Genomic DNA, 57,671 nt, shown 5'->3' with positions numbered 1-57,671 from the left:
CGACAACGTGCTGGGTAAGAATAACGTCGACGTGATCAAAGGGTTTGCGCGCTTTGTCGATGCCCACACCGTGGAAGTGAACGGCGAGACCATTACCGCCGATCATATCCTGATCGCCACCGGCGGCCGTCCGAGCCACCCGAACATTCCGGGCGTGGAATACGGTATTGATTCCGACGGTTTCTTCGAACTGCCGGCGCTGCCGAAGCGCGTGGCGGTGGTCGGCGCGGGCTACATCGCCGTTGAACTGGCGGGGGTGATTAACGGCCTCGGCGCTGAGACCCACCTGTTCGTGCGTAAGCACGCGCCGCTGCGCAGCTTCGATCCGCTGATCGTCGACACGCTGGTGGAAGTGATGAACGCCGAAGGTCCGCAGCTGCATACCAACGCCATCCCGAAAGCGGTGGTGAAGCATGCCGACGGTAGCCTGACCCTTGAGCTGGAAGATGGCCGCAGCCAGACCGTTGACTGCCTGATCTGGGCGATTGGCCGCGAACCGGCGACCGATAACTTCAACCTGGCGGCTACCGGCGTGAAAACCGACGATAAAGGCTACATCGTCGTCGATAAGTTTCAGAACACCAGCGTGCCGGGCATCTACGCCGTGGGCGATAACACTGGCGCCGTCGAACTGACCCCGGTGGCCGTGGCCGCAGGCCGTCGCCTCTCCGAACGCTTGTTTAACAACAAGCCAGAAGAGCATCTGGACTACAACAATATTCCGACCGTGGTCTTCAGCCACCCGCCTATCGGCACCGTCGGCTTAACCGAGCCGCAGGCGCGCGAGCAGTATGGCGACGACGCGGTGAAGGTCTACAAATCCTCCTTCACCGCGATGTACACCGCCGTCACCTCGCACCGCCAGCCGTGCCGCATGAAGCTGGTGTGCGTTGGCCCGGAAGAGAAGATTGTCGGCATCCACGGCATCGGCTTCGGAATGGATGAGATGCTGCAGGGCTTTGCGGTGGCGTTGAAGATGGGCGCTACCAAAAAAGACTTCGACAATACCGTCGCTATTCACCCGACGGCGGCAGAAGAGTTCGTCACCATGCGCTAACACGCGAGCGCCGGATGATAAAAAGAAGCCCTGAGGGGCTTCTTTTTTTTTATGCTCAGGCCACGCCGTTATTGCCATGGCGCATAAACGCCGGGCGCTGATTGAGCGCCATATACCAGCGCTCCACGGCCGGCATTTCCGGATGCGCAAAGGGCGTCATCTTCCAGCGATGCACCGACAGCCCCAGCACGATATCGGCCAGGGTGAAGCGCTCGCCGGCTATCCACGCCCCGGTACGCTGCAACTGCGCCTCGACAATGCGCACACAGTGGGTCCAGGTGGCAATGCTCTCTTTAATCGCCGCCGGATCCTGAAAGCGAGGATCTTTACGCACCAGCCCCATAAAGGCATGGCGCCAGGCAGTATTGAACTCGGTCGCCTGCCAGTCCATCCAGTGCTCCACCTCGGCGGCGGGCTGCGGCTCAGCGGGCAGCAGATCCCAGCGCTCCGCTTTCCGCGCCAGATAGCGGCAGATGCTGTTCGACTCCCAGAGCACAAAGTCATCGTCCAGCAGCACCGGCACCAGGCTGTTAGGATTCAGGCGCTGAAATTCAGGGGTGTCCAGGGGCTTAAACCCGCTGCCGTAATCCTCCTGCTGGTACGCCAGCCCGATCTCCTCGCAGGTCCACAGCACTTTCCGTACATTGATTGAAGAGCGTTTGCCCAGAATTGTTAGCATCGTCAGCGATTCCTCAGCCATAAAAGACAGTTCATTCACTCTACTCTATTGCTAGCCAGCAACAAGGCAGAGCGCTGGATAATGTGTATAGTTGATTCCAGCCTGTTTGCCGAAAAGGAACCCGACATGTTGACCCCTTTTACCGTTTTGATGCCCGCCAATATTCGTTTTGGCCGCGGTCAGGCCCAGAGCGCCGCCCCCTGGCTGGCGCAGCAGGGTGGTCCCATTCTGCTGGTGCATGGTGCCAGCCCGCAGCGGGCGGCGTTTCTCCGCCAGCAGCTGGAGGCGCTGCAGCTTGCGGTCACGACGCTGGCGATAAGTCGCGAACCCTGGCTTAGCGATATTGAGCAGGGCGTCCAGCTGGCGCGCGAGAAAGGGATCAGGGCGGTGGTCAGCCTCGGCGGCGGCGCGGTGATTGACGCCGGTAAGGCGATTGCGGCGCTGGCGCCCGCCACCGGCCCGGTGATCGACTATCTGGAGGTGGTGGGAACGGGCCGTCAGCTGGAAGCCAGTCCCCTGCCGTTCGTGGCGATCCCCACCACCGCCGGGACGGGCGCGGAGGTTACCAAAAATGCGGTGATCAACGTTCCGGAACAGCAGCGGAAGGTGAGCCTGCGCGACGACCGGATGCTGCCTGACCTGGCGATTGTCGACCCGGCGCTAACCGACAACGCGCCGCGGAGTATCACCCTGAGCTCCGGCCTTGACGCCCTGACCCAGGTGATAGAGCCGTGGCTCTGCAGCCGGGCCACCCCTTTCACCGACGCCCTCTGTCAACAGGCGATCCCGCGGGGTATCCGCGCGCTGAAGGTTCTGATGGAAAAAGAGTGCCCGGCCAGCCGCGACGAGATGGCCTGGGTCAGCCTGTGCGGCGGACTGGCGCTGGCGAACGCCGGGCTGGGGGTGATCCATGGCCTCGCCGGCCCGCTGGGCGGCCTGAGCCGCGCCTCGCATGGTGCCCTGTGCGGCAGCCTGCTGCCGTTTGGGCTGGCGCTGAATGAGTCGCAGATAAACGACCCCGCCCTGCGCCAGCGCTTCAACGATGTTCGCCGCTGGCTGGCCGACGGGCTGGAGGTTCCGGCGGATCGGGTCTGGGACAGTCTGCGGGAATGGAGCCTTCGCGCCGGTCTCGGCACCCTGCGCGACCTCGGCGTGGCGCGCGACGCGCTGGAGCCGGCGGCGCTGGCCGCCAGCACCTCCTCATCGATGAAGGCCAATCCGGTCAGCCTGAGCAGCGAACAGCTGCTGGAGATGCTGGAGGCGGCGTGGGAGTGAGCGCCCCGGGATAAAATTTTGTTGCATAATGAATGCTCCGAATTTTATCTTCGCCCAAGCGCGGACTTATTAATGATTTATCAAGGCGTTACTTAAAAACCACGGCGTCCCCTGCAGGCGAAAAAGCGTGATCTAACGCACAGTTTGCTTCACACTCACCGAAGCGACTGTCTACGCTTAAAAGACAAGGCCGGGTACGCCCGGCCGCGAACTCACGCTATCCGGAGGTCCGTATCGCTATGTTCAGCCAGAAATTACGCCACGTTGAAGACGACGAGTTAAGGATCGACATCGATCCCTGCTACGAAGCCGATCCGTACGAATTAAAGCTGGATGAGATGATTGACGCTGAACCGGAGCCTGAGGTGATCGAGGGGCTTCCGGCGTCTGACGCCCTCACCCCGGCGGATCGCTATCTTGAGCTGTTTACCAACGTGCAGAAATCACGCATTTTTGCCGACAGCAAAACGTTTCCCGACTGCGCGCCTAAGCACGACCCGCTGGACATCCTGCGGAACTACCGGAAGGTCAAACGTCAGCCCGATTTCGATCTACGGCAGTTCGTTGAGGACAACTTCTGGCTGCCGGAGAGCCAGACCGACGTTTACACCTCCGACCCCAACCTGACGCTGAAAGAGCACATCGATAAGCTGTGGCCGGTGCTGACCCGCGAGCCTCAGGATCATATCCCCTGGTCGTCGCTGCTGGCGCTGCCGCAGGCCTATATCGTCCCCGGCGGCCGCTTTAGCGAAACCTATTACTGGGACTCTTATTTCACCATGCTGGGGCTGGCGGAGAGCGGCCGGGAAGATCTGCTGAAATGCATGGCCGATAACTTCGCCTGGCTGATTGAAACCTACGGTCACATTCCGAACGGCAACCGCACTTACTACCTCAGCCGCTCGCAGCCACCGGTGTTCGCCCTGATGGTCGAACTTTTTGAAGAGGACGGCGTGCGCGGCGCGAAGCGCTATCTGGATCATCTGAAGATGGAGCACGCCTTCTGGATGGACGGCGCCGAGTCGCTGATCCCGCATCAGGCGTATCGGCACGTGGTGCGCATGCCGGATGGCTCCTTGCTCAATCGCTACTGGGACGATCGGGACACGCCGCGGGATGAATCGTGGCGCGAGGACGTGGAGACCGCCCGCCACTCGGGACGGCCGGCTAATGAAGTCTACCGCGATCTGCGGGCGGGCGCCGCGTCCGGCTGGGACTACTCCAGCCGCTGGCTGCGGGATATCACGCGGCTGGCCAGTATCCGTACCACGCAGTTTATCCCCATCGACCTGAACGCCTTCCTGTTCAAGCTGGAGACGACCATCGCCAACCTCTCCGGGCTGAAGGGCGATCGCGAGACGGAAGCAGCCTTCCGCCAGAAGGCTCAGGATCGGCGGGCGGCGGTTAACCGCTACCTGTGGGACGATGAGAACGGCTGTTTTCGCGATTATGACTGGCGCCGCGAACAGCTGGCGCTGTTTTCCGCCGCCAGCATTGTCACCCTTTACGTCGGCCTGGCGACCCACGAACAGGCGGAACGCCTTGCCGATGCGGTGCGGGCCCGCCTGCTCACCCCCGGAGGGATCATGGCCACCGAATACGAAAGCGGCGAGCAGTGGGATAAACCCAACGGCTGGGCGCCGCTGCAGTGGATGGCGGTGCAGGGATTTAAACGCTACGGTCAGGATCCGTTGGGAGATGAGATCGCCTGGAGCTGGCTGCAGACGGTCAACCACTTCTACAAGCAGCACCACAAGCTGATTGAGAAATACCACATCGCCACCGGCGTGCCGCATGAGGGCGGCGGCGGGGAGTATCCCCTGCAGGATGGCTTCGGCTGGACCAACGGCGTGGTGCGCCGGCTGATTGGCCTGTACGGTGAGCCAACCTAGTCGGGCTGTTCCCGGCGGCCTTCTCCTGCTATGTTCAGGGGATTCGCCCTGCCCGGAATGACGCTTATGCCTGAACTTCTGACGCCGCGCCTGCGCTGCTCACCGCTGCAGCTGGACGACTGGTCGTTTTTTCTTTCCCTGCAGCAGGATCCGCAGGTCATGCTCTATGTGGCCGACCCCCGGCCGCAGGCGGCCATCCGCGAGGCGTTCGATTCGCGGCTGCCGCCGTGGACGCCCGGGGATGCACACTGGCTGTGCCTGGTGGTGCGCGACAGGCTGACCCATACCCCGCTCGGCCTCACCGGTTACCTACATCATCAGCGCGACATAGCCGAGGTCGGCTTTCTCTTCGCCCCGGCGGCGCAGGGCCGGGGCTACGGCTACGAATCGCTGCGCGCGCTGTGCGACTACGCCTTCACCACCGGCGGCGTCCGCCGCCTGACCGCCACCGTCACCGCCGGCAACGAGGCGTCTAAGCAGTTACTGCTCAAAGCCGGGTTCCGGCTGGAGGGGGAGCTGCGGGAGAACTACTGGCTCAACGGACGCTGGCACAACGACTGGCTGTTCGGTCGGCTGCGCGCGGAGGGCGATGCGCCCTAGCGCGCCGCCGCTCACGGTCTGACGACAGCGGGGTTCAGAGGAACATCCCTCCCGAGACTTCCACACGCTGCGCGTTCATCCACGCCAGCTCATCGCTGAGCAGGGCGGCGATGGCGTCGCCGATATCATCCGGTAGCCCGACGCGCCCCAGCGCGGTCTGGGCGGCGATATGCCGATTCACCTCGGCGTTATCACGCACCTCCCCGCCGCCAAAATCGGTCTCAATGGCCCCCGGCGCGATGATGTTCACCGATATCCCCCGTCCGCCCAGCTCTTTCGCCTGATAGCGGGTCAGGACCTCCATCGCCCCCTTCATCGCGGCGTAGGCCGCATAGCCCGGCAGGGCAAAGCGCGCCAGGCCGCTGGAGACATTAAGGATCCGCCCCCCGTCCTGCAGGAGGGGCAGCAGCCGCTGGGTCAGAAAAAACGGCCCTTTGAACTGGATGTTCATCAGCTCGTCAAACTGCGCTTCACTGGTCTCGGCGAAGGGGACGTTGAGGCCGATCCCAGCGTTGTTCAGTAAATAATCAAAGGTAGTGCGTCCCCACTTCTGCGCCAGCACCTGCGCCACCTCACTGGCAAAGGCGTCGAATGTTGAGGAATCGCCGACGTTCAGCGCCAATGCTGCCGCCTTGACCCCTTTTTGCTCAATCTCCGCCACCACATCAAGAGCCGCCTGGCGGTTGCTGTGATAGGTCAGAAGAATGTCGGTTCCCTTCGCCGCCAGCTTCAACGCGGCGTTTTTACCCAGGCCACGGCTGCCGCCGGTCACTAAAGCGATACGTTGTGTCATCAGAAGACCCCTTTCAGGTTGCGTTGTGATTGTGTCCTAGCTTATTAACTGCCAGTAAAACAATAAATACGCTACATTACGTTTTACTGTTTCATTCACAACAACAATAGGCCATGAGCATGGATAAAATTCATGCAATGCAGTTATTCATTCGCGTAGCGGATCTGGAGAGCTTCTCCCGCGCCGCCGAGACCCTGGCGCTGCCGAAAGGCAGCGTCTCGCGGCAGATTCAGGCCCTGGAAAGCCATCTTGGCGTGCGGCTCCTGCACCGTACCACCCGTCGGGTTCAACTCACCCAGGATGGGATGGTCTACTACGAGCGGGCGAAGGATCTGCTGAGCAATCTCGACGAACTGGACGGGATGTTCCAGCACGATCCGGCGAGCATCAGCGGTCGGCTGCGGGTGGATATGCCGGTCGGTTTTGCCAAAAAGCTGGTGATCCCGCATCTGCCGACTTTTTTGCAGCAGTATCCGGGCATCGAACTGGAGCTGAGCAGCAGCGACCGGCTGGTGGACGTGATCCGCGAGGGGTTTGACTGCGTGGTGCGCGTCGGCGCGCTCAAAGACTCCGGGCTTATCGCCCGCCCGCTGGGCAAGCTGACGCAAATTAACTGCGCCAGCCCGGACTACCTGGCCCGTTTTGGCTACCCGCAATCCCTGGAGGATCTGGCGGATCATGCCCTGATCCACTACGCCAGCACTCTCGGGGTCCGTCCTTCCGGCTTCGAGGTGGTGATCGACGGCGCCGTGCGCTGGGTAAAAAGCGGCGGCATATTGACGGTCAACAGCACGGAAACCTATCAGGCGGCCTGTATCGCCGGGCTGGGAATTATTCAGGTGCCGCGCACCGGCGTGCGCGAGGCGTTACGCGCCGGCGAACTGATCGAGATCCTGCCCCAGTACCGCGCTGAGCCGCTGCCGGTCTCGCTTATCTACCCGCACCGGCGCAATCTCTCCCGCCGCGTGCATCTGTTTATGGAGTGGCTGGGCGGGCTGATGAAAGATTACGTCGATTGATCCGCGCGGAGGGTGAACGGGGGACGGGCAGATGCGTTCCTGCAGGATACGGCATTTAAGGTATACTTTTTGCTGAATCTCGCGGTAAAAAAGGAAGAAATTACGTATGACGCCGGAAAACGACGATCGACGCCCACCACAGGAACCGGACACGCAGCCGGAGAAAAGCAAAAGCCCCCTCGACGCCCTCAATGACACGGCCGTCGGCCAAAAAGCCAGCCAGGCGCTGAAGACCGTCACCGGAACGGCGGCTAAAGTGCAGCGCAACCCGGTGATCGCCCACCTGCTACGCGCCGCAGAGCGCTTCAACGACCGGCTGGGAAATCAGTTCGGCGCGGCCATCACCTATTTCTCGTTCCTGTCGATGATCCCGATCCTGATGGTCTCATTTGCCGCCGCCGGCTTCGTTCTGGCCTGGCATCCGACCCTGCTGCAGGACATTTTCGACAAAATTCTGCAAAACGTCAGCGACCCGACGCTGGCGGCGACGCTGAAAAACACCATCAACACCGCGGTGCAGCAGCGTACCGCCGTCGGTGTGGTCGGCCTGCTGGTGGCGCTCTATTCCGGTATTAACTGGATGGGCAACCTGCGCGAAGCGATCCGCGCTCAGTCACGCGACGTCTGGGAGCGCCGGCCGCAGGACGAGGAGAAAATCTGGATAAAATACTTCCGCGATCTTATCTCGCTGATCGGTCTGCTGGTGGCGCTGATTATTACGCTGTCGATCACCTCTGTCGCCGGTTCCGCCCAGCAGTTGATTATCTCCGCGCTGTATCTGGACAATATTGAATGGCTGAAACCCGCCTGGCGGCTGATCGGTCTCGCCATCTCTATTTTTGCCAACTATCTGCTCTTTTTCTGGATCTTCTGGCGGCTGCCGCGCCATCGTCCGCGGCGCAAGGCCCTGTTTCGCGGCACGCTTATCGCGGCGATTGGCTTTGAAATCATCAAAATCGTCATGACCTGGACGCTGCCGGCGCTGGTAAAATCCCCCTCCGGGGCGGCGTTCGGATCGGTGCTCGGGCTGATGGCCTTTTTCTATTTCTTTGCCCGCCTGACGCTGTTCTGCGCCGCGTGGATCGCCACCGCGGAGTATAAAGACGACCGACGGATGCCGGGCAAAACCCACCGCTGACGTATTGCGAGGATGAATAAAAGAGGCAAAATTCATCCTCGCGCTTGATTTCAGCAGATAAATCCAGCGCGTAACTTTTATTTAACGAAAAACTGGTTTTATTCTCTATCCTTTTAATTGTGTGAAGCATTTCATAGAACTATTTTTTCTGGCGTAAAAATTATCCGCTTTTTGCCGCTTTTTTGCGCATTCCCCTCGTTTGTTACAGATTGAAATGTCCCTGTGGCTGTGGCTATATGGCTTTTCGTTCGCGCAAAAATAAGAAAGATCTATGCAAGCCACAGCCACCACACTCGAAAACACGCAGGAAACCGCCCCGGTCAACTCACGCAATAAAGTCGTTGTCGCCTCGCTCATTGGCACCGCCATTGAGTTTTTCGACTTCTACATTTATGCCACTGCCGCGGTCATCGTCTTCCCGCATATCTTCTTCCCGCAGGGCGATGCCGCCGCGGCCACCCTGCAATCGCTGGCCACCTTCGCCATCGCCTTCGTCGCCCGGCCAATCGGCTCCGCGCTGTTTGGCCACTTCGGCGATCGCGTCGGCCGCAAGGTTACCCTGGTGGCTTCGCTGTTAACCATGGGGATCTCCACCGTGGTGATCGGCCTGCTGCCCGGCTATGAAAGCATTGGCATTGTCGCGCCGATGCTGCTGGCGCTGGCGCGCTTCGGTCAGGGACTTGGCCTCGGAGGGGAATGGGGCGGCGCGGCGCTGCTGGCTACGGAAAACGCCCCGGCGCGCAAGCGCGCCCTGTACGGCTCCTTCCCGCAGCTGGGCGCGCCGATCGGCTTCTTCTTCGCCAACGGCACCTTCCTGCTGCTCTCCTGGCTGTTAACCGATCAGCAGTTTATGGAGTGGGGCTGGCGTGTGCCGTTTATCTTCTCCGCGGTGCTGGTGATCATCGGTCTTTATGTTCGCGTTTCGCTGCATGAGACCCCGGTCTTCGCCAAAGTGGCGGCGGCGAAAAAACAGGTCAAAATCCCGCTGGGTACCCTGTTGACCAAACACGTTCGCGTGACGGTGCTGGGCACCTTCATCATGCTGGCAACCTATACCCTGTTCTACATCATGACCGTCTACTCGATGACCTTCAGCACCGGCGCGGCGCCGAATGGCCTGGGCCTGCCGCGTAACGAAGTGCTGTGGATGCTGATGATGGCAGTGATTGGCTTTGGCGTGATGGTGCCGATCGCCGGCCTGCTGGCGGATGCCTTTGGTCGTCGTAAGAGCATGATTATCATCACCACGATGATTATTTTGTTCGCCCTGTTCGCCTTTAAACCGCTGCTGGGCTCCGGCAATCCGCTGCTGGTCTTCGCCTTCCTGCTGCTGGGCTTAAGCCTGATGGGACTGACCTTTGGCCCGATGGGCGCGCTGCTGCCGGAGCTGTTCCCGACGGAAGTGCGTTACACCGGGGCATCGTTCTCCTATAACGTGTCGTCGATCCTCGGCGCCTCGGTGGCGCCGTACATTGCCGCCTGGCTGCAGGGCAACTATGGCCTCGCGGCGGTCGGCACCTATCTGGCGGCGATGGCGGCGCTGACGCTGATCGCCCTGCTGCTGACCCACGAGACCCGCCACCAGTCGTTATGATCCTTCGCCCTGACGCCGCTGGCGTCAGGGCGCTCTCCTACTTTTTCATCTGCGACAAAATGGTCCGGCACTGGTTGCTATCGCCCTCCGCCGGAGAAACCAGCGCCAGCAGCGCGGCAGCCGGGGTCACCAGGGTGGCCAGCGCCGCCGCTACCGCGCCGCGGACAATCAGCGGCCCGGCCTTCACCCCCGCCTGCGGCGATTTAAAGGTGCCGCGAACATACAGCGGGGAACGCAGGGTGATCACCCGGAAGCCTTTGCTTTCCGGATCGATGGTCAGGTCCAGCTGCTCGGAGGCGAAGCTGGCGGTCCCGGTCACATTGATCAGCGCGTTTTCCGTATCGAAGGCAAAAATCTGCGGCCGGGCGACGCCGTTGGTCACGTCAATATTGGCCGCCGCGCAGTTCACCCGAACCTCCTCATCGCCAAAAATCTGGCCGATCAGGTAGTTGCCGACGTTAAGGCCGAGAATTTCCATCAGGTTGCGACTGATCAGGCCGTCGTTCATCAGCAGCTTCAGGTTGCCGTTGCTGTTGCCGAGCAGGGCCGCCACCGAGTTGCCGCTGCCGCGCAGCTGAACGTCGCCATTCATCTCGCCGAGGGTTTTCTGCATCATCTCGACGTTCGGCATCAGCGCCTTCAGCTTCAGGCGCCGCGCCTGCAGATTGGCCTCACCCTGCAGCGGCTTTTTATCGCCCTGCAGGTGCACGCTGCCGGCAATCGACCCGTTGGCCAGGCCAAAACGCACCGGCTGCAGGCGCAGGTCGCCATCCTCCAGGATCACGTGGGTCGCCAGATCGCTGATCGGCAGCGTGCCGCCGTGCTCGATTCTCCGGCCCTTAAAGCGCACATCGGCATCCATCACCTGCCATTTATCGGTTTCAAAGCGGTCCGCCGGCAACACTTTACCCGCCGGCTGCGGTCGGTCGCCCGCCTGGCGCGCAGCGCCTTTCTTCGTCCCTTTGCCGGAGTCGACGCCGATTAACGGCCCGAGATCCGCCAGCCGCAGCTGCTTCGACTCCATGTCGCCGCTGAGCTTCGGTCGCGGTTTGCCAGTGGTATAGGTCAGGGAGCCATGAATGTCGCTATCGCCGATCCGGCCGTTAAAATCCTGATAGTCAAAGCGCATGCGGTTTTTCTGCTTAAAGTCGGCGCGCAGGTGGCCGTCGGTGGAGAACGACGGCGTCTCCGGCAGCAGCACGCCGGTCAGGTCGTAGAGGTCGCGCAGCGAATCGCCGGCGAATTTCAGCCGCAGGTCAATGCCACCGACGTTGAGCGGGTCGCTGACCGTGCCGCTAAACGCCACCCGCGTATTGCCGGAGCGGAAGTCGCCCTGCAGCGGGAAAGGCGTGCTTGCGCTGCGCAGGGCCAGCATGCCGCCGATTTTACCGTTGCCGGTGACCGGCTGGCCCTTGTAGCGGCCCTTCAGCGAAAGACCAAAGACATAGTCGCCTGGTTTCGCCGCGCTCTGCCGATCCTGCGTGCCGGTGACTTCGCTGAACGGCAGCGGTTTGCCGAGAGGATCGATGAGGATGGTGATATCGCTGCGGGTAACCTTGTCATCGATGGCGATAGTCCCGCGGTCGAAAAGAATATTATCAAGGCGGAAAGACCAGCTGGAGGGGGCGCTGTCCCCCGCGGCACGCCGATCGCCAGCCAGCTGAAAGGTCCAGTTATTGTTGTCTTCCGCCAGGCGGATCAGCCGCACGTCGGGCCGTTCCAGCTTGATCCACGGCAGATACACCGTTTTGCTCAGCAGCGCCAGCGGGGCGAGGGTCGCCTCCACCCGCGGCAGGTGGATCATGGTCACCTGGGGAATGGCCGGCGGATTGCCCAGCACGATATCCTCCGCGTGCACATGGGGCCACGGGATCCAGCTGCGCCAGCCGCGCTCCTCCGGCTGACGCTCCCAGACCACGCCGAGATCGCCGCGGATGGCGAACGGGCGGTTCAGCTCGGCAGACACTTTCTGATTGATCGTCGGCTTCAGCCGGTTCCAGTCAAAGGTGGCCAGCACGATAAAGAAGAGAACGATCAGCAACAGTATCGTTCCTGTGATGATTACCAACGTTTTACGGGTTCTGCTCATCCCTACTCCGCTCCTTTTGCATCACGTCAGTCCTGAATATAGTCAAAAAGCGGCGTTTCTCCTGGAAATGCGCTTTTCGTCACATTACGCGCGTCAGGTCAAAAAAATAATGGAACGATGTTTTAATATGATTGACCAGCAAAACAGCGCAGCGCACACTAGCGCTTATATCGATTCCATTGCAGGTTCTGGCTATGTCTAAAAAAATTGCCGTCATTGGCGAATGCATGATTGAGCTGTCAGAGAAGAACGGGGCCGTTAACCGCGGCTTTGGCGGCGATACCTTAAACACTTCGGTCTATATCGCGCGGCAGACAGATGCCAGCGCGCTGAGCGTCCACTACGTCACCGCGCTGGGAACCGATGCGTTCAGCCAGCAGATGCTCGACAGCTGGCAGCAGGAAAACGTCAACATCGATCTTATCCAGCGGATGGCCGACCGCCTGCCGGGGCTGTATTACATTGAAACCGATGACGCCGGCGAGCGCACCTTCTACTACTGGCGCAACGAGGCGGCGGCAAAATTCTGGCTGGAGAGCGATCGCGCAGCGGCGATTTGCGAAGAGCTGGCCACTTTCGACTATCTCTATCTGAGCGGTATCAGCCTCGCCATTCTCAGCCCGGTCAGTCGTGCAACGTTGTTCACGCTGCTGCGTGAGTGCCGCGCCAACGGCGGCAAGGTGATCTTCGACAACAACTATCGCCCGCGCCTGTGGGCCAGCCAGGCGGAGACGCAGCAGGTTTATCAGGAGATGCTCGCCTGCACCGATATCGCGTTTCTGACCCTCGACGATGAAGACGCGCTGTGGGGGGAAAAACCGGTCGCCGAGGTGATCGCCCGCACCCACGCCGCCGGCGTGGAAGAGGTGGTGGTGAAGCGCGGAGCGGATGCCTGCCTGGTCTCGGTTAGCGGGCAACCGCTGCGGGAAGTGCCGGCCGTCAAGCTGGCCAAAGAGAAGGTGGTGGATACCACCGCCGCCGGCGACTCCTTCAGCGCCGGCTATCTGGCCGTTCGCCTGACCGGCGGCGATGCTGAATCCGCCGCCAGACGCGGACATCTGACCGCCAGCACGGTGATCCAGTATCGCGGGGCGATCATCCCGCGGGAAGCGATGCCGCAATAATCCTCACCTGTAAGCGCTCTCCGGCCGCCGCTGGCGCGCCGGAGAGGCGTCAGGTTACTGCCCCGACGGGATGTCGCTGGCCTCGCTGTGGGCGTCAACCGTATCGGCGCTGCCGCTGGTCGCTGCGGCCGCCGGACTCGCCGGACTCGGCGCCATCAGTTTTTCCCACGTGGCCTGCAGCTCCTTCATGTTGTATTCCGGTTCGCCTTTCGGCTGCTGTAACACCAGCGCCATATCCTGAGAGAGTTGCTGACGCAGGTACTGGTTCAGCATGTCCACCGTCAGGGAGTTGAGGAACTCCTGACGCAGCTTCTGGTACTGCTCCGGCGCGATATCCACCACCTGATTTTGCAGGGAGCGCATGCGCTGGCTCATCAGAATGTCGGTATCGGTGCGCGCATAGGTGGCAAACAGCTTCTGCAGCTCGAGGCTTTTCTGGGCGATAAGCGCGTCAAACTCCTCCTGCGGCAGGCCGTTGTCGCGCACTTTCGCCAATTCGCGCGAAACCACGCTCAGGTTGTTATTCAGGCGCTCGCCCGGCGATTCGATGTTGATGGCGCACTGCGCGCGCTGATAGAGCACCCGGCAGTCGAAACCAAGCCCAATATCCTTGACGTTATTTTTGCTCAGGCTCTGCTGCACGTGCCAGAACAGCGCTTCGCGGGCGAGGTCGTCGCGCCAGTAGCGCTGCAGCGCTGCGGAGTCGCGGATCGGCTGCCAGGGGGCGTCCCACATGATGGACAGTTTGTCCTGGCGCACGGCGCTGGTCATGATGCTGACCGGCACGGTGGGCAGCGGCGATAAGGTCGGCACCGCCGCCGGCGTTTCCCGCTTACCCTTCAGATCGCCAAAGGTCTTGCTGATTTGCTCAGCGACGCTGCGGCTGTCGACGTTACCCACCACGATCAGCGTCATGGCGTCGGGGGTGTACCATTTTTGATAAAAGTCTTTCAGCTGCGCCACGTCGATCGGCTGCTTCAGCGGCGCGGCGGGATCGTGGCCCAGCATGGTGGAGCCCTTCAGGCGATAGCGCCACCAGCCCTCTTTGGTATCCAGCGGCCAGGTCGCCACCATGTCGCTGCCCTGCAGCGCGTGATTGATCGATTCAGGCGTAATGGTCAGTTTACCGCTGGCGTCCGCCAGCCAGCTCAGCGCCTCTTTCAGCAGATCGTTGCGGTTATTCGGCAGGCTGAGATTAAACATCGTGTAATCGTAGGAGACGATGGCCGGCGGCAGAGGACGCTTCGGGTCAATACTCTGCTGCCACAGCGAGCGCGCCTGCATCGTCGGCAGGCTGCCGCTTTGCGTCAACGCCAGACGGGGAATAAAACGGCTGAAACCGCTCTGCTGAGTGCTTTCGCTCAGCGAGCCAATATTCACGGACAGACGGACTTCGATACGGTCGCTGGGACGCTGCGGCGTGGCCAGCACCTGCCACGACAACCCATTCGCTAAGGTCCCTTGTTGCCAGGCCGGATCAGGCTGGAGCGCTTCTGCCTGCACATAACCGGCCGCCGCTACCATCAGCAAACCGCCCGTTAAGAGTTTAATTGTTGTGCCCTGCATGTGAACCCCTGATGAACATTCCTGGTTACAACAGCATCCCACTGACGGGCTGCCGAAAAAAGTGAGAGTGAAATACGTCGGTTAGACCACACGGAGACGAAAATGTCGCATGACAACGTAAAATAATCATTTCGTGTCATTCCCGCAGGGCGGAAATGACCTCTAATTATGCGCAGGAGCCCGTACTCCAGCAAGGGAGTACGGGCCTAAGAGGAGGATTTAAGAGGATAATTCGTGCGTTTTGTTCGCGGGAACACGGTTATTCAGCACATCATCCATCTGTTTGGCATCGAGTTCTTTCACCCATTTTGCCACCACCACCGTGGCGACGCCGTTACCGACCAGGTTAGTCAAAGCGCGGGCTTCGGACATAAAGCGGTCGATACCGAGGATCAGCGCCAGGCCAGCGACCGGTAAATGCCCAACCGCCGAGATGGTCGCCGCCAGCACGATGAAGCCGCTCCCGGTCACTCCCGCCGCCCCTTTCGAGGAGAGCAGCAGCACCACCAGCAGGGTGATTTGATGGAAAATATCCATATGGCTGTTGGTCGCCTGGGCGATAAACACCGCCGCCATCGTCAGATAGATAGAGGTGCCGTCGAGGTTAAACGAATAGCCGGTCGGGATCACCAGGCCCACCACCGACTTACGACAGCCGAGCTTCTCCATCTTGTCGAGCATGCGCGGCAGCGCCGATTCGGATGAGGAGGTCCCCAGCACGATCAGCAGCTCTTCACGGATATAGCGGATAAATTTAAAGATGCTGAAGCCGGTGGCCCGGGCGATGCTCCCCAGCACCAGCACCACGAACAGGATACAGGTGATATAGAAGCAGATGATCAGCTGCCCCAGCTGCACCAGGGTGCCGACGCCATATTTACCGATGGTGAAGGCCATGGCCCCGAAGGCGCCGATCGGCGCCAGGCGCATGATCATATTGATGATGCCGAAGATGACCTGCGAGAAACTTTCAATGACGTTGAAAATCAGCTGGCCCTTGCTGCCCAGACGATGCAGGGCAAAGCCAAACAGAACGGCGAACAGCAGAACCTGCAGGATGTTGCCGCTGGCGAAGGCGCCAATGACGCTGCCCGGGATCACATCCAGTAAAAAGGCCACCACCCCCTGGTCTTTCGCCTGCTCAGCGTACACCGCCACCGCTTTCGCATCGAGCGTCGACGGGTCGACGTTCATCCCGGCCCCCGGCTGCACCACGTTGACGATAATCAGACCGATAATCAGCGCGATGGTGCTGACCACTTCGAAATAGAGTAGCGCTACCGCCCCGGTACGGCCAACGGCTTTCATGCTCTCCATCCCGGCGATCCCCGTCACGACGGTACAGAAGATAACCGGAGCAATCACCATTTTAATCAGCTTAACGAAGGCGTCGCCGAAGGGTTTCATTTGCGCGCCCAGTTCCGGGTAAAAATGGCCCAGCAGAATACCGATCGCTATGGCCGTCAGAACCTGGACATAGAGGCTTTTAAAGATAGAGGTTTTCATAGGGTGTCCTTTGGGAATAACCACAGAGCAAGAAGGGATATTTGACGTCTGTGGCTTAAAAATAACACCCTGGAAACATTTCAGAAATAACTAACGCCGAAAGTGCAACGCAATTGTTAAAATCTTTGAGCTGACTCGCACAAGTCAACAAAACATTTACAAATTTGCATCCTCCCGGACCGGGGAGAGATAGCGCGCGCTGAACGCCTCCTGCGGTAAAGCGCAACCGAACAGATGGCCCTGGAGCACCTCGACGCCGGCGGCTTGCAACCAGCGGTACTGGGCCTCGTTCTCCACCCCTTCCGCCACGATACGTAGCGACAGGCCGCGCGCGAGCTGGATCATCGCCGGCACCATGCTGACATCCTCCGGCAGCATATCGATGAATACCTTATCGATTTTCAGGATATCCACCGGCAGGGCCTTCATCTGCTGCAGCTGGTGCAACCCGGCGTAACCCATGCCAAAATCATCCAGCGCAATACGTACCCCGGCCTCGCGCAGAGGCCGCAACCGCGCCATCACGTCCTGCGGATCGTCCATCCGGCAGCTCTCCGTCACCTCGAGGATTAAGGTACCCGGCGCGATGCGGTAGCGGGCGATCAGCTTCAGCATCTCCTCGCCGCGATCGTGCTCCAGCAGCTGAAGCAGCGAAACATTGACCGACAGCGGCAGCATAATCCCCTGGCTTTGCCAGGCAGCCAGCTGGCGGCAGGCCTCTTCCATCACCCAGTAGCCGACCGGGATAATCAGCCCGCAGGACTCAATGCGTTCAATCAGCGCCGGCGGTAGCGACCAGCTGCCATCCGCCTGCCGCTGACGCAGCAGCACCTCGGCGCCGCAGATCTCGCCGCTGGCGCAGGCCACCTGCGGCTGCAGCCAGATAGCGAACTGCTGGTTGTCGAGGGCGGTCATTATATCGTGCTCTTCCATCAAGCGACGCTGAGCCTTTTCCATCTGCTCGGGATCGAAGAACTCAATCTGGTTTTTACCTTTGCGTCTTGCGGTGACGGCGGCTGACACCGCGCGCCGGTAAAACTGTTCGGCGCTGAGGCCGGGGTGGAACATAGCGATCCCGACGCTGGCGTAGGGTCGCAGCTGCAGACCATGCAGCGGCAAACGTTCATTAATAATAGTGAGCACTTGCTTACTTAACGTCACCGCCTGCCAGGATTCGGCGAGGCCATCGGCGAGAATGGCGAAGTCATAGCCGCTCACCTGGGCCAGCACCATCTGCGGCGGGATCGCGGCGCGCAGCTTCTCCACCAGCGTCAGGAGCAGCATTTCGCGCTGGCTCTCCTTGAGCACGCCGGCGGCGTCCTGCAGGGTTTCACAGGCGACGACGATCAGCGCGGCGCTCTGCGGGCGGGCCACCGTCTGCTCCAGCATCGCCAGCAAAAAGGCTTTATTCGGCAGCTCGGAGACCGGGAAGCGGGTCGACTGGATGGACAGCTCATCATGCTGGCGCACCAGGCTCTGCTGGTTGCGGTTATAGCTACGCACCAGCATGCCGATCTCGTCGTCATGGTGCAGGCGCGGGAGGGTCAGCTGATGCCCCAGACGCTCCTGCTGGGAGAGATCGTTCAGCTCGCGGGCGATACGCCGCAGAGGGCGAACCATCAGCCGGTTGATGCACCAGGTGAGCGCCACCGTCAACATCAGCACCAGAAGTAAGTAAGCAGTCACCAACGTGGCAAGGGCGCTCATGACGAATTTATACATGCGATAGGAATCGGCCTGCAGCACCAGATAGGCCAGCGGCTGCGGGTTGGCCGGCCGCTCCAGCGAATAAATGGGCAGCGAAATCTGCACCGGCAGCTCAAACAGCCGGGTGATGGTCACCGGCACCGACCGCTCGGGGATAAACCGCATCCGTAACGCCTGGAACTGGTTGGGCAAGACCACATCCGCCCGGCTGACGATGCCAGCAGGCTGGATACGGCTTAAAATAGCTTCCGCTTCCGGAATATCGGCTTTCAGAATAGCCGCCGACAGCGGTTCGCGAACGGATCGCGCGATACTTTCTAACTGCGTGGCCGTGGTAAAGCGACTCTGTTGCACAAAGTGAAACAGCAAAATAGTGCAAAAAACCAATACAAAGGCCATGGACACGCTCGCGACCATCGCCATCTGTTTGATTGTAAGTGAACGGCTGACGCGCAACGGTGTTCTCCACTGATACTGAATGCATACCCGGTATCAATCCTTCAATCCCGGTCGTTTCAGGCTGATTATATACTCAAATCCTTCGCCCACGCCCGCGAGGGATGAAGTGACGGGATATTTCCGCGCGGTGACGCAGACGCCGGAGAGACCTCCCCGGCGGCCGACGGTGGGCAACGCCTCACGAGTATACGCGAAGCGCGCCGTGGAGTGGCGCTCTGTGACGTAATTCAGCCTATTCTGCTACCAGTCGGCGTAAGGCACCAGCGGCTGGGGCGGCATATCCAGATCCCCCTGCCAGCCTGCCGCCGAGTAGCGGACGTAAAGCAGCGCATGGCTTGGGGTATAATCCTTCGCCTGCTGAATATCGACCGCGGCGCCAACGAACCAGTTGCTGGTCACCCGCCGCTCCACCAGCGCTCTGGCGGTGTAACCGAATCCCTGGCTGCTGCTGCCCTGCTCCGTCAGTTCGCTGGCGCGCTGCCGGTAGTCGGACGGGATCAGGTTCAGCAGCGGATAGCGGGCCTGCGTTTGGGTACGCGAATGGGACCATGACACCGACCCGCCGAGTTCCCAGGACCAGTTCTCCGTGCGCTGACGCCAGGTCACCGGCACGGCGAAAGAGAGGTACTCCTGCGGGCTGTAATAGCCGCCCTGGCCGAGGGTGTAGCCGCTGAGATCTTTGTCGTAGTGCCAGATCATATTGTTGAGGCCGACGGTGACGCGACGATTATTCTCGTTAATCACCTTGTAGTAGTAGCCGGTCATCCAGCGCACGCGCCAGTTATCCGCCACGTTTTTACCGGTCAACGAGTCGGCCCCCAGCGAGGACCAGATCCCGTGCGCTTCGCCCCGGTCATAGCTGAGGCTCACACCGCCGCCGTCGGCGCGAACACCGCCCCAGGTGGTGCCGGTATGGCTGTTGCTGTCTTTCTGCCCGCCGAAGGAGAGCAGCGAGCTGGAGATGGGCCGCCGGTGGACGTTGACCGTGTACCCCACTGGCCCGACGTCGCTGCTGTAGCTCAGGCCGCCGACCACATCGACGACATTGAAGCCCATCGGCGTGGTGCCGATATCCCCGCTCCAGGTGTCGTTCTGCCAGCCGACCGCCACGCTGGCCCCGCTGTCGGTCTGATTTTTACTACCGCTGGTGCAGGCGATCTCCCCGCAGGTGCCCCAGCTGGGCGAGTAGCTCCCGTCGCTGTGGGTGGAAAAGCTGCCGGCATCCATATTGACCAGGTCGGTGCGAAAGAACATCCGGCCATCCGCTAGCGGGGCATCCACCTGCAGCATGGTGGTATGCGCCTTCAGATCGGAATAGCCGCCGGTGCCGCTGGATCCCCAGAAGTCATGTTCCAGGGTGACGTTCAGATCCTGCTGGCGATAAAGATCGGCGGCATCGCTGCGGATCCCGCGCTTCAGCCAGTCATCCCGGCTGTCGTTGCGCGTCAGCCGGGTAAAGGTATCGTTATCCTGCGGCTGCGCGGGGGTGATGCCGGAGGCCACCATCGCCTCCCGGTAGTGAGTCAGCGCCTGCTGCGGCTCCCCGTTCCGGGTGGCAAAGCGCGCGGCATCGCGCAGCACCAGCGCGCTCTCCATCGAGGGCGGCTGCGCCTTCGCCTGCGGCACAATCTGGTTAAAAATCCGTTGGGCGTCAGCGGTATCGCCAAGGCCAGCTCGCGCCAGGGCGACCCGCCGCTGCATATTCATGGATTCGGCCTCTGCGCCTTTCAGCTGCATGACCTGCGCCCGGGCGGCCGGTTTATCCCCCTCGGCCAGGTAGACTTCCGCAAGGCCGAGGCGCGCATCGCCGTTGTCGGCTTCCTGACGCAGCACCCGCTGATAGTCGGCAATCGCCGTCTGGTTGTCGCCGCGCTGCTGCGCCCAGTCGGCCAGCGTCAGGTCATAGCGTACCGAGGCCGGCTGCTGTTTGATGAGGGCGATCGCCTGCGCTTCCTCGCCGCTGTCGCGCAATTGGTTCGCCTGGCGCAGCACCCGGTCGCTTTGCAGACGCGCCTCCAGTTCACGGATGTTATCTGTCCACGCGTTGCGCGGCAGGGTGGCGATTTGCGCCAGCGCCAGATCGTCCTGGTCGTTCCCCGACAGGTACAGCCCCGAGGCGTATATCCGTTCAGCATCCTGCGGCTGGCGGTTGACCATCGCCCGCATCAGCGCATCGGCTTGCTGGCGTTCGCCGGCGCTGACCAGATCCCGCGCCAGACGATAGGTGATCCACACGCTGTCCGGATCGAGCGCCAGGCGCCGACGCTGGACTTCCGCCGCCTGCGCCCAGTTGCCCTGGCTCTCCAGGGCCTGCGCCTGTTTCTCCAGCCGGTCGTTGGTCAGGCTGCGCTCGATATCATCAATACTGCGCCGCTGGGCAGCAGGAAGGCCGGCGATCCAGGCGCTGGCTTTCTCGGGCGATTCGGCGCGATAGAGGTTGGCCAGGCCGCGCACCGCCAGGTTATTGCCGCGATCCAGGCGCAACGCCTGCTGATAATAGCGCTCCGCCGCCGCCGACTCTTTGCGCGCCGCCGCGACGTCGCCCAGCCCCAGCACGGCATAGCTGTCGGTCCGATCGACCCGCTGCGCCTGGGCATAATAATTCTGCGCCTGCGCAAGCTGACCGGCCTTCAGGGCGTTATCCCCCTGCTTGATCAGCAGCCAGTAGCGGTTGGTTTGCAGCAGGCTGTCCCATTTGCCGCGATTCGGGCTGTCGGGATCCATGGCAATCGCTTTATTGAGCTGGGCCACCGCCCGCGCGCGGTCGCCGCGCTGGGAATAGGCCTGGCCGAGGGCGCCCACCGCATCGCTGTCGCGGCTGTCGGCCTGAACGGCTTTCTGCAGATCCGCCACCGCCTGCGAGGTATTTCCGGATTTGACCGCCGCCAGCCCTTCCGAGCGGGCGCGGAACGTCGGATCCTGCAGCTGCGCCTGCTGCTGGTCGAGCAGGACGCGGGCGTTCGCCGCCACCGAGCCGGTAGGAAACTGCAGCAGGAATTGCTGCAACGCCTGCACGCTGGCCTTGCTCACCGGCATGCTTTTCACCTCGCTGTACCACATATCGGCGGCGATACCGCGTCCTGAGGCCGAGCGGGCCATTTCCGCCAGATAGGCGAACCCTTCCTGCGGTTTGTTATCGGCAAACATCTGCTTCGCCAGCGCCGTGAGCAGGCTGACGTTGCCCGGCGCGCTGGCGTTCAGTTTTTTCAGCTGGCTGACGCCTTCGCTATGACGGGCCGGCAGGCGCGCCACCAGCGTCCAGTATTCAATCGCGGCATCAACATCATCCGGCACGCCGCCGAACAGCTTTTCGTAGGCGGCGATGGCTTCATCGACCTTCCCGGCCACGCCCAGCAGTCGCGCCTGCTGCAGCGCCTGACGACCCTCGCCGGTGTTGCTTTTCATCTCATTGCGCGACGCCTTCAGCTCCGGGGAGTCCGGCGCCAGCTTCGTCAGTCGCTCCAGCTCTTTTTGCGCCCCGGCGGCATCCCCCTGGCGCAGCAGATAGCGCATCCGCGCGGCAATCAGGTCCGGGTTGTTGGGGTCAATCAGCTCCAGACGGTACAGCGACTGGCGCACCAGGTCTTCACGATTGCTGGCCTCGCCGAGGCGCACCTGCTCCAGCAGATGTTCCTGGGCGGGCGTCGTCGCCGCCTGCGCTAACGGCAGCAGCGCAACGCCGAGGGACAGCGTGAGTAAACTTAGTGAGAGCTTGCGCATTCCTGGTTCCAGTCAGGTTGTAATTCGCCACCCGCAGTGAAACGAAAACGGTGTTGATCCCAACCCTGGCCAAACAGCGTCAGGACCGCGCTGTAGTAGGCATCCGCGCCGGGATAGTTATCGGCGACGCGCTGCCGTTGCACCGACCGGGCCTCGTCGTTCTGTAAAAACGGCAGCATCACCGCGGAAAAGCCCACCGGCCCCTGGCCGCTGGTTTTGCCGGTGGCGATATTCACTTTCTCCGGCGGTACCCCCTGCTCCGCGGTCTGCGCCGCCATCGGCGCAAAGCGGGCCAGCAGACGCGCTTTCTGCTTATCGCCGTCATGAAGCATGCCCACCCACAGGTAGACGCGAATCGCGTCATAGCTGCCGATCGGCGGCTTCTCCGTTTTCAGCTGCCAGCCTTTCCCTTTCTCATAGCGCACCCAGTCCGGGGCAAAGCCTTTCGGTGCGGTCTCCAGCAGCAGACGCAGGTTAGTATCGCGCAGGGCAGGCCACGGCGCGCCAAAACGCACAAAATAGGTGGCCAGCTGCGGTGGAAGATAGCTGGGGTTAAACCGCCAGCCGCTGTCATCGGCAAAACCGACTTTTCCCGGCAGCAGCATCGTGCCAAGGCCCGGCACCGCCACCGTCTCTTCATCGACAATCCGCGCCAACAGCGCTTTCCCGGTCTCGGTGTACTGCGGCTGCTGCCACAGGCGCCCCGCCTCCAGCAGCGCCCAGGCTATCCACAGATCTGAGTCGGATGCCGAATTGCTGTCCAGCAGCGTCCACTGCTCGTCGTCCTTTTTCCCCCACAGCCAGCCCGGCAGATGCTGCCGCAGGTCGCCCTCCGCCAGGTTGTTCTGCGTCCAGGTCAGCAGCTTGTCGAACCCCGCGCGATCGTTGGCCGCCAGGGCAAAGAACAGGCCATAGCTCTGTCCTTCGGAAGTGGAAATTTTGCGCGCATCGCTGGGGTCGATCACCCGCCCCTCGGGGCTGACGTAGGCTTGCTTAAACTGCTCCCAGGCGGGCCACTGGCAGGCGGCGCTCGCCTGGCCCGCCGCCAGCACCAGCGCGGAGAGCACCGCGCCGCAAAGTACTTTCATCATCGTTTACTCATCATCCAGGCTAAGGCGGCGGCGGCTGATAATGCGCAGCATGCGCCACAGCACCCACGCCAGCAGCACGATACTGACCGCGGCGAAGATCGCCAGCAGTATCGGGTGGTTAGAGAGCGCGAACCAGATGCGCTCGAACCAGGGCAGATGGCCGACATAGTAAACATCGCCCACCCGCAGGCTGTTGACGCCGGATTCGCGGATCACCGCCACCGAGCCAAACATCGCCGCCCGCTTACCACTGTCGTTGAGGGCGTTGGTTAGCAGTTCATTACCGCGTGGGCTGTCGGCCAGCAGGGCCACCACGCTGCGTTGATCGTTGTAGGGCGACTGGAAGCCAATCACCGCCGCCATCGGTCCGGAAGAGGTGATGTCGGTGCGGGTGTTGGGCGTGCGGGCCTCATCATCGGGATAAATGCTCGCCAGGTCGTAATGACGCATCGGCATTTTCACCCAGCTTTTGGTCGCCTCGACCAGCAGGTTGATTTTGGTATCGTCCTTGAGGGAAGAGGGGATCGCGCCGATCAGCAGCAGATCCGCATCTTTATTCTTGATCTGGTTGCCATCGTCAGTCATTTGCAGATTAATCGCCGCCAGGCCGGTCTGCGAACCGATGCCGCCCAGCGCCTGCAGCAGCGTCGCCACCTGGCCCTGGGTCGGCGCCTTCGGCACCACCACCAGGGTGTCGGCGAGGTCCGCCATACGGCTGTAAGGGAAGCCAGCATTGGCGAAGACGCGCAGGTCCGGTAGAGCAATAAAGTGATAATACTTCGAGAAGTCGATGGTCGAATCGTCGCCGATCACCACATGGTTCTGCACCGGCTGGAAGGTAATACAGTTGTCGATAGAGCCGCCGGGCATCGGGTTCATGTACTGGAAGTCAAAGCGCAGCTGGTTCACCGCCCCAAGACGCAGCGCGGGTATGGTAACCTCCGATTTGCCGTCCAGCAGCCCCTGCAGCACCGGCAGGCGCAGGATCAGTTTGTTCACGTCCTGCGAGCTGTTAAGGCTGAACGACTGCAAGAACTGGTCGTTAAGGCTGATATCCATCCGCGAGCTATCCTTCACCGGCGGCATGGTATAGCGATATTTCAGATCCATATCGATGCCGTTGGCCCGCAGCAGATAGAGATCCGGCGGCAGGTTAAGCGCCACGGTGATGGCATCCGGCACCAGCCCGCTGGACTGCAGCTGTTGCTCATAGGTTTTCAGCTCAGCAAAGGTGACCGAGCGGTCGGTGCGCACCCAGTTTGGCGCATCGTATGGCTGCCGCGGCTGCAGGGTTTTGATGCCGTCCACGGTGACGCTGCTGCCGCGGAACAGAATATTGCCCTGGGCAATCCCCTTCGCCGCCAGCAGCAGGTCTTTATCATCGCGGCCGAAAATAACCAGCAGCTTGACGTAAGGATCGTTCGGGTTGTCGATCATTTCGATGGTCGGCGCGTTGACCGGCGGATGATCGCGCAGGAAATCCGGACGCTTGTCGTTGGTGGCGAAGACAATGGCGTTACGATCCGGCAGTTCGTTGAAATAGACCGGGAACTGCTGGCCGCGCCAGCCGGCCTTGCTGCCGAACCATGAAGCGATAATCGCCGCCGCCTGCTGCTGGGCCACCGCCGGCGAGCCCGGGAAAATCATCGGCAGCGTCAGCGGGCGGTTGTCGCGCGGATCGTAGAACGGTACCGGGAAGTGCGACAGATCGTTATGCACCTTCAGCGACTGGTAGGTGAGATCCAGATAGCTTTCGCGCCCGACGTCCAGCCATAGCGTGCTGCTGGCCGGGTTTTCGCAGACATCGCGGTAGTGGCCGACAAACTCCAGCCGTATACGGTTGAAGTCGGTGATATACAGCGGGTCAATCGGCAGCTGCGCGCGGATCTTTTTCCCCAGCTGCTCTTTGGTGACGGGCAGGACGCCCATCAGCTCATCGTTGAGATAGACTTTCAGCTGCGACTGCACGGGCAGCAGCGAGGGCGACGGGGTGTATTCCAGATTGAGCAGCGCGTTAGCGACCAGCTCATCGCTACGCATGCCGAATTCAACCGAGGCGTCAGGCCGTGAGCCGCGCAGCACAATGCTGCCCGGAGGCGGCGCGATGGTGGCAAAGGTCAGCTTCACCTCCCGCTGCGGGACGTTCTCGGCGACCAACGCCGGAGCGGTCGGTTCGGCGAGGGTTGCCGTCGGCTCGCCTGTCGTCACCGGCGCGAGCGGGGAGGCCGCCTGCGGCTGAACGCCAGGGGCCGGATTCACCACGGTGGCCGGCGCCGCGTAAGAGGCCAGCGGATACCAGCTGCACATGCCCACCGCTACTGCACACATCCAGGAAAGTTTTCTTTTCATCGCATTATCATCATTGTTGAGCCATTGCCGGGTCTGCGGAGAGCGTCGGCGCGGCGCGTTCAGGGCGTCGGGGTACAAACGACACTATCCATGCCACCAGCGAGGTGAGCGCGCGGAAAACCACCTTCACCGACGGCGGCGAAAACTCCGCCAGGTGACGATAGCCACGGAACCCCAGCTTGAGGATATCCAGCAGGCTTTCCATCGGCTTGTCTTCCGGGAAGCTATCCTGCCAAAGCGCCCACGTATCGGCGCGGGCAAACGTACACTGCACAAAATCGATATGCTGCTGGTTGGTCAACGGCAGCAGCTGCAATCCCACTTCGCTGCCGTTGACCCGCGCGACCCGCACCGGGAAGGCATACTCCTGCTGTCCCCGTTTGAGCAGCAGCCTGGCGTTCTGCCCCTCCAACACCTGAGCGTCGCCGTGAATTTTGATCCCCAGCCCACCGTCGGAATAGTCGTGAACGGTGCAGGAGAACAGATGGCCATCTTCGCGGGCAATTGCCGCCGGCATGCTCATTTCGACACGATGCGACCGGCGGACCTGCTTGCTTTCGACCGAGACCGCCACCGCGCCGCCAAGAATAATCAGGTTGTAGAACACCCAGACAATACTCACCCAGACGGTGAGAATTTCGTTTTCCGGGCCGTACATAAAGCGCCAGATCCCCACCGCGACGCCGACCAGATTGAGCAGCACCAGGTAGATATAGGGCCGGGAGATCACCCAGTCGACATACTCCTCTTCCACCAGCCCGCCCTTCGCGGTGACGTTGAACTTGCCTTTATGCGGGTTGATCAGCGCCACAAAAGTGGGCGGCGCGATATACCAGGCGAGCACCGTCTCGTAAATTTCACTCCAGAACGAATGGCGATATTTGCCCTGAATCTTCGAGTTGGTCAGGCTGGCGTGGATCATATGCGGCAACACGAATAGCGCGATCATCAGCGCTGGCGCATAAATGATATAGGCATGGAGCAGCAAAAAGGCCAGCGGCGCCGTGAGGAAGATGAGGCGCGGAATACCGGAGAGAAAGTGAAGCATGGCGTTGGCGTAGCAGACGCGCTGCACCAGCTTCAGGCCTTTGCCAAACAGCGGATTATCGAGGCGGAATATCTGCACCATCCCGCGCGCCCAGCGGATGCGCTGGCCGATATGCGCGGATAAACTCTCCGTCGCCAGCCCCGCCGCCTGCGGAATACGCATATAGGCGGAGGTATATCCCCGCCGGTGCAGACGCAGCGAGGTGTGGGCATCTTCGGTCACCGTTTCGACGGCGATTCCGCCGATCTCATCCAGCGGGCCGCGGCGGATAACGGCGCAGGAGCCGCAGAAGAAGGTGGCGTCCCACATGTCGTTCCCGTCCTGCACCAGGCCGTAGAATAGCGTCCCTTCGTTCGGCGTTTTGCGAAAACGACCAAGGTTGCGCTCAAAGGGATCGGGCGAGAAGAAGTGGTGCGGGGTCTGCATCATCGCCAGCTCTTTCTCTTTCAGGAACCAGCCCATGGTCATCTGCAGAAACGAGCGCGTCGGCACATGGTCGCAGTCAAAGATCGAGACGAACTCCCCTTTGGCATATTTCAGCGCATTATTGATGTTGCCGGCCTTGGCGTGTTCGTGGCTGGTGCGGGCGATATAGTGCACCCCAACATCTTTGGCAAACTGGCGAAACGCTTCCCGTCCGCCGTCGTCGAGGATCCAGATGTTCAGCTTGTCCTTCGGCCAGTCGATGCCCTGCGAGGCGTAAATGGTGTTTTTCACCACGTTGAGATCTTCGTTATAGGTGGGGACGAAGATGTCCACGGTTGGCCACAAATCCATGTCCTCCGGCAGCGGCACCGGCTGGCGATTCAGCGGCCAGACCACCTGGAAGTAGCCCAGCACCAGCACCACCCAGGCGTAGGTCTCTGCGAACAGCAGAATGATCCCGCACACCAGGCTTACCGGGTCGTTCCAGTTCAGCGTCGAGGTATAGCGCCACCAGATATAGCGGCACGACACCGTCAGCGACAGCACGATCAGCATCAGCGCCGAGAAACGGCCCGGGATGCGTCGCACCAGCAGCGCCACGCCCCACAGCAGCATCAGGAAGATAAACTGCGACAGCGGGTTAAAGGGCTGCGTAATACACATCAGCGCCAGCACCAGCGAGCAGAAGGTCACCCCCCCAAGGATCGCCCGGCGCAGTTTAGGATTGAGGTGCGCCAGCTCTTTCTGTTTATCCAGATGGCCGGTGCGGGCGTTCATCTGCTCAGGCAATTTTTCCAGCCACTGCGTATAGCGACCGTGCACCCCTTCCAGCGCCGCCAGCGAACGCCAGTTGACCTTTTTCTCCGGCTCCGGCACGCGCGTCGTCAGTAACCACAGGGATTGCAGCAGGTAGCGCAGCGGATCCAGCGGACGCGGGCGATGCGGATTTATGTGGGGAAAATAGGTTTCATGGCGGGCCAGAATCGCCTGCCAGCGCGGCGTCTCCAGCGGCATCAGCGCCCAGACCAGCGATGCCCACAGACAGCCAAGCGACGCCGACAGCCACGAAGCGCCGTGCTGCCGATAGTCATCATAGCGCGCACGCAGCCGCTCCCCCACCGGCGGGGCCAGCAGCAGAGTACTGAGGCGGATCATGCCGCTCTCCCGGCGGAATAGTGGATCAGGCACCAGTTCGCCAGGGTCAGCACCTCTTCCGCCGCCAGCGAATCCTGACGATACTCCCCAAGAGGTTGTTTCGCCGCCAGGCACTCGGCCATCGCCTCGTCGCGGTGAATCGTCACCGGCAGGATGCGCGGCTGGCTCTCCAGCCACAGCTGGTAGAGATCTTCCTGCAGCTGGCTGCCGACCCGCAGATCGTTAATCAGAATATCGCCGTTGGCCGGGAGGGGCTGCTGGTGTAGACGGATATGGCTATTGGCGTCGGGATGAACCACCACCAGCGAGCGATCGCAAAGCGTCAGCAGCTCGCGGGTCAACGGCGAATAACCCGCCGGCAGATCCAGCAGTAGCCAGCGGTACTGCCCCTGCAGCTGCAGTACGGCCTCCGTCATCGCCCCCAGGGTGGGCTGCAGCTGGTCGACGTTTTCTCTTTCGCCCGCGCTGAGCTGGCCAAACGGCAGCAGATCGATATGCTGCGTATAGCGCAGACCCGCGTCGCGCCAGTCCCGGCCATCGAGCAGCGCCCGCGCCCAGCCGTCCTGATGATGGATGTCGGTATTGAAGAAAAAACGCAGCATATTATCCGGGCTGGCGTCGATCGCCAGCACCGTTTCACCGAGCAATTGCAGCGCCCAGGCGAGTGCAGCCGTAATGGACGTGACGCCAGTCCCCCCTCGCACGCCCTGTAATCCCAGAATAGCCATCTCCGGCTTCCTTATTTTTTCTCTGCAAACTCTGCCAGCAGCGGCCAGCGCTTCAGCGCCGCGTTCAGCTGTTCGCGCCTGGAAATATCATGATAATCAATATCCGGCAGGGAAAATGCCCGGCTAAGCGCCAGAAAATCATTTTGAAAGGTGTACCCCAGCGTGGCGTCCGTGGGTACCGCAGGATCTTTTGCTGGCATATCTCTGTCCGTTCGAAATTTATTATTAAACCAGAGGACGTATACAGCGCATCCTTAAAAAGCAGGTGTACATGCTAAAACTGATGACCTTTAATTTCAATGTTAGGTTTACTCTGTCAGTTTCGCTAGTAAACTTATCCAGTGTGAATCAGGGCGCACGAGGGATGCCGTGGATAGTGTATTTACTTTGGGTATTTCATCATTATGGGATGAAGTGTGCCATATGCCGGTCGGCGGGGTATGGTGGCTCAACGTTGACCGTTATGCCGATGCCGTCAGTCTATTTAATCAGACGCTGGCCACGCAGGCGAAAAACAGCAAGGTTGCCGCGCTGGTGATGGGGAATAAACCAAATGATATCATTTCATTAGAACACATTCACGGCCCGGATAATATTGCACTGTTTACCCTGCCGAATCGTCCGGAGGCGCTGGAAGAAATACATCGCGACTTGGTCTGCTCCCTCGAACCTGGCAATTATTTATTTATTCTGCTATGTGCTGAAAATGCCTGGCAAAATATAAATAACGAAAAGTTATGCGCCTGGGTGGAAAAGACCAGCCGCTGGGCGCAATATCATCGCTGCGCATTCTTAGCGATCAATTCCGCGCAGGATATTGATCGGCAGCTCACGCCTTTATTACGCGCGTACCGCTCCCTTTCCGGTCTGGCAAGTATTCGCTACCAGGGCGATCGCCATCTTTTTGATATTGCCTGGTGGGGAAGCGATAAAGGCATCAGCGCCCAGCAGCAGCTGATGGTGCAACACGATGACGCCGGCTGGCGATTAGCGCAGGATGCTGAAACCAGCGTGCAGCCGCGCAGCGATGAAAAAGCGATCCTCAGCAATGTGCGCGTGCTGGAAGGTGCCCCGCCGCTGTCGGAATACTGGACGCTGTTTGACACCAACGACGAGGTCTTCAACGCCGGGCGCACTGCGCAGGCGGCGACGATCCTCTTCTCCATTACCCAAAATACGCAAATTGAACAGCTGGGCCGCTATATTCATACCCTGCGTCGCCAGCGCGGTACGGCGCTGAAAATTATTGTCCGCGAACAAACCCCCAGCCTGCGCGCGACTGATGAGCGGCTGCTGCTCAGCAGCGGCGCCAGCCTGGTGATCCCTAACAGCGCGTCGCTTTCCCGCTGCCTGACGCTGATTGAAAGCGTTCAGAACCAAAAGTTCTCCCGGCATATCCCGGAAGATTTTGCCACCCTGCTCACCTGGAGCCAGCCGTTAAAACTGCGGGGCTATCAGAAATGGGACGCCTTTTGCGAAGCGGTGCATAACGTGATGACCAATACCCTGCTGCCGGCCGACAGCAAAGGCGTGATGGTGGCCCTGCGCCCGGCGCCGGGGCTGCGCGTTGAGCAGGCGCTGACGTTATGCAAACCTAACCGGATGGGCGACATCATGACCATCGGCAATAACCGGCTGGTGCTGTTTTTGTCGTTTTGCCGAGTCAATGACCTCGACACCGCGCTAAATCATATCTTCCCGCTACCGACTGGCGATATTTTTTCTAACCGCATGGTGTGGTTTGAAGACAAACAGATTCTCTCGGAAATTGTGATCATGCGCGGCATCGAGCCGGCGCGCTGGAATACGCCGCTGCCTCTCACGGTCGGTAAAAACGAGACCATCAACGCCACCCATGATGGACGCCACTGGCGACGCTATCCCGAACCACACCGGTTAACCACCCGTGAGGAGCAAGCCTGATGATGTCTATCGCCGATATTCTGCAACTGGTGGTGCTCTGCGCCCTGCTGTTTTTTCCGCTGGGCTACCTGACGCGCCACTATCAGCGCCGGATCCGCACGACGTTAAGACTGATGTTCTTTAAACCCCGTTACGTGAAACCGGCAGGGGTATTACGCCGGGGAACAACGGTTAAGCAAGGCAAAGCGAACAAATGACAAATAAAAAAACGACCGCGGCACCGCTTCCGCTCTGGCAGTACTGGCGCGGCCTTGGCGGCTGGAACTTCTACTTTCTGGTCAAGTTTGCCCTGCTGTGGGCCGGGTATCTCAATTTTCACCCGATGCTTAACCTGGTGTTTCTCGCCTTTCTGCTGGTGCCAATCCCGCGCGAAAAGCTGCACCGCATCCGCCACTGGATCGCCATTCCGCTGGGATTCGCGCTGTTCTGGCACGATACCTGGCTGCCCGGGCCAGAGTCGATTTTTAGCCAGGGATCGCAAATCGCCGGCTTCAGCGCCAGCTATATCTGGGATCTGATTGTCCGCTTTATCAACTGGAGCATGGTCGGCGCCTTCTTTGTTTTACTGGTGCTGTGGCTGTTTATCAGCCAGTGGCTGCGCGTTACCGTGTTTGTCTCCGCGATGGTCGTCTGGCAGGCGGTCAGTCCGCTGCTGCCGGCCTTTACCATTTGGCCTGCCGGTCAGCCCACCACTGCCGCCGCCACCGCGCCGGCCAACGTCGGGACCAACGCCGCCGCTGGCGCCGCGTCCAGCCCGGCCAGCAGCGATATTCCGCCGCAGACCGAACCGCCGACCTCGGCCAACCTCACCAACTGGCTGAACGGTTTCTATGCCGCCGAGCAGAAGCGCAAGACACCGTTCCCGGACCAGCTGCCGGCGGATGCGCAGCCGTTTGACCTGCTGGTGATCAATATCTGCTCGCTCTCCTGGTCGGATATTGAAGCCGCCGGGCTGATGGACCACCCGCTGTGGAAGCATTTCGATATCGTCTTCAAAAACTTTAACTCAGCGACCTCCTACAGCGGACCTGCGGCGGTGCGTCTGCTGCGCGCCAGCTGCGGCCAGCTGTCGCATACCAACCTGTATCAGCCATCCGGCGCCGATTGCTACTTGTTTGAAAACCTGGCGAAACTCGGCTTCAACCAGCAGTTGATGCTCGGCCACAACGGCCTGTTCGGCGACTTCCTAAAAGAGCTGCGTTCGCTGGGCGGCATGCAGAGCCCGCTGATGGACCAGAGCGGTCTGCCGGTCAGCCTGCAGGCATTTGATGGCTCGCCAGTGTATGAGGATCTCGCGGTTCTCAACCGCTGGCTGAAGACCGAAGAGGCCAGCAGCAATCCGCGGAGCGCCACGTTCTATAACACCCTGCCGCTGCATGACGGCAATCACTTCCCGGGACAAAGCAAAACCGCGGACTACAAAGTGCGGGCGCAGAAGCTGTTTGACGACCTGGATAACTTCTTCACCGAACTGGAAAAATCGGGGCGTAAGGTGATGGTGGTGGTGGTGCCGGAACACGGCGGCGCGCTGAAGGGCGATAAGATGCAGGTGTCTGGCCTGCGGGATATCCCGAGCCCGTCGATCACTAACGTCCCGACGGCGGTGAAATTCTTCGGCATGAAGGCGCCGCATGAAGGCGCGCCAATTATCATCGATCAGCCCAGCAGCTACCTGGCGGTGTCGGAGCTGGTGGTGCGCGCCCTCGACGGCAAAATGTTCAGCGAAGACAGCGTCAACTGGCAGCAGTATGTCGCCAACCTGCCGCAGAGCGCGGCGGTGTCCGAAAACGCCAACGCCATCGTTATCCAGTATCAGGGCAAGCCTTATGTCCAGTTGAATGGCGGCAGTTGGGTGCCTTATCCGCAATAAGCGACAAGGCCGCCTATTCTGGCGGCCTTACATCGTGAGACGTTCCTGCTCTTTTCTCTCAGCCCGCAGGATACGGGCTGAGAAACCTGCAAAGCCATCACAGCGCTAGCGCTGATCCTGTTTCGCCAGCCAGACCAGCAGCTTGAGGCTGGCGGAGTAATAATCATCCTTGTCGTCAATCTGCGGCGCTTCCAGCGGTTCGCCAAGCGTTAAATCACGCACCGCCAGCAGGCCGCCGGCCATATTCCACGGGGCGACCTCGTTGGTGCTAACGTTGATCCACGCCGGAGTTTGCAGGCGCGGGTAACTCTGCATCCAGGCTTTCCACGGTGCGAGCAAGGCGCTGTGCGGATCGACCCACGAGATATACAGCGGGATACGGATCGCATCGAAACTCATCCGCGGCGGCCACTCTTTGGCCGGCAGCATCTTGCCATCCGCCCGCAGCGCCACCCAGTCGCTGGGCAGATGCGATTTCCCCCAGCCCATTTGCCCCAGCAGCGCCTGCCCGTCACTCTGCAATGTCCGCCAGGCGGTCAGGTGCGTCCGCTCCGCAAAGGCCCGCCAGGCCGGGAAGATGAAATAGGAGGGGTTAAGGTTCAGGTGGTCGTTGCGGTTAAACCCCTTCACGCCCGGGAGCATCACCTGGCGACCGGCGAAAGTCACCACCGTATATTTCAGCAGGGAGGCGGTGATGGCATCGGAGGCCATGGCGTAGCGCTTGTCCTGCCACTGCTTTTGCGCGCGCAGCAGCGCCCAGGCGATCAGGGTATCGCCATCGGTGGCGTTGTTTTTATCGGCGATCGGGTCCGGTGCCACCGGGTTATAGCGCCAGTAAAACAGCCCGTTAGACTTGTCGCGCAGGGTGCTGTCCGTCCACTGCCACAGCTTGTCGAACGCCGGGCGATCGTTATTCGCCACCGCCAGGAGCATGGCGAAGCCCTGGCCTTCCGTATGCGACACATTGCCATTGGCGGTATCAATGATACGGCCGTCCGGCATCATAAAACGGGCCTTATAACGCTCCCAGGCCGTATCCGCCCACGCCCGGGGCACCAGCATTACTGCCGTTGTCACTATCACCGCCACTAAAGCACGCAGGGGCATAAATTCACTCATTATGGATGGTAGTAAAGAAACTGAACGTCAGAGACAGAGAACACCCGCTCACGCTGCAATATTACGTGAGCGCTGCCTCCCTGACTCTGCAGCCAGCGAGAATATAACCCCTCGAGTATGGCACAGAACGCGTTGCACCAGCGCACGCGCCCCGCATCGTCGCGGCTGACCGGCAACGCCTGATGGCGCAAGCGCAGGCCATCCTCACCGACGTCGATGGTCACCACCCCCCAGTGGAAATGGGTCAGCAGCCGGTTGATATTCGCCTCCAGCTCCCCTACGGTCTCCGACGCCGGCAACGGATGGGTCTCCGCCAACGAGGCGCCCATCTGACGCAGGAAGGGCTGACTTTCCAGCTCGCCGGCATTATTTAACATACCTTCGACCATAATAATCAACAGATCGAACCATCCGGCAGGCGTTTGCTGCTGCTGAAACCAGGTCATCACCACCGGGTTATTGTTCTCCGTCATCATCAATGATCTCCTAACATATAGCGAATATAGAGTCCGGCGGTGCTTTCGTTATAATCCCCGAAGGTGTCATAGCCAATCTGGCCCCCCAGCGTCATCTGTTTGTTGACCTTGTAATCCGCCCCGGCGCGCAGGGTATAGCCGATGCCGCTCTTCGAGGTCGCAGAATAGTAGGCTTCCTTGGCAAACCCATTGCTCACCGCCGTCTCCAGGGTCTGCTGCCACTCCGAATTGGTCGGGAAATAGGCGCTCTTATCCTGGCTGTAAGACTGGTAGCCCACCGAGCCGCCGAGCTTCATGGTCCAGTTATCATATTTTTCCGTCAGACTGACCGGCAGCGACACGCTGACGTAGTTTTGCGGACTAAAGTAGCCCCCCTGGCCATAGGTGAAGTAGCTGAGGTTTTTGGAGTAATCCATATAGCTCATGCTCAACCCGGCCTGCAGCTGGCGGTATTCGTCATGATAGGGCCGCAGATAGACCCCGGCATTGGCGTTGATGCTGGTGTTGCTGGCGACGTTCTGCCCCAGGTAGCTGTAACCGCCGCCGCCAACGTAGAAGCCCGCGTCACCGTCGTCATAGCTCAGCTGCAGGGTGCCGCCGTTTTTCGTCACCTGCCCCCAGGTTTTACCGGAATAGGCATCCTTCAGACCGACATACGAAAGCAGGCTGTCGGTGAGCGAGCGGCGTTCGCCGGTGAGGATCAGCGACAGATAGTTGGTCAGCTTGGGCGACCATTTCACCCCGCCGACAACGGTATTCAGATCCTGGCCCAGCGGCGTGCTGCCGATATCGACCCGGTAATCGTCACCGCTTAGCGCCAGCGCCAGTTCGACGCCGTTGGCCTTCTGCGAATCGGTCGAGCCGCTGGTCTGGTCAACGTTCGGCTTACGGCTGGACGAGGAAAGATAGCTGGCCACCTGCCCCGAATCATAGCTCCCGAGCTTCGCCAGGTTTTCCATCCCGCTGCTGGTGGTCGGATTGAAGTCCGCCGCGTTCAGGGTGCCCAGGCCGCTTAACGCCTCTGCCCCCGGATTGCTGGCAAAATAGGCCGTCCGCTCCGCCTCGGTCATCGAGGCGATCGCCGCCTGCTCGCTGGTGGCGGTACTCACCATATTGGAGACCGCGTTGGCCAGCGGGTTGGCGCCGTAGCGACGCCAGGCGTCGCCGCTGGCGGTCCCGGCGTTTAACGACACCGGGGTGACGGTAAAGTCAAAGCGCGAGTCGCCAAACGGCGAGGAGGACCAGGTCAGCGGCGTTCTGAGCTCCGACAGCTTGCTGGTGCCCGATTCGCCGTCGCGTCCGCGCACGTCCATTCCCCCCTGCAGCCAGCTGCCGGTTTTCTCCTGCAGCGACTCCATCATGGTGTCCACCTGACGCAGCATCCGCGTCTGGGCGGTGTCCACCGGCAGATCGGTGCGCTGGATCCCCGGCAGCGAGGAGCCGGGCGCGGCGGCCGACTGGGCAACCTGCCACGGCATATACTGCCCGTAGGCGGAAGCCGTCCGCGTCGGCGCCGACGTTTGCGACACGCCGATGAAGGGGTTATCCGCCGCCAGCACCCCGCCGACGGTCGGCGTTTCGCTGCTGTTGGTGCTTTGCATGCCCAGCAGTTTGCCGCGGGCGCTGCGCAGGTAGGTCATCGCCTGCTGATGATGACCCTGGGCCTCCGCCACTCTCGCCAGCAGCAGCAGGCGATCCGGGGAGTTATCCTGACGCAAGCCGCCGGCCAGCTGTTCCGCGCGATCGTTGTTCCCCGCCGACAGCGCCACGTCGATAGCCCCGGCGCGCGCATCCTGGTTCGGCGTATCGCGCGTCATCAGGTAGTCATAGACCACCCCGGCCTCTTTGTTCATTTTGCCGCTCTGGTACAGCCGCGCCATGGCGAACATCAGATCGGTATTCTGCGGATCGCTTTGCATGGCGCGGATCAGCTTGTCATACGCCGCGGCGTAGTTGCCCTGCTCGCGCAGGCGGTCGGCCTCGTTGATCACATAGCCATTGCGAATGCTCGCCAGCTGCGTCGGCGTACTGCTGGCCTGCAGCTGCGGATTGCTGATCAGGTTCTGCGCCTCGCCGGTCAGCCCGGCCTGGTTCAGGACGGCGATTTGATCGGCGTAATCCCCGGCGTTGCCGGACACCCCGCCGCTGATATTGTTGCGCACCAGCGATACCGCGGTGGTCAGGTCGCCGCTCTCGGCCAGCAGCCGCGCCAGCTTGCCGGCGTCCGCCGGGGCTTTCGGCGGCGTGGAGGCCATCGCCCGCAGGGTATTGCTGGCGGCGATGGTATTGCCCTGCGCCAGGTAGTTTTCGGCGGTCACCAGCTGCAGGTTGTAGTTCACCCGCTGGCGTAAATCGCGCATGTCGCTGGTCTGGCTGCCGCCGGGAATGCGCGCCAGCAGCGTCTGCGCCTGTTGCCAGGCGCCGTTTTCGCTGGCGAACAGCGCGGCGGCATACAGCGCGCTGTTGCTGGCGCCGGGGCGATAGGCCGCCGACATCAGCGAAGAGGCCTCGCTGGCGTTACCCGATTTTTGCAGCAGTCGGGCCAGATCGAGACGCAGCCAGGGATCGTCCGGATAGCGGGCAACGCCTTCGCGCAGGGTGGCTATTGCGCCGGCTGGGTTACCGCTGCTGACCTGCGCCTGGGCCTGACGACGCAGGGCGTCGCCTGGCATGCCGGCCACCACTCGCGGCTGCAGTTTTTGCTGTAGGCTCTGCGGCAGCGTCTGCAGCATCGCCTGCGCCTCGGCGGATTTATTCTGCTCGCGCAGCACGTAGTAGAGGTTTTCCCGCGCCGCCGCATTCTGCGGGTCGTCGTTTAACAGTGAGCGCAGCGTTTGCTCGGCCTGGGGTAAATCTTTGTTATGTCGCAGCACATCGGCACGAAACAGCTTCGCCGAGGCGCCCCGCGCCCCGCTCTGCTGCGCAAGCGGCGCGGAGAGCGCCAGCGCCTGGCTGATATTGCCCTGCTTATAGGCCTGCTGAGCCTGCGCCAGCTGGCCGTAGAACAGGGCATCAGCCGCCTGCTGACGGCGGGTCGCCGAGGCGTCGCCGCCGAGGTCCGCCGCCCGGCTCAGATATTGCGATGCGGCCTGGTAGTCGCCGCTGCGCTGCGCGATATAGCCCATGCCCGCCAACGCATCGGCATCCTGCGGGTTGGTCTGCAATACCTCTTCAAACTGCTGCTTCGCGGCAGCGGTATTGCCGCTGTTGAGATTGGCGTAGCCCTGGCCGCGCGCCTGGCCGCTGCGCCGTTCACGAAAGTAGTTCTGAACTTCGCTATCCTGCGGATGACGCTGCATCCAGGTGTCGTAATACTGCTCATCCCCGGCCTGCGGACCCAGCCAGAGCAAGGCCTGACGCAAGCCGCTGTCCGCCTCTTTATTGCCGCTGGCCATCGGCTCGAGCAGGGCGATCCCTTCCCGACGGGTATCTTCCCGCCAGGTTAACGCTTTGCCCAACGCTACCCGCGGGGCGTTCTCCTGGGGATGCTGCACCACGTACTGCCGCAGTTCGCTAATGGCCTGCGGATAGAGCGATTTGTCGCTGGCCATGGTCAGGTAATATTCCGCCGCCAGCCCGGCAGGCGGCGTATTGCCATTGAACATGCTGCGCCAGGTCGCCAGCGCGCCGGGGATATTGCCGCCGCGCGCCTGCTGGCGAGCCAGACTGAGCTGGCCCTGCGGCACCTGCGACATTTTTTTGGCGTTGTCCAGAGCCTGCAGTCCCGGGCTGTCCGGCGCCGCTTTCGCCAGCCGCGCGCGCCACTGCGCCGCCGCCTGCATATCGCCGCCCTGCTGCGACCAGAGCGCCATCAGATACAGCGCCTGGGTGTTGTTGGCATCCACCGAGAGCACCTTCTGCAGGGACTCCATCGCCAGCTCGTCATGGGATTTCTCATGCCAGTAGTTGGCCTGGGCGAACAGCGCCTGCAGCGCCGCGTCGTTACCCGCCGCCAGCGCGCCGCCAGAAGCGCCGAGAGCCAGGGCGCCGGTGAGGCAAAATGTGGTGAGCCGCCGGGAGCTTTTCATCGTTATCGTTATCTTTCTTTTCATTGGTTATCCCCCGAACCCAGACGCTTACGGGCGTGACGTTTAAACATCGCGGTCAGCGCCAGTCCCATTATCGAGGTGGCAATCAGCCCCAGCAGAGCGAGGAAACCGGAGTGCTGGCTGGCATACCAGACCGCCATCATGTACCACGGCATCTGACCGCTGGGGAACGGCGTACTCACCTGGAAACTACGCACCCCGTTATCGCTGGTGATCACCGCGGTATCGCCACGGATCCCGGCATTGATGCGCGGTGAGTCCAGATCGTTTTTCAGTCGCGCCAGCTGGTCATCATTGCTGGCCATCGCCACCACCACCAGGCGGGCGGGGTTCCACGGCGAACGATAGCTGATAAACCCGCGCCAGGCGCTGCTGGATGAGAAGTAGCGATCGGCATCGAGGCTGGCGGAGGTCCAGTCGCCGGTGAGTCGGCGCTGCGCTTTTTGCCACAGGTCGGGCTCGCGGACGCTCAGCACATTATCCACCGGGCGGTAGGGTGAGTCGGCCAGCAGGCTCTGGTTGAAGGCCTGCTGATCGAGAGCGGTGACCGCCAGCACATCACGTTCGCGCAGCGACTGCAAATCCCCGCCGCCGGTGGGCATCCCGAGCACGACGCGGTTATTCGCCAGCGCGGTGCCGGTCGCATTCCCGGAGCGCGCCGCCAGATTCAGCAGGGTTGCCACCTGGGTCTCAGACGGTTCCGCCGGCAGCAGGAGCGTCGTTTGCGAATAGTCCGCCAGCCGCGAGAAAGGGAAAGAGGCGCCGACGAAATAGGAGAGGTTTGGCAGCAGCGAGAAGTGTCGTGTTTTGCTCAAATCAATCCATGAGTCGTCAGTGATGCGGCTCTTGATATTGTTATTCAGCAGAACCGAGCACGGAACATCGTCCTTCGGCACCACATTGAAGTACATCGACAGCTGGTTATCGCCATAGATCAGGTAGGGTGCCAGCGGGATGGTAAAGCGCTCCTGGCGCGCATCGCCCCCGAGGTAGCGCCAGACTTTCTCCAGCGGCCCCTGCTTGTTCATCGGCAGGTTGTTGAGGAAGGTGCCGTTGAGCGTGACGCTCAGCAGGGACTTGTCTTCATTGATCCAACTCTCCGACGGGAAGCGGTAGCCAACCTGCAGCGGGATCGTCTCGCCATCCCACAGATAGAGGTCCGGCGCGGCGCGGAAGGCGATACGTAAAGGTTCGTGCCAGACGCCGCTGACGGTCGGGCTTTGATCCTTACGCAGCAGTTCGCTGAGTCTGACTGGACGATCGGTGGGGATCCAGCGCGGCGCATCGTACGCTTTGCCAACCGGGATGGTCTGTGGTTCAACATCCAGCGTCGCGGTTTGCGGCGCGAAGTTGCCGCGGGTCAGGCGCCAGGCGGCCATGCGCAGCGCGGTATCGTTTTTGCCGACAATCAACAGCAGCTTGTAGGCTGGATTGGCGGGGTTGGCGATGATGCGCAGCAGTGGCTTATCGGTTTCCGGCAGCGTCATGCCGCCCACCTGCTCGCCCGGGTGGCCAATCACGATACCGTGGCGTTCCGGCAGGCGGTCGCGCAGCGCGCTGAAGGCGATGCCGCGATAGTCCGCCTGGATACCCAGCCAGGAAGAGACCAGCGCCGCGGCGCTGAAGACGTCGGCCGACGGCTTCGCTCCATAGGAAACGGCGATGTCCGCCGGCGTCATCTGCATGCTGTCGAAGAATGGACGCGGGAAGTGGCTCAGATCGTCGCTGATGTTCAACTGCTGGCTTTCCCAGCTGAAATGCGACGTGGGCAGCACCGTCACCCGCGACGAATCATGAATGTCACGCTGGCACTGCAGGGTATCGCCATCGTTGATCTTCACGCTCAGGTTATTACTGGAAACCATCAGCGCGGGCGGGATATCCAGTTGATAATGGGAGACATCCTCGCCATCGGCGCCCAACGGCAGGGTGCCGAGCGGTTGACCGTTGAGCATCAGCTGCAGGGTGGCGTTGCGGCTCGCCATTTCCGGCGATACGCGAACGGCAAGGCTAAGCTGCGAATGGATCACCACCTGATCGGAAGGCAGGGTAAAGCTGACGCCCCCCTGCCGCTGACCGCCGCTGAGGATAATGCCGTCCGGCATCCCCATCTGCGCCAGATTCAGATCGCCTCCCCAGACCGGAGCGACAGGAATGACCTCCGGCGCGGCCGACCCGCTCACCGGCGGGGGCAAGTCCGGCATATCCGGCGCAGGGGCCGTCGCCGCCGCATCGCCGGCGGTGGCGGGGGCTGTCGGGGAGGCGCTCTCCTCCGGCGAGGCGGCCGGGGGTTCGTCGCCTGGCTCGCTGTCCGCCGCGCCATTGAGCTGCGGAAAGCTCAGCGGCGCGGCGGCGCCGGAGCCCGGTTCTTCACTGTGCAGCGCAGGCGCAGAGAGCATCCCTGCCAGCAGCGCCAGCGTCGTTAATCGCTTCATAACGTGCCATCCTCCTGCGCCGTTTTCGCCACTGTTGCCCGATTGCGCTGGCTGCGACGGGTTTTCCACGTCAGCCAGAACAGTTCGAACACGCAGCGTAAAATGGTGAAGAAGGAGCGGAACGGGTTATCCTGCGGGCGCGGCGGATTAATCCACGCATCCGCGCGGGCCAGCACCACGCGCACCAGCTCACGGCGGCGCGAAAGCGGAATATCTTCATCAAACTTGAGGCGCAGGAAGCGCTCGTCAGAGGTGACCAACTGGGCCGGGATGGAGATAGCCCCGGACTGCAGGATCAGCTCAACCTCTTCGATATCATCCTCCAAATGGCGCTTATCCGGCGCCACTACGCGGCAACCGCCCATCGACAGATCCTCGGTGTGGCTGCGGGACACGATGCCGCTGGCGTAATGGATCACTACCGGGATATCGACATCGATACGAATGGTTTTCCGCACCTGCCGCGTTTCACGCGCGACGGCAATCGCCGCCAGCAGGAAGATCAGGCTGTAGATACCCCACCCGACGTTCAGAGCGATAACGTTGGGGTCCGAGCCAAAGTAGTCATGGCCAATCGCCCGGACGATGCCGACGATCACCCCCAGCGCCAGCAGACAGGCCACCACCAGGTGCGGACGCACCACGGTGAAATCGAAGTAGCCGACGTCCAGCAGGCCGCCCTTATCGGTGACGTTGAATTTGCCGCGTTTGGGGAAAATCATCGTCACCAGGGTCGGCAGCACCAGGTGGAAAGCCAGCACAATGTCGTAGATTTCCCCCCAGAAGCTGTAGCGATAGCGGCCGTTCATTCGCGAACCGACGTAGATGGCGAGAAACAGGTGCGGCAGCGCATAGGAGACGATCAGGCTCGCTGACGAGTAAATGATATTGAGGTTAAACAGCAGATAAGCCAGCGGGGCGGTGACAAACACTACCCTCGGGAGCGCAAACTGGTAGTAGAGCATGGCGCTGAGGTAGCACAAGCGCTGCTGGAAGGTCAGCCCGCGGCCAAACAGCGGGTTATCGACGCGAAAAATCTGCGTCATCCCGCGCGCCCAGCGGGTACGCTGGATAACGTGCACCACCAGGCGCTCGGTGGCGAGACCAGCCGCCAGCGGGATATCGAGAAAGGCCGACTTCCAACCAAGGCGCTGGAACTTGAGCGCCGTATGGGCATCTTCGGTCACCGTTTCCACGGCGAAACCGCCGATCTGCGCCAGCGCCTCGCGGCGGATCACCGCGCAGGAGCCGCAGAAAAAGGTGGCGTTCCAGTTATCGTTGCCCTGCTGAATCGGGCCATAGAACAGCATCCCTTCGTTCGGGATGTTGCGTCCGACGGAGAGGTTGCGCTCGAACGGATCCGGGGAATAGAAGTAGTGCGGCGTCTGCACCAGAGCCAGCATCGGATCTTTCAGGAAGCCGCCGACGGTGGCCTGCAGAAACACGCGCGTGGCAACGTGGTCGCAGTCGAAAACACAGATAAGCTCCCCCTGGGTCAGGGTTAGGGCGTGGTTGAGGTTTCCCGCTTTAGCGTGTTTGTTATCGTTGCGGGTGATATAACCCACCCCGACGTCGGCGGCGAAGACGGCAAACTCGCTGCGCTTACCATCATCCAGAAGATAGATTTTCATTTTATCTTTTGGATAATCAATACATTGTGCCGCGAGGACGGTGTCACGCACCACCTCAAGCGGTTCGTTATAGCTCGGAATATAGATATCCACCGTCGGCCACTTGCTCATATCATCCGGCAGCGGAACAATACCGCGCTTCAGCGGCCACACGGTCTGCAGATAGTTAAGCAGCAGCATCACCCAGATATAGACTTCCGCCAGAAAGAGCCCCATGCCGAGGATAGTTTCAATAGCTGAGTTGAAGTGCAGGGTCTGCGTGAGGCGAAAATACATGTAACGGGTAGACATCAGCAGCGACGTGACGACCATAATGACCGATACGCTGCGGCGCTTGCTGAACCCCATCAGAAAGAGAATACCGATGCTCAGCAGACCAAAAATATACTGCTTCTGGCTGTCCATCGGCGTGATCACCACCAGCACGGCGACGGGTGACAGCACCAGCGCCAGCAACCAAAAAAGAGATTTTTTCATTCAGCAGCCCTGCAATAAGTTAAAGCCCTGACATGCGTGGCTGGCTGTGCACCGTGCCATCGCCAATATGGATACCCAACAGCGAAGATATTTTTTTAGCAATAATTTCAATATCGAAGGCCGCTGCCGAGGAAGCGTTAAAGTCCAGAATCGACTTCTGCGACGCATTGGCCTCCACCACGCTTTCATCACGATGGACGATGCCAAGCAGTCGCTCGCCCAGCTTCTCTTCCATCAGGCTGGTGACGTCCCGGCTGACCTGGCGACGGCTATCGCTTTGGTTAATGACGAAATAGTGCCCATGCTTGTGATTCAGCGCCGCGCCGGTCAGGCGCTGTTTTTCCACGTGCGCCAGGGTCGACATCGAGGCAGTATCAGCCAGCAGCGGGATCAGATGCAGGTCCGCCAGCCCCGTCAGCGCCTTTAGCGCCGGCGAAGGCCCTGGCGGCATATCAGCGATGGTGATAAGTCCGGGATAATTCAGCAGTGCGGACAGTCCGCGCTGGAGAAAATGGTCATTGTGGGTCAGCTGCTCATCAAACGCCTGACGCTGCGCTTCGCTCACTTCGCCATACGGCAGGACGAAAATGTTGCTGCCGGCGCTCAGCACGCACTGGCTCCAGTCGTGCAGCTCCAGCGCCTTCGCCACATAGCCGCGCTCATCGTTCAGCGGCACGCCAAAATGCAAACGCAGCGCGTTCTGGACATCAAAATCCAGCGCCAGCACTTTGCTGCCGGTCCGCGCCAGCGAATAGGCTAAATTGGCCGCCAGGGTCGTTTTCCCTACGCCACCTTTCGGTGAACAGACGCAAATCAACGGCATGTTGCGATCCTTTCCAGAAGTGATTTCAAAGGCTGGTCTTTATTTTTCGCCACCGGCTCTGCGCTTTTCGCCGCGAACAGGTGGGCATAGTTCTCGGCGGTGGGCGCGGGTCGAGGAGCCATTCTCGGCGGCGCCATTGCCGGTTCAGGCGCCGGGATTGAAGGCGCAGGGGTCACCGCAGGCTCCTGCCTGACTGGCTCCGGCGCGGCGGTGGCGGTCTCCACGGCCGGCTGCGGGGCCGCTGGCGCGGCCGGAGCGGCAGGCACAACGGAAGCGGAGGCTGGCGCCGCCGCTACGGCCGCTTCTATCTGGTGGAACAGATCCGCGGGCACTGACTGCGGCAGGGGCGCGGAAACCGAGCCTCCCAGCGCCAGGGAAGAGGGTTTCTCTGCGCCGGGATTTAGCTGATTGAGGATCGCCCAGTCGCCATGCTCGCGCGTGGCGGCTTGCGATGAAAGATCCTGAAATTTGAGGTTTTGCGTCCGCGTTTTTTCCTGAAAGCGCTGCAGATCATCATAATGGTTCATTGATAACCTCATGATTTTAAAAATTTCATATTAAGTTTGTTGTTATTTTCTAAGTATATTTAAAATATCGTTGCGTCTCTGGTATGGCAGAAAACGCGCCGTTGGAGACGTACCAATACATACGGTTGACAGGGTTATAATAGTTTAGAATTTGATTTCCGGTGTGATTCCACGGCAGAAGTATCGCTACACTAACATTTTCTTTTCAGAAGGATAGCCCCATTTTTTAGGTATGCGTCCATCCTTAAACCACGCTTCCACCGCGCTTCCCGTCCGTTTTTATATAAATGTATTAGGTAATGATAGAATCATAGCGTCAGATCAGCGAAAGAATAAACCTGAACCATTTTAATTTCTCTTTAATTCTATAAAAATGGACTGAAAGTCTTATTTTTTCGGATAATCGACGAAGAATGCGCCGAGGACGTGGCATTCACTGCGATAAAAGGCGATATCGCCGGGTTTTATCCCCGGCGGGAGAGAAGCCCCCGGTTATCGGACCGGGAGCGTGCCGTCAGGCGTGGGGCTTTTGCGGATTCTCATCCTGGTCGACGGCAAAGCAGGCCACCAGCTGGCCGCCGTAATCCTTCAGCTGCGGCTGAAGCTGGGTGCAGGGGCCGAAGCGCCGGCGGCAGCGCGCGTTGAAGGCGCAGCCCGGCGGCGGATTCAGCGGGCTCGGCAGCTCGCCGGTCAGCTTAATCCGCTCGCGACGGTCGTCCGGGTTCAGACGCGGCGTCGCCGACAACAGCGCCTGGGTGTACGGATGACGCGGATTGTTAAAGATCTGGTCCTTGGTGCCCTTCTCCACGCAGCGGCCGAGATACATCACCATCACTTCATCAGCGATATGCTCGACGACCGACAGATCGTGGGAGATAAACACATAGGACAGACCTAAATCCTGCTGCAGATCCATCATCAGGTTCAGCACCTGAGCGCGTACCGAAACGTCCAGCGCGGAGACCGGCTCATCGGCGATCACCACGTCCGGATCCAGCATCAGCCCGCGGGCAATGGCGATACGCTGGCGCTGACCGCCGGAGAACATATGCGGGTAGCGATCGTAATGCTCTGTTTTCAGGCCCACTTTCGCCATCATCGCCAGCGCTTTTTCGCGGCGCTGCTCTTTGCTCAGGCTACTGTTAATCAGCAGCGGCTCTTCCAGAATCTGCCCCACTTTTTTACGCGGGTTCAGAGAACCGTAGGGGTTCTGGAACACAATCTGGATTTTTTGCCGCCGCAGCTTCTGCGCCTGTGGGTCGTGCTTAAGCAGATCCTGCCCCTGATAATAGAGCTCGCCGCCGGTGGGAATTTCAATCATCGTCAGCAGACGACCGAGGGTCGATTTACCGCAGCCCGACTCTCCCACTACCGCCAGCGTTTTACCGCGCTCAAGAGTAAAGGAGACGCCGTCCAGCGCCTTCACCAGCCGTTCCGGGGCGAATAACCCCTTCTTCACCGGGTAGTGTTTTTTCAGATCAATGGCCTGCAACAGCGGTTGTGGCGTGGCGGCCTTTTGCGTACTCATAATCCAGGCCTCCCGGCATCATCGAGTGGGTAGTGACATTTAGACTGGCGACCGCCATTGAGATCCGCGAGCGCCGGCTCTTCGCTACGGCATTTATCCGTAGCATAGGGGCAGCGCGGGTTCAGCAGGCAGCCGTTGGGACGGTCATATTTCCCCGGCACTACGCCCGGCAGCGACGCCAGACGCGCTTTATCCTGGGCAAACTCCGGCAGCGCGCGCAGCAGCGCCTGGGTGTATGGATGGCGCGGCGCGCGGAAAATATCCTTCGCATCGCCAGTCTCCACCACCTGACCGGCATACATAACGATAATTTTATGCGCGGCCTCGGCCACCAGCGCCAGGTCGTGGGTGATCAACACCAGCGCCATATTCTCCTGCTGCTGCAGTTCCAGCAGCAGCTCGATGATCTGCGCCTGAATGGTCACGTCCAGCGCGGTGGTCGGTTCATCGGCAATCAGCAGTTTTGGCCGACAGGCAATCGCCATCGCGATCATGACGCGCTGGCTCATCCCGCCGGAAAGCTGATGCGGGTAGACGTCCAGCCGCGACGCCGGATCGGGAATGCCGACCAGGTTCAGCAGGTCGATGGCCCGCTGGCGGCGGGTTTGCTTGTTGCCGCCCTGATGGACTTTTATCGCTTCCATAATCTGGAAGCCGACGGTAAAGCAGGGATTGAGGCTGGTCATCGGATCCTGGAAGATCATCGCCACCTCCGCCCCCACCAGCTGGCGCCGCTCTTTTTCAGAGATGCGCTGCAGGTCGCGGCCGTTAAACTCCAGTTTGTCCGCCATGACCCGGCCGGGGTAATCAATCAGACCCATAATCGCCAACGAGCTGACGGATTTACCGGATCCAGACTCCCCGACGATGCCGACCACTTCGCCCTGCTTCACGCTATAGCTGATGCGGTCCACGGCGCGGAACGGCGCGTTTTCATCGCCGAAATGCACCGATAATTTATCTACATTCAATAACGCCATCTCGAACCTCTTACTGCTTCAGTTTGGGATCGAGCGCGTCACGCAGACCGTCACCCATCAGGTTAAATGCCAGCACCGTCAGCAGGATCGCCACGCCCGGGAAGGTCACCACCCACCAGGCGCTCTGCGCGAACTGCAATACGTCGGAGAGCATGGTGCCCCACTCCGGCGTCGGCGGCTGCGCGCCCATGCCGAGGAACCCCAGCGCGGCCATGTCGAGAATGGCGTTAGAAAAGCCCAGCGACGCCTGAACGATCAGCGGCGCGAGACAGTTAGGCAGAATATTGACGAACATCTGGCGCATCGCCCCGGCGCCCGCCACGCGGGAAGCGGTCACGTAGTCGCGGTTGACCTCCACCAGCACCGCCGCGCGCGTCAGACGCACATAGTGCGGGAGCGCCACGAAGGTCAGCGCCAGCGAGGCGTTGACGATGGAGGGTCCGAAGATAGCCACCAGCACCAGCGCCAGAAGCAGACTCGGCAGCGCCAGCATAATATCGACGACGCGCATGATGATTGAGTCCACCACTCCGCCGAAATAGCCCGCCACCAGGCCGAGCACCACGCCGAGGATCAGCGACAGGACCACCACCAGGCAGCCCACCAGCAGCGACAGGCGCGCGCCATACATCAGGCGAGACAGAATATCGCGGCCCACGTCGTCGGTGCCGAGCAGATGCGCCAGGCTGCCGCCCTCCTGCCAGAACGGCGGCGCCAGCAGCGAATCACGGAACTGATCCGCCGGGTTATACGGGGCGAGAAAGTTGGCGAACACGGCGATAACGATCATCACCGCCACGTACACCAGACCGACCACCGCCCCTTTATTGCGTTTGAAATAGTGCCAGAACTCCTGCAGCGGGGTCATGGGCACCGGCGCAGTGATAACTTTATTTTCAGTAACTTGTGACATGATGACCCCTTACTTCTTATGCCGGATACGCGGGTTCACCACGCCGTACAGCAGGTCGACCAGCAGGTTGACGAGGATAATCATCGTCGCCACCAGCAGCACCCCGCCCTGCACCACCGGATAATCGCGACGCTGCAGCGCGTCGATCAGCCAGCGGCCTAAACCAGGCCATGAGAAAATGGTTTCCGTCAGGATGGCGCCCGCCAGCAGCGTGCCCACCTGCAGGCCAATCACCGTGACCACCGGCAGCATCGCGTTACGCAGCGCGTGGATCACAATCACCCGCATCCGGGTCAGGCCTTTGGCGCGCGCGGTGCGGATGTAGTCTTCGCCGAGCACTTCCAGCATCGACGATCGGGTCATACGCACGATCACCGCCAGCGGAATGGTGCCCAGCACGATGGCGGGCAGGATCATATGCATTAAGGCGTCAATAAAGTCGCCCTGCTCGCCCCAGATGGCGGTGTCGATCAGCATAAAGCCGGTCAGCGGCAAGGTATCGTCAAGGAAGACCGTATCGCTGATACGCCCGGAGACCGGCGTCAGGTTCAGCTGCACCGAAACCAGCATAATCAACATCATGCCCCACCAGAAGATAGGCATCGAGTAGCCGGTCAGCGCCAGGCCCACCGCGGTGTGGTCAAAGATGGAGCCGCGTTTTACCGCAGCCAGCACGCCCACCGGAATGCCGACGGCGACGGCGAAGATCATCGCGCAGACGCCCAGCTCAAGGGTGGCTTTAAAGCGTGGGACAAACTCCTGCCACACGGGAATGCGGCTTTTCAGCGAGATGCCTAAATCGCCGTGCAGCACGCCCCAGATATAGTGGGCATATTGCTGCCACAGCGGCTTATCAAGGCCCATTTCGGCCAGCAGCTGCGCGTGACGTTCGGGGGAAATACCACGTTCGCCCGCCATAATCATCACCGGATCGCCGGGGATCATATGGACGAAGGCAAAGGTGAGAAGGGTGATACCGATAAATGTCGGGATGACAAGTCCCAGACGTCGGAGAATAAACTGCAACATAACCCGGATTCTCTCTAGTGACGCCCCGCCTGGCGACAGGGCGTCTGTATTGCTCACAAAAGCATTCCCCGGAATAGCGGGAATACGCCCCCCACCTCTCCCACGCGGGGAGAGGGGGTCAGGCATCGTGCTTATTATTCGACAGAGACGTTATCGAAGTGGTGTTTACCCAGCGGATCCACCACATAGCCTTTGACTTCTTTACGCACTGGCTCGTAAACGGTGGAGTGAGCGATGATCAGCGCCGGAGCCTGGTCATGCATCACTACCTGAGCCTGTTTGTACAGTTCAATACGCTTGTTGTGGTCGTCGGTGGCGCGGGCCGGCTGAATCAGATCTTCAAACGGCTTATAGCACCAGCGCGAGTAGTTGGAGCCGTCTTTCGCCGCGGCGCAGCTGAACAGGGTGGCGAAGAAGTTATCCGGATCCCCGTTGTCGCCGGTCCAGCCCATCATGACGCTCTGGTGCTCGCCCGCTTTCGCGCGTTTCAGATACTCGCCCCACTCGTAGGTGACGATTTTGGCCTGGACGCCAATCTTGGCCCAGTCGGCCTGGATCATCTCCGCCATACGGCGGGCGTTCGGGTTATACGGACGCTGTACCGGCATCGCCCACAGATCGATAGTGAAGCCTTTTTCCAGGCCCGCTTCTTTCAGCAGCTGCTTCGCCTTCTCCGGATCGTAGGTGTAGTCTTTAACGTCGTCGTTATAGCCCCACATGGTCGGCGGGATCAGGTTCTTCGCCGCCTGGCCTGCGCCCTGGTAAACGGCTTTGATGATCGCTTCTTTGTTAACCGCGTAGGTCAGCGCCTGACGAACTTTCACGTCGTCCAGCGGTTTCTTCTCGGTGTTGAAGGAGAGATAACCGACGTTCAGGCCCGGCTGTTCCAGCAGGGTAATGTTCTTATCTTCCTTCATGCGCGCGATGTCCGCCGGGTTCGGATACGGCATCACCTGGCACTCATTTTTCTGCAGCTTGGCATAGCGCACGGAGGCATCCGGGGTGATGGAGAAGACCAGACGATCGATCTTCGGCTTGGTGCCCCAATAGCCCGGGAAGGCTTTATACAGAATGCGGGAATCTTTCTGGTACTGCAGCAGCTGGAATGGACCGGTACCGATAGGATTGAGGTCTACTTTTTCCGGCGTGCCGGCTTTCAGCATGTTGTCGGCATACTCTTTAGAGAGAATAGAGGCGAAGTCCATGGCCAGGTCAGCGAGGAACGGCGCTTCCGGGCGGGTCAGGACGAACTGGACGGTTTTATCGTCCACTTTCTTCACTTCGCTAATCAGGTCGGGTAACCCCATCCCTTCAAAGTATTCATAGCTGCCGCCAGAAACTTTATGGTACGGGTTATTGGTATTCTTCTGACGATCGAAGGAGAACACCACGTCATCGGCGTTCAGGTCACGGGTTGGCTTAAAGTCTTTATTATCCTGCCATTTCACGCCCTGACGCAGGTGGAAAGTATAGGTTTTACCATCCGGGCTGACTTCCCATTTTTCAGCCAGTCCAGGAATAACTTCCGTCGTACCGGTTTTGAATTCGACCAGGCGATTGTAGATCGGTACGGAACTGGCGTCATAGGTGGTGCCAGAGGTGAAGAGCTGTGGGTTAAAGCCTTCCGGCGAGCCTTCTGAACAATAAACCAGGGTTTTCGCTTGCACGCTGGCAGCGACGGTCATGGCGACAAGGCTCAGACCAAGCTTCAGCATCCCTGATTTCTTCAAGGAAATACTCATTATTCTGCTCCAAAACTGTGATGTTGTTTGCATATATCCGCCGGACCTTTATTTATTTTTATTCGTCATATTCGAATAATGGATGCGTTGGCTGTGCTCAATAAGCCAGTCACATAGCCATCTATGCTTCTGGGGATGCTCAAGCTTGCCGCCTTCCCGCAATTCGAACTATTTAGAATATACCCGGTCCAGTCGGTGGTGCCCGAAGGCGTTGAGAGAGATGGGGATTCCTTTCGCAAAAACGACTGAGTTGCAGTACGGATTCTCCATGAAATGCCCCTCATGCCCTACAATCTGTCAACAGAATGGGGAAACGTCAATACAGCCAGCCGGGTTTTACATCCAGCGTGAGAAACGACAGGCAAAGATTAAAAAAACTTCAAGACGCTATTTTCAGCAGAGAAATTTATGCTACTGGCGAATATGCAGAATAAAGACCTTATTAATTTGCGACACCCAGTGGGAAACAATGCCAGTAAATGAGAAAAATTTCTTGCTATGTGACCAATATGTGAGCGGTTAATAGCGTGAACGTTAAAACGCACAGCGGAAAATGCTGTATTCAGCCATAAGCTTCGCGAAAAAAGATCTGTTCATCGATAAAAAAATGCAATGGAAGATGTCACAAAATAGCGAACAGCTGGCTGGAAACGGGGGTAAAGATGTTTTTTGTGATTTTGATGCGGTTTTGGCCGGGAGACTGCAGAAGGTGCCCGGCGGCGCTGCGCTTGCGCGGGCCTACGAGATCTGGAGCGAACCTTCGGGGTTCTCATCCTCACTGGCCGTAGAAGCAAAAAAGCCTGCTCATTGAGCAGGCTTTTCGAATTTGGTCGGTGATAGAGGATTCGAACCTCCGACCCCTTCGTCCCGAACGAAGTGCGCTACCAGGCTGCGCCAATCACCGAATGCGGGGCGCATCTTACTGCTGGGATGCCTACCCGTCAATGCCTTATTTTCAAAAAATCGTTCAACCGGCGAGAAACTCAGCACCCTGCGCAGCGAATCGCCGGTTGGTCCGCTTTTTTAGCGGCAGCTGACCTCAAACGCTTTGCGATGCTCCGCTACCTTACAGGTCACCGGCTCACCGAGATAAGTTGGGCCCGCCGGTTTGAATGTAAACTCTCCCAGCAGCATCGTCAGTTCCCCCAACCCCGGGCAGGTATGCTGATGACGCATAATGTCCGGGCGGGTATCGTTGTTTACCGCGCGGGCGATGTCGCTGTACGCCAGCTTGTCGGCAAACGCATTGGCGCAGAACTGCAGTTCGCTTTGCGCCATATGCGCGGCCTGCCCTTTCAGCTCGGCATGCTGCGCCAGCAGCAGCTGGCGAACCTCACCGGCCCGGCTGTAGCCAATCGCCGTATACCCTGCCTTATTGCTGAGATTGACGCTGGCGCCGGCCTCGAGGAGTGCCTCGACATTGGCTTTATTATTCATTTTGACCGCCAGCATCAGCGGGCTGAGGTCGTTGGCGGAGAGCTGGTCCACCTTTGCGCCGCGCTGCACCAGCGCCGCGATCACCGCAGGCGCTCCCTGACCCGCCGCCACCTGCAGCGCCGTGAGCCCCTCCCGGTTCGGCTTATCCACCTCCACGCCGGAGGCTGACAGCGCCAGCACCAGATTGGGATCGTCCCCCGCCGCCGCCAGCATCAGCGGCGTGGTGCCGGATTTATCCGCCAGGCTGGTATCCGCCCCGGCGTTGGCCAGGGTCGTGATGGTTTCCGCCGATCGCGCGTGATCGATAGCGAGGAAAAAGACCGATTCCCCTGAAGCATTGACGGCCTTCACGTCCGCCCCGTGCCCGATCAGCAACGCCACGATCTCGTCAACGTTCTTCTTAAACGCGCCGGGGGCCAGTTGTAACGCCATGTCTTCCGTCATCAGCGCGCGGCTGCCCGTCGCCAGCGATTTCGCCGCCGTTGCGCCGACAATCTTGTCCAGCGCACTCTGCTCCTCCACAGGCGCATCGGGCTTTTTCATCGCCAGAATATGCTGGTAGTCGCTTCTGACGTCCCCGCCGTCGGCAATGGCGGACATCAATGCTGTGCTCTTGTCGACGGTGGTCTGATTCACCGACGCGCCCGCCTGGACAAGATCGCCGATAATCGCCGCATCGCTGCCTCGCGCCGCCGCCAACATCAGCGCCGTGACGCCCTGGCGCGTCTGGAGATTCGGCTGCGCCTGACGCTTAAGCAGGAGCGCTACCACCTCGCGACGATTTTCCGCGGCAGCGACCATCAGGCCGCTTAAGCCGGTTTTATCCTGACCATCCACATCGATGCCGTTATTCAGCATGGCTTCGATCGTCGCCGGCGCATCGTATTTACAGGCCAGCAGGAACTGGCGGGTTTCCTCTTCGGACTGACAGCCCGTTAGCATCAGCAGGCACAGCAGGGCCAACCCCTTTATTACCTTCATCCTTTCTCTCCGTGAAAAGTGGCTGCACAGGAGGAGCGGGAACACTGGAGGGTATTCAAAGAAGAAGAGGCAACCTGCCAGACACATCCGCTGTGCAAAAAAATCCCTCGCCCGGCGGACGCCGGCGAGGGATTAGCTTATCCTGGGCTCAGGAAAGGAAAACAGACCCGAGAATCTGAAAAATCCGCTGTCTTACTTTTTCCACCGACACCAGTTATTGTTCTCGTTGATCCCGCCATCCGGCGAGGTATAGCCGAGGCAGCCCATAATGGTGTCGTACAGTTCGACGTGACGGCGCGGCACCTTCATCGCGGCCTGCTGCTGCAGATGGGCAAACGCAGCGGCATGATCCGGATTCTCCAGGTATTTATCCGACATCCAGACCATCATCGGCACACGGAACTGTTCCGGCGGCGCCATCTTGCGCGGCGTACCGTGCAGATGTTCACGCTCGTTAATCGACTCGCCATGGTCGGCGGCATAGAACACAATCGCTTTCTTATCCCGCAGCTGGTCGAGGACGCTGACGATAAAGTGATCGACATAGGTCACGCTGTTGTCGTAGGAGTTGATCAGCTCCGCTTTCGAGCACTTGTTATCAACACCGACGCACTCCGGCTTCCACTGGGCGAAGCTGCGCGGATAGCGTTGGGTGTAGTTAAAGTGCGAGCCTTTCGTGTGGAGGATGATCAGGTGCTTACCGGAGGCGTTGCCCTGCTCCATACCGCGCTTCATCTCATCCACCAGCAGCATATCGTCAACGCTCTTGCCGCGGTTGCGCGGCTCGGCGCCAATCTGCTCGCGATAGGCGATATTGTTGGCCATCGTGTTGCTGTAGAACCACATCTCACTCTGCATGGCGTACAGATTGCCGCTGAAGCCCAGCTGATGAAGCACCGCAAAGACGTTCTGCTCTTTGAGGGTCCGCTGCGGGTTATCCTCTGCCCCGCCCTGACGCACAAACATGCAGCGTAACGACAGCTTGGTGGCGGTATCGCACGAGTAGCCGCGGAAAGCGACCAGATTCTTCTCTTTCGCCAGCTCTGGCGTGGTGTTACGGCTATAGCCAAGGATGCCCATATGATCCCAGCGGGTGGTTTCGCCAATGATAAACACCACGTAGGTGTCATCGAGCCCTTCCGGGGCGACGTAGGTAAATTTCTTCGCCGGGTTAATCAGCGATTTGTTATCTGAGGATTCATCCACCTGCGCCCAGGCGTACAGCCCCAGCGCCGACAGCCAGTTCGACGGCAGGTAGGAGTTGGCGATCACCCCGCCGTAGCTCGGCATATCCACTTCCGAATGGCGCTCGACATCGTGTTGGCGCAGCTCAAGCAGGCGGATAGGTCCCCAGACGATGAGACCGGCCAACACCACGATCAGCACGTTTTTAACCCGCTGGCCCGGGGTACGCAGTTGGCGCAGCAGCGTATGGCGGCAGCGGTTGCTCCAGATAAACAGCAGTGGCGGCGCGCTCACTGCCGCCAGCCAGAGGATCAGATGCCAGCCGATGACCTCTTTCGACAGGTCGATATCGGTGGTCAACACCGAGGCGATAATCCCGTAGCCAATCACCACGTTAAGGAACGTCATGTAGTAACTGGCGGCGGCGGAAAACAGAACAATCAGCGTCGCCAGAATGCGCCAGATACGGCGACCGAACAGCGACAGAAGACGTAACAGGAAGAAGGTGACAAAGACCGTGGCCACCAGTTCAACGACACCGGAAAGCCCTTTCCAGACAGTGAACTCTTGAGCATAACCATCGAAACGCCGAAAAAAAACGGCGACGTTCATAAACCAGCCGATGTACAGCGCCAGCCAAAAACTAAGCTTCTGCTGCGTCATCGTTCTAATATATTTCATGCAAGCAAACCTGGAAAAAGAAGAATAAAACACCGCCTGACGCTGTGGCATGAGTCAGTAGGCTAATAGGGTGCGTTAGGGTTGGTTATCAGAAACCTCTACAAAGCGCGATAAGTAGACCACAGGGAACGGGAAAAGTATCAGGAGGGAATGTGATCCAGCCAAACATTTACAAAATATTTGGCTGGATTGGCACTATTTGCTTAGGGTATTAATCAGGGGCACGTTTCACGCTGCAGGTTTCAGGCATGCGCCTCGCTATAGACACTGCCTTTCGGCTGACGAATGGTGGTGGAAAGCGCCAGCGAAATAATCAGCAGGGCGAATATCACGCAGAAGGTGACGTAGAAGCCCCCGAACAGCGAAGCGATGAGGGAACCGCAGATGCTGCCGATACCAAAACCCAGATAAATCACACCATAGTTTTTCGCCAGGTTGTTCAGACCGAAGAATTCACTGACCAGCGATGGGAAGACGGTGATGGTTCCGCCGAAGTTAAAAGCAACGCAGGCGATGGCGGCGAAAAAGGTCATGGCATTCAGCGGAGCGAACAGCAGCGCGGCCATCCCCACCAGCGACACCACCTGACCGATGGTGATCACGCGAATGCGGGAAATTTTATCGGACAGGATACCTAACACCAGGCGACCGCTAAGGTTAGCGATTGAGATAACCGTTACCGCATTGGCCGCCGTGGCGACATCCAGGTGGACCATTCCCTGCGCGATATCTTTCGCCACGCCAATCACATACAGACCGCTCATGCAGGCCGTCAGGAACATCACCGCCAGCATCCAGTACTGCGGTTTACGCATCGATTCGGCGAGAGTGAAGTCGTTTTCCACGACGCCGTTGGCCGTGGTGGTCGCCGTATGATTTGGCGCATCTTTCATCAAGGTCGCGCCAAAGACGATCATCACCAGCACGATAGCGCCCCAGATAACGAAGGTTTTTTCCAGACCAACGGTGGCCAGCAGATGAGTATCAATGAATTTGAACCCCAGGCTGCCGAGGCCATAGGAACCGATGGAGAAGGCGGAGATCAGCCCTTTGCGTTCCGGGAACCACTTGACGCAGTTCGACAGGGTCAGCAGATAACCGGCGCCGTCCGCCAGCCCCACCAGCACGCCAGCGCTCAGCCACAGCATCATCAGGCTGCTGGAGTGGGCGGTCAGAAAGAAGCCCAGACCAAGCAGGATCCCGGAGGCCATGGTGACGCGCTTCACGCCAAAACGCTCCTGCAGCTTGCCGGCGACCGACGAAGAGAGCGCCAGCCCGAGGCTCAGCAGGCCAAAGGAGAAGGCGACCTGGCTGACCGGCTCGCCCAGTTTGTCAGACAGTGAACTGTTAAACAGGCTCCAGGTATAAACCGAACCGAGAGCGAATTGGGTGATGATGGTGCCGATAAGCGTAAGCCAGCGGGTCGATTGACGGTTTGCAGCGTTCATAGCAGTTGTCCTGATAAATTAACTGCCGCCACAATAGCGAAGGCCCCTCATCCAGTGGGGGAAAAAGGCATGAACTGCCATCAGCAGGGAATGAAATGCATTAATGGCGGAATGAATGACATTGCATGACATTCATTCCGCGAATTTCAGGGAAAAAGTTAGTGTGCGCTATCTCACAGAAATGCGCCATTACTGAGATTTAACAATAACCACATCGTTTCAAATGCGTAACAATCGCGGGTCAAAAGTTGGCGCTGACCCCCATCAGATAGAGCGTATTTTCCCCCGATGGGACGTTGTCCGCCTGTGACAGCGTGGCCCATGCCGCCACATGCGATCCCAGCGGCATATCGGCGCCCAGGGTGACATCACTCCAGCCGCCCTCTCTGGCGCGGGTGGTCGGCGACCAGGCATCGCTGGCGAGCGACTGGTTATAGCTCACCTGCGCCCAAGGGTGCACGCCCCACAGCGACTGATAATCCATACGCCAGCCGAGCGTGTTGACATATCCCGTCTCGCCCACGCTTTTCGTCGCCGGCGCGGTGTAGTCGCTGCGCAGGCTGGCCACCGGCCCGGAGGTCATGCCGTTTGCCAGCAGATAATTCCAGCCGACGCTCATCCCACGGCTGCTGTCCGGCGGCGCCAACCCCTGGTTTAACGCCAGTCCGCCCGGCGTTTCAGACGACTTCATCCGCTCGGCGAGGATATCTTCATAGCGTGGTTGGTGATCGCTATCCCATGTATAGCGTTCCGACGTATTACTTTTTGTATCGATAGCGATATATTCCTGTTGCCAGGCATTCGCTCCAGAGACACACGACACCCAGACGGATACGCACACCGGGAACAAGAACCCCCGGAGGCCATTGCATTTCTTTATTATCATTAATGCGACTCCAGAAAAGAGCCGAATCGGCATTATTGCTGTGTTTTTTTGGGGGATACGATTTCCCTGTATTAACTATTATCTTTATCTTTCAGTCGTCAAGCCGGGGCGTCCACTTTTTTAGCGCAGAGGGAGAAATAGCTATGCAGCGTTGCGGATGGGTGAGTCAGGATCCGTTATATATCGAGTATCACGATACCGAATGGGGTGTCGCGCAAAAAGCATCCCAGCGGCTGTTTGAAATGATCTGCCTTGAGGGTCAGCAGGCCGGGTTATCATGGATCACGGTGTTAAAAAAACGGCAAAACTATCGCCAGGCTTTTCACCAGTTCGATCCGGTGCGCGTGGCGGCGATGGGGGATGAAGATGTCGAGCGGCTGCTGCAGGATGCCGGGATTATCCGCCATCGGGGAAAAATCCAGGCCATCATCGGCAACGCCCGGGCGTATCTGGCGATGGAGGAAAATGGCGAGTCGTTCACTGATTTTGTCTGGTCCTTCGTCGACAATGCGCCCC

General features: G+C 60.1%; 40 protein-coding genes, 1 tRNA gene and 2 pseudogenes (2 of these 43 cut by a window edge). 13 read left to right on the top strand and 30 right to left on the bottom strand.

Annotated features, from left to right (window positions below):
* Positions 1 to 1,057, top strand: partial view of a glutathione-disulfide reductase gene (gene gorA, locus ABLV76_RS11575; protein WP_053809892.1) — the 3' portion only. The gene continues 296 nt to the left of window position 1, outside the view; only the last 1,057 of its 1,353 coding nucleotides appear in the window; its start codon lies beyond the left edge, outside the window; the stop codon is at positions 1,055 to 1,057.
* A gap of 55 nt (positions 1,058 to 1,112) precedes the next feature.
* On the opposite strand, the gene ABLV76_RS11570 is transcribed toward gorA, so the two are convergent.
* The gene (locus tag ABLV76_RS11570) at positions 1,113 to 1,736 is read right to left on the bottom strand and encodes a glutathione S-transferase (RefSeq protein ID WP_048295868.1); all 624 of its coding nucleotides are present in this window, start codon (positions 1,734 to 1,736) and stop codon (positions 1,113 to 1,115) included.
* Positions 1,737 to 1,862: 126 nt separating this feature from the next.
* Between ABLV76_RS11570 and ABLV76_RS11565 the strand changes: the two genes are divergently transcribed.
* From ABLV76_RS11565 to ABLV76_RS11555, 3 genes are all read left to right on the top strand, one after another.
* Positions 1,863 to 3,011, top strand: coding sequence for an iron-containing alcohol dehydrogenase (locus tag ABLV76_RS11565; RefSeq protein ID WP_032456705.1), 1,149 nt, complete (start codon positions 1,863 to 1,865; stop codon positions 3,009 to 3,011).
* A gap of 239 nt (positions 3,012 to 3,250) precedes the next feature.
* The gene (locus ABLV76_RS11560; protein WP_017899998.1) at positions 3,251 to 4,903 is read left to right on the top strand and encodes an alpha,alpha-trehalase; all 1,653 of its coding nucleotides are present in this window, start codon (positions 3,251 to 3,253) and stop codon (positions 4,901 to 4,903) included.
* A gap of 66 nt (positions 4,904 to 4,969) precedes the next feature.
* The gene (locus tag ABLV76_RS11555) at positions 4,970 to 5,503 is read left to right on the top strand and encodes a GNAT family protein (protein WP_017899999.1); all 534 of its coding nucleotides are present in this window, start codon (positions 4,970 to 4,972) and stop codon (positions 5,501 to 5,503) included.
* Positions 5,504 to 5,537: 34 nt separating this feature from the next.
* On the opposite strand, the gene ABLV76_RS11550 is transcribed toward ABLV76_RS11555, so the two are convergent.
* Complete coding sequence (locus ABLV76_RS11550; RefSeq protein WP_017900000.1) at positions 5,538 to 6,296, bottom strand: SDR family oxidoreductase; 759 nt, start codon at positions 6,294 to 6,296, stop codon at positions 5,538 to 5,540.
* Between the two features lie 119 nt (positions 6,297 to 6,415).
* On the opposite strand from ABLV76_RS11550, the gene ABLV76_RS11545 reads away from it, so the two are divergent.
* The 3 genes from ABLV76_RS11545 to ABLV76_RS11535 all read left to right on the top strand — a co-directional run bounded on the left by ABLV76_RS11545 (position 6,416) and on the right by ABLV76_RS11535 (position 10,047).
* On the top strand, positions 6,416 to 7,315 hold the full coding sequence (locus tag ABLV76_RS11545; protein ID WP_004204959.1) for a LysR family transcriptional regulator: 900 nt from the start codon (positions 6,416 to 6,418) through the stop codon (positions 7,313 to 7,315).
* 106 nt (positions 7,316 to 7,421) lie between these two features.
* Positions 7,422 to 8,453: an inner membrane protein YhjD gene (gene yhjD / locus ABLV76_RS11540; protein ID WP_004204960.1), complete on the top strand. Its 1,032-nt coding sequence runs from the start codon at positions 7,422 to 7,424 to the stop codon at positions 8,451 to 8,453.
* A 271-nt stretch (positions 8,454 to 8,724) separates the two neighbouring features.
* Complete coding sequence (locus ABLV76_RS11535) at positions 8,725 to 10,047, top strand: MFS transporter (protein ID WP_017900001.1); 1,323 nt, start codon at positions 8,725 to 8,727, stop codon at positions 10,045 to 10,047.
* Positions 10,048 to 10,084: 37 nt separating this feature from the next.
* On the opposite strand, the gene ABLV76_RS11530 is transcribed toward ABLV76_RS11535, so the two are convergent.
* Positions 10,085 to 12,136 (bottom strand): AsmA family protein, encoded by a 2,052-nt coding sequence (locus ABLV76_RS11530; RefSeq protein WP_065878846.1) that lies wholly within the window; start codon positions 12,134 to 12,136, stop codon positions 10,085 to 10,087.
* 194 nt (positions 12,137 to 12,330) lie between these two features.
* On the opposite strand from ABLV76_RS11530, the gene ABLV76_RS11525 reads away from it, so the two are divergent.
* Positions 12,331 to 13,260: a sugar kinase gene (locus ABLV76_RS11525; protein ID WP_004204963.1), complete on the top strand. Its 930-nt coding sequence runs from the start codon at positions 12,331 to 12,333 to the stop codon at positions 13,258 to 13,260.
* A gap of 54 nt (positions 13,261 to 13,314) precedes the next feature.
* Here ABLV76_RS11525 and ABLV76_RS11520 read toward each other — a convergent pair whose 3' ends face one another.
* The 9 genes from ABLV76_RS11520 to bcsR form a co-directional block, all read right to left on the bottom strand.
* Complete coding sequence (locus ABLV76_RS11520) at positions 13,315 to 14,826, bottom strand: pitrilysin family protein (RefSeq protein ID WP_004204964.1); 1,512 nt, start codon at positions 14,824 to 14,826, stop codon at positions 13,315 to 13,317.
* Positions 14,827 to 15,045: 219 nt separating this feature from the next.
* Positions 15,046 to 16,332 carry a dicarboxylate/amino acid:cation symporter gene (locus ABLV76_RS11515; RefSeq protein WP_004204966.1) on the bottom strand — a complete coding sequence of 429 codons (1,287 nt, stop codon included), beginning with the start codon at positions 16,330 to 16,332 and terminating at the stop codon, positions 15,046 to 15,048.
* Between the two features lie 156 nt (positions 16,333 to 16,488).
* Entirely contained in the window at positions 16,489 to 18,495 is a 2,007-nt protein-coding gene (gene hmsP / locus ABLV76_RS11510) for a biofilm formation regulator HmsP (RefSeq protein WP_017900004.1), read from the bottom strand.
* A gap of 243 nt (positions 18,496 to 18,738) precedes the next feature.
* Positions 18,739 to 22,218, bottom strand: coding sequence for a cellulose synthase complex outer membrane protein BcsC (bcsC, locus tag ABLV76_RS11505; RefSeq protein WP_065878848.1), 3,480 nt, complete (start codon positions 22,216 to 22,218; stop codon positions 18,739 to 18,741).
* Positions 22,200 to 23,309 (bottom strand): cellulose synthase complex periplasmic endoglucanase BcsZ, encoded by a 1,110-nt coding sequence (bcsZ, locus tag ABLV76_RS11500; protein ID WP_065697474.1) that lies wholly within the window; start codon positions 23,307 to 23,309, stop codon positions 22,200 to 22,202. The genes bcsC and bcsZ overlap by 19 nt, the downstream gene beginning before the upstream one ends.
* A 3-nt stretch (positions 23,310 to 23,312) precedes the next feature.
* Positions 23,313 to 25,658 carry a cellulose biosynthesis cyclic di-GMP-binding regulatory protein BcsB gene (gene bcsB, locus ABLV76_RS11495; RefSeq protein ID WP_025999216.1) on the bottom strand — a complete coding sequence of 782 codons (2,346 nt, stop codon included), beginning with the start codon at positions 25,656 to 25,658 and terminating at the stop codon, positions 23,313 to 23,315.
* A 10-nt stretch (positions 25,659 to 25,668) separates the two neighbouring features.
* Entirely contained in the window at positions 25,669 to 28,287 is a 2,619-nt protein-coding gene (bcsA, locus tag ABLV76_RS11490; RefSeq protein ID WP_331320565.1) for a UDP-forming cellulose synthase catalytic subunit, read from the bottom strand.
* A complete protein-coding gene (gene bcsQ / locus ABLV76_RS11485; protein WP_348878321.1) occupies positions 28,284 to 29,015 on the bottom strand; it encodes a cellulose biosynthesis protein BcsQ in 732 nt (243 codons plus the stop codon). The genes bcsA (ABLV76_RS11490) and bcsQ overlap by 4 nt, the downstream gene beginning before the upstream one ends.
* Positions 29,016 to 29,026: 11 nt before the next feature.
* Positions 29,027 to 29,215 (bottom strand): cellulose biosynthesis protein BcsR, encoded by a 189-nt coding sequence (gene bcsR / locus ABLV76_RS11480; protein ID WP_002921513.1) that lies wholly within the window; start codon positions 29,213 to 29,215, stop codon positions 29,027 to 29,029.
* A gap of 169 nt (positions 29,216 to 29,384) precedes the next feature.
* Here bcsR and bcsE point away from each other — a divergent pair, with 169 nt between their 5' ends.
* From bcsE to bcsG, 3 genes are read left to right on the top strand one after another with little or no spacing between them, the layout of a single operon-like run.
* Complete coding sequence (bcsE, locus tag ABLV76_RS11475) at positions 29,385 to 30,938, top strand: cellulose biosynthesis protein BcsE (RefSeq protein WP_348878320.1); 1,554 nt, start codon at positions 29,385 to 29,387, stop codon at positions 30,936 to 30,938.
* The gene (gene bcsF, locus ABLV76_RS11470; RefSeq protein ID WP_004204976.1) at positions 30,938 to 31,135 is read left to right on the top strand and encodes a cellulose biosynthesis protein BcsF; all 198 of its coding nucleotides are present in this window, start codon (positions 30,938 to 30,940) and stop codon (positions 31,133 to 31,135) included. The genes bcsE and bcsF overlap by 1 nt, the downstream gene beginning before the upstream one ends.
* Positions 31,132 to 32,808: a cellulose biosynthesis protein BcsG gene (gene bcsG, locus ABLV76_RS11465; protein WP_004204977.1), complete on the top strand. Its 1,677-nt coding sequence runs from the start codon at positions 31,132 to 31,134 to the stop codon at positions 32,806 to 32,808. Before bcsF ends, bcsG begins: the two co-directional genes overlap by 4 nt.
* A gap of 105 nt (positions 32,809 to 32,913) precedes the next feature.
* On the opposite strand, the gene ABLV76_RS11460 is transcribed toward bcsG, so the two are convergent.
* The 13 genes and pseudogenes from ABLV76_RS11460 to dppA form a co-directional block, all read right to left on the bottom strand.
* The gene (locus tag ABLV76_RS11460) at positions 32,914 to 33,915 is read right to left on the bottom strand and encodes a glycosyl hydrolase family 8 (protein ID WP_017900010.1); all 1,002 of its coding nucleotides are present in this window, start codon (positions 33,913 to 33,915) and stop codon (positions 32,914 to 32,916) included.
* An 11-nt stretch (positions 33,916 to 33,926) separates the two neighbouring features.
* Positions 33,927 to 34,403, bottom strand: a complete 477-nt coding sequence (gene bcsD, locus ABLV76_RS11455) for a cellulose biosynthesis protein BcsD (RefSeq protein WP_004204979.1) — start codon at positions 34,401 to 34,403, stop codon at positions 33,927 to 33,929.
* Positions 34,403 to 38,455 carry a cellulose synthase subunit BcsC-related outer membrane protein gene (locus tag ABLV76_RS11450; protein ID WP_348878319.1) on the bottom strand — a complete coding sequence of 1,351 codons (4,053 nt, stop codon included), beginning with the start codon at positions 38,453 to 38,455 and terminating at the stop codon, positions 34,403 to 34,405. The genes bcsD and ABLV76_RS11450 overlap by 1 nt, the downstream gene beginning before the upstream one ends.
* Positions 38,452 to 40,887: a cellulose biosynthesis cyclic di-GMP-binding regulatory protein BcsB gene (bcsB, locus tag ABLV76_RS11445; protein ID WP_004204981.1), complete on the bottom strand. Its 2,436-nt coding sequence runs from the start codon at positions 40,885 to 40,887 to the stop codon at positions 38,452 to 38,454. The genes ABLV76_RS11450 and bcsB (ABLV76_RS11445) overlap by 4 nt, the downstream gene beginning before the upstream one ends.
* Complete coding sequence (gene bcsA / locus ABLV76_RS11440) at positions 40,884 to 42,995, bottom strand: UDP-forming cellulose synthase catalytic subunit (protein ID WP_004204982.1); 2,112 nt, start codon at positions 42,993 to 42,995, stop codon at positions 40,884 to 40,886. The genes bcsB (ABLV76_RS11445) and bcsA (ABLV76_RS11440) overlap by 4 nt, the downstream gene beginning before the upstream one ends.
* 19 nt (positions 42,996 to 43,014) lie before the next feature.
* Positions 43,015 to 43,807 (bottom strand): annotated as a pseudogene (locus ABLV76_RS11435) (cellulose synthase operon protein YhjQ/BcsQ).
* A gap of 1 nt (position 43,808) precedes the next feature.
* Positions 43,809 to 44,345, bottom strand: a complete 537-nt coding sequence (locus ABLV76_RS11430; protein WP_048326010.1) for a cellulose biosynthesis protein BcsO — start codon at positions 44,343 to 44,345, stop codon at positions 43,809 to 43,811.
* 316 nt (positions 44,346 to 44,661) lie between these two features.
* Positions 44,662 to 44,841, bottom strand: a pseudogene (locus ABLV76_RS11425) (hypothetical protein).
* Positions 44,842 to 44,859: 18 nt separating this feature from the next.
* Complete coding sequence (gene dppF / locus ABLV76_RS11420; protein ID WP_004204985.1) at positions 44,860 to 45,873, bottom strand: dipeptide ABC transporter ATP-binding subunit DppF; 1,014 nt, start codon at positions 45,871 to 45,873, stop codon at positions 44,860 to 44,862.
* Complete coding sequence (gene dppD, locus ABLV76_RS11415) at positions 45,870 to 46,853, bottom strand: dipeptide ABC transporter ATP-binding protein (protein ID WP_004204987.1); 984 nt, start codon at positions 46,851 to 46,853, stop codon at positions 45,870 to 45,872. The genes dppF and dppD overlap by 4 nt, the downstream gene beginning before the upstream one ends.
* A gap of 10 nt (positions 46,854 to 46,863) precedes the next feature.
* The gene (gene dppC, locus ABLV76_RS11410; protein WP_004204988.1) at positions 46,864 to 47,766 is read right to left on the bottom strand and encodes a dipeptide ABC transporter permease DppC; all 903 of its coding nucleotides are present in this window, start codon (positions 47,764 to 47,766) and stop codon (positions 46,864 to 46,866) included.
* Between the two features lie 9 nt (positions 47,767 to 47,775).
* Positions 47,776 to 48,795 (bottom strand): dipeptide ABC transporter permease DppB, encoded by a 1,020-nt coding sequence (gene dppB, locus ABLV76_RS11405; protein ID WP_002921786.1) that lies wholly within the window; start codon positions 48,793 to 48,795, stop codon positions 47,776 to 47,778.
* Between the two features lie 134 nt (positions 48,796 to 48,929).
* Positions 48,930 to 50,537, bottom strand: a complete 1,608-nt coding sequence (gene dppA / locus ABLV76_RS11400; protein ID WP_023319303.1) for a dipeptide ABC transporter periplasmic-binding protein DppA — start codon at positions 50,535 to 50,537, stop codon at positions 48,930 to 48,932.
* A 553-nt stretch (positions 50,538 to 51,090) separates the two neighbouring features.
* Between dppA and ABLV76_RS11395 the strand changes: the two genes are divergently transcribed.
* Positions 51,091 to 51,348, top strand: coding sequence for a hypothetical protein (locus ABLV76_RS11395; protein ID WP_049004416.1), 258 nt, complete (start codon positions 51,091 to 51,093; stop codon positions 51,346 to 51,348).
* A 16-nt stretch (positions 51,349 to 51,364) separates the two neighbouring features.
* Here the strand turns inward: ABLV76_RS11395 and ABLV76_RS11390 are convergent.
* The 5 genes from ABLV76_RS11390 to ABLV76_RS11370 all read right to left on the bottom strand — a co-directional run bounded on the left by ABLV76_RS11390 (position 51,365) and on the right by ABLV76_RS11370 (position 57,092).
* Positions 51,365 to 51,441 (bottom strand) — tRNA-Pro (locus ABLV76_RS11390).
* Positions 51,442 to 51,560: 119 nt separating this feature from the next.
* On the bottom strand, positions 51,561 to 52,955 hold the full coding sequence (locus tag ABLV76_RS11385) for an ankyrin repeat domain-containing protein (protein WP_348878318.1): 1,395 nt from the start codon (positions 52,953 to 52,955) through the stop codon (positions 51,561 to 51,563).
* Positions 52,956 to 53,147: 192 nt separating this feature from the next.
* Positions 53,148 to 54,821, bottom strand: a complete 1,674-nt coding sequence (eptB, locus tag ABLV76_RS11380) for a kdo(2)-lipid A phosphoethanolamine 7''-transferase (protein ID WP_048295705.1) — start codon at positions 54,819 to 54,821, stop codon at positions 53,148 to 53,150.
* A gap of 242 nt (positions 54,822 to 55,063) precedes the next feature.
* Positions 55,064 to 56,269: an MFS transporter gene (locus ABLV76_RS11375; protein ID WP_004204995.1), complete on the bottom strand. Its 1,206-nt coding sequence runs from the start codon at positions 56,267 to 56,269 to the stop codon at positions 55,064 to 55,066.
* Between the two features lie 241 nt (positions 56,270 to 56,510).
* Positions 56,511 to 57,092, bottom strand: coding sequence for an autotransporter outer membrane beta-barrel domain-containing protein (locus ABLV76_RS11370; RefSeq protein WP_072140522.1), 582 nt, complete (start codon positions 57,090 to 57,092; stop codon positions 56,511 to 56,513).
* 206 nt (positions 57,093 to 57,298) lie between these two features.
* Between ABLV76_RS11370 and tag the strand changes: the two genes are divergently transcribed.
* Positions 57,299 to 57,671 carry the 5' portion of a DNA-3-methyladenine glycosylase I gene (tag, locus tag ABLV76_RS11365; protein ID WP_135715993.1) on the top strand. It continues 209 nt past the right edge of the window, so only the first 373 of its 582 coding nucleotides appear in the window; its start codon is at positions 57,299 to 57,301; the stop codon falls past the right edge of the window.

It is taken from the genome of Klebsiella sp. GB_Kp047, from assembly GCF_040065235.1.
GTDB lineage: Bacteria > Pseudomonadota > Gammaproteobacteria > Enterobacterales > Enterobacteriaceae > Klebsiella > Klebsiella quasipneumoniae.
The sequence above is the reverse complement of the archived record's forward strand: the minus strand, read 5'-3'. Positions and strand labels throughout refer to the sequence as shown.

Coding starts and splice junctions, on each gene's coding strand:
- bcsA (WP_004204982.1), bottom strand. CDS start 42,995: ATGAAAAAATCTCTTTTTTGGTTGCTGGCGCTGGTGCTGTCACCCGTC.
- ABLV76_RS11570 (WP_048295868.1), bottom strand. CDS start 1,736: ATGCTAACAATTCTGGGCAAACGCTCTTCAATCAATGTACGGAAAGTG.
- ABLV76_RS11520 (WP_004204964.1), bottom strand. CDS start 14,826: ATGCAGGGCACAACAATTAAACTCTTAACGGGCGGTTTGCTGATGGTA.
- bcsZ (WP_065697474.1), bottom strand. CDS start 23,309: ATGATGAAAGTACTTTGCGGCGCGGTGCTCTCCGCGCTGGTGCTGGCG.
- ABLV76_RS11525 (WP_004204963.1), top strand. CDS start 12,331: ATGTCTAAAAAAATTGCCGTCATTGGCGAATGCATGATTGAGCTGTCA.
- yhjD (WP_004204960.1), top strand. CDS start 7,422: ATGACGCCGGAAAACGACGATCGACGCCCACCACAGGAACCGGACACG.
- bcsR (WP_002921513.1), bottom strand. CDS start 29,215: ATGCCAGCAAAAGATCCTGCGGTACCCACGGACGCCACGCTGGGGTAC.
- dppC (WP_004204988.1), bottom strand. CDS start 47,766: ATGTCACAAGTTACTGAAAATAAAGTTATCACTGCGCCGGTGCCCATG.
- ABLV76_RS11545 (WP_004204959.1), top strand. CDS start 6,416: ATGGATAAAATTCATGCAATGCAGTTATTCATTCGCGTAGCGGATCTG.
- ABLV76_RS11515 (WP_004204966.1), bottom strand. CDS start 16,332: ATGAAAACCTCTATCTTTAAAAGCCTCTATGTCCAGGTTCTGACGGCC.
- bcsA (WP_331320565.1), bottom strand. CDS start 28,287: ATGATCCGCCTCAGTACTCTGCTGCTGGCCCCGCCGGTGGGGGAGCGG.
- dppA (WP_023319303.1), bottom strand. CDS start 50,537: ATGAGTATTTCCTTGAAGAAATCAGGGATGCTGAAGCTTGGTCTGAGC.
- dppB (WP_002921786.1), bottom strand. CDS start 48,795: ATGTTGCAGTTTATTCTCCGACGTCTGGGACTTGTCATCCCGACATTT.
- ABLV76_RS11450 (WP_348878319.1), bottom strand. CDS start 38,455: ATGAAAAGAAAGATAACGATAACGATGAAAAGCTCCCGGCGGCTCACC.
- ABLV76_RS11375 (WP_004204995.1), bottom strand. CDS start 56,269: ATGAACGCTGCAAACCGTCAATCGACCCGCTGGCTTACGCTTATCGGC.
- ABLV76_RS11460 (WP_017900010.1), bottom strand. CDS start 33,915: ATGCCCCTGCGTGCTTTAGTGGCGGTGATAGTGACAACGGCAGTAATG.
- ABLV76_RS11565 (WP_032456705.1), top strand. CDS start 1,863: ATGTTGACCCCTTTTACCGTTTTGATGCCCGCCAATATTCGTTTTGGC.
- bcsQ (WP_348878321.1), bottom strand. CDS start 29,015: ATGGCTATTCTGGGATTACAGGGCGTGCGAGGGGGGACTGGCGTCACG.
- ABLV76_RS11560 (WP_017899998.1), top strand. CDS start 3,251: ATGTTCAGCCAGAAATTACGCCACGTTGAAGACGACGAGTTAAGGATC.
- dppD (WP_004204987.1), bottom strand. CDS start 46,853: ATGGCGTTATTGAATGTAGATAAATTATCGGTGCATTTCGGCGATGAA.
- ABLV76_RS11430 (WP_048326010.1), bottom strand. CDS start 44,345: ATGAACCATTATGATGATCTGCAGCGCTTTCAGGAAAAAACGCGGACG.
- ABLV76_RS11535 (WP_017900001.1), top strand. CDS start 8,725: ATGCAAGCCACAGCCACCACACTCGAAAACACGCAGGAAACCGCCCCG.
- ABLV76_RS11550 (WP_017900000.1), bottom strand. CDS start 6,296: ATGACACAACGTATCGCTTTAGTGACCGGCGGCAGCCGTGGCCTGGGT.
- bcsB (WP_025999216.1), bottom strand. CDS start 25,658: ATGAAAAGAAAACTTTCCTGGATGTGTGCAGTAGCGGTGGGCATGTGC.
- bcsG (WP_004204977.1), top strand. CDS start 31,132: ATGACAAATAAAAAAACGACCGCGGCACCGCTTCCGCTCTGGCAGTAC.
- bcsB (WP_004204981.1), bottom strand. CDS start 40,887: ATGAAGCGATTAACGACGCTGGCGCTGCTGGCAGGGATGCTCTCTGCG.
- ABLV76_RS11395 (WP_049004416.1), top strand. CDS start 51,091: ATGCTGTATTCAGCCATAAGCTTCGCGAAAAAAGATCTGTTCATCGAT.
- dppF (WP_004204985.1), bottom strand. CDS start 45,873: ATGAGTACGCAAAAGGCCGCCACGCCACAACCGCTGTTGCAGGCCATT.
- ABLV76_RS11530 (WP_065878846.1), bottom strand. CDS start 12,136: ATGAGCAGAACCCGTAAAACGTTGGTAATCATCACAGGAACGATACTG.
- eptB (WP_048295705.1), bottom strand. CDS start 54,821: ATGAAATATATTAGAACGATGACGCAGCAGAAGCTTAGTTTTTGGCTG.
- bcsF (WP_004204976.1), top strand. CDS start 30,938: ATGATGTCTATCGCCGATATTCTGCAACTGGTGGTGCTCTGCGCCCTG.
- ABLV76_RS11385 (WP_348878318.1), bottom strand. CDS start 52,955: ATGAAGGTAATAAAGGGGTTGGCCCTGCTGTGCCTGCTGATGCTAACG.
- bcsD (WP_004204979.1), bottom strand. CDS start 34,403: ATGATGACGGAGAACAATAACCCGGTGGTGATGACCTGGTTTCAGCAG.
- bcsC (WP_065878848.1), bottom strand. CDS start 22,218: ATGCGCAAGCTCTCACTAAGTTTACTCACGCTGTCCCTCGGCGTTGCG.
- ABLV76_RS11555 (WP_017899999.1), top strand. CDS start 4,970: ATGCCTGAACTTCTGACGCCGCGCCTGCGCTGCTCACCGCTGCAGCTG.